The following is a 57671-nucleotide window of genomic DNA, read 5'->3' as shown; positions in this document are numbered from 1 at the left end:
AAGACCAACGTCCGCACCCTCACTCCCGAGGACATCGGCGGGAAAGTTGAACTCGTCGTAGCGGATCTTTCGTTTATCTCGTTGAGGCTTGTGCTCCCCGCACTCGCCGCGTGCCTCGACGAGGAGGGCGACCTGCTGCCGATGGTCAAGCCGCAGTTCGAGGTCGGGAAGGAACGCCTCGGCTCCGGTGGCGTCGTGCGCGACCCGGAACTGCGTGTCGCCGCGGTTCTCGAGGTCACCAAGGCCGCCGAGGAGCTCGGGCTGACGACGAGAGGTGTCGTCGCGAGCCCGCTGCCCGGTCCGTCCGGCAACGTCGAATACTTCCTCTGGCTCCGCAAGGGCGAACCCGCGCCCGCGGAGGAGATGGTGCGCACCGCCGTCGAAGAAGGGCCCCAATGAGGGAAGTCCTGCTGGTCGTCCACACCGGCCACCAGAGCAACATCGATCTCGCCCGTCAGGTGGCCGGCCGGCTCGCGGTCGGGGGCGTCACGACGAGGGTGCTCGACGACGAGGCTCGTGACCTCGGTCCGTCGTGCTGCACCAAGGTCGTGCCCGCCGACGACCACGCCGCGGAGGGCACCGAACTGGTGCTCGTGCTCGGTGGTGACGGCACGTTGCTGCGCGGCGCCGAGCTCGCCCGCCCCGCGCGGGTGCCGGTGCTGGGCGTGAACCTGGGCCGCGTCGGCTTCCTCGCGGAGGCCGACTCGGACGCGTTGCACGAGGCCGTCGGGCACGTGCTGGAACGCGACTACTTCGTGGAAGAGCGCATGACGCTCGACCTCGTCGCGAAGGTGGGCGGCGAGGTCGTCGTGAAGACCTGGGCGCTCAACGAGATCAGCGTCGAGAAGCTGATCCGCGAACGCATCCTCGAGGTCGTCATCGAGGTCGACGGACGGCCCGTGTCGGCGTTCGGCTGCGACGGCGTGCTGTGTGCGACGCCGACGGGCTCCACGGCGTACGCGTTCTCCGCCGGTGGCCCTGTCGTGTGGCCGGACGTGCAGGCGATCCTGGTGGTGCCGAGCAACGCGCACGCGCTGTTCGCCCGCCCGCTGGTCGTCTCGCCGAAGTCGCACGTGGCGTTCGAGATCGAGTCGACGGGTCACCCGGCGGCGCTGTCCGCGGACGGGCGGCGCACGTTCGAGCTGCCCGCGGGTGCAAGGATCGAGATCGTGGAGGGTGAGGTGCCGCTCAAGGTCGTGCGGCTGCGCCAGGCTCCGTTCACGGACCGGCTGGTCGAGAAGTTCGACCTGCCGGTGAAGGGGTGGCGGGGACCATCGGCAGGCTGATCGCGCCGCTCGGTGCGTCGGCACTCGCTGGTTATGGTGCCCCCAGAGCAAGGTCCCATCCGGAAATGTCGGACCCGACAAGTAAGGTTCGCCCTGTGCTGGCCGAGATGCGCATCAATGGCCTTGGCGTGATCGACGAGGCCACCCTTGAACTCGACCCCGGATTCACCGTCGTCACCGGTGAGACGGGCGCGGGCAAGACCATGGTCGTGACCGGGTTGCACCTGCTCGGCGGTGGCCGGGCGGAGGCGTCCCGCGTGCGCACCGGAGCCGACAGGGCGGTGGTCGAAGGCCGCTTCCAGGCTCCGGCCGGCAGCCCTGCCGCGAAGGTGGCGGAGGAGGTCGGCGGCGAGGCGGACGAGGACGGGTCGCTGATCGCGATCCGCACCGTCGGCTCGGACGGCCGCTCCCGTGCCCACGTCGGCGGCCGCTCGGTGCCGGTCGGCGTGCTGTCCGAACTCGCCGAGCAGCTGATCGCCGTGCACGGTCAGAACGACCAGCTGCGGCTCATGCGCCCGACCGAGCAGCGCGGCGTGCTGGACCGCTTCGCCGGCGACGACGTGGCGGAGCCGTTGCGCGCGTACCAGAGCGTCCGCGAGGAGTGGCTCAAGGTCACCACCGAGCTGAAGGAACGCACCGAGCGTTCCCGTGAGCTCGCGCGCGAGGCCGACCTGCTGCGGCACGGTCTGTCCGAGATCGACGCCGTCGACCCCAAGCCGGGCGAGGACGCCGAACTGCACGACGAGGCCCGCCGTCTCGCGGACGCGGACCAGCTCCGCGAGGCCGCCCAGGGCGCGCAGTACGCGGTGAGCGGTTCACTGGAGGGCGACCCGGACAACCCAGGCGCGCTCGGCCTGATCTCCGAGGCCGCCCGCCGCCTGTCCGCTTCCGAAGACCCGAAGCTGCGCGAGATGGAACCGCGTCTCGTCGAGGCGGCGACGCTGCTGGCGGACGTCGGCGCGGAGATCTCCGGCTACCTCGACCACCTGGAGGCCGACCCCGGCCGCCTGGAGCAGGTCCTGCAGCGCCAGGCCGAGCTGAAGGCCCTGACCCGCAAGTACGCGGCGGACGTCGACGGTGTGATCGCGTGGGCGAACGACGCCCGCGCCCGCCTCGACGGTCTCGACACCTCCGAGGAAGCCCTCACCGCGCTGGCCACCCGCCGCGACGAACTGGCAGTCGAACTCGCCGCGCTGGCGGAGCAGGTCACCGCCGCGCGCGTCGAGGCCGCCGCCGACCTGGGCAAGGCCGTCACCGAGGAGCTCGACGGGCTCGCGATGCCGCACGCCTCGGTCGAGCTCGCGGTCCGCCCGCGGCACGCCGAGGCGGGCGACCAGCAGGCGCTCAACGTCGGCCGGTCGATCCTGCACGCGGGGGCGTCGGGCGTCGACGACGTGGAACTCCGCCTCATCTCGCACCCCGGCGCGCCGGCCCTGCCCGTGCACAAGGGCGCGTCCGGCGGTGAGCTCTCGCGCGTGATGCTCGCGCTGGAGGTCGTGCTGTCGCACTCCGACCCGGTACCGACGCTGGTGTTCGACGAGGTCGACGCTGGTGTCGGTGGCCGCGCGGCGGTCGAGGTCGGGCGCAGGCTGGCGAGGCTCGCGCGTTCGCACCAGGTCATCGTGGTCACGCACCTGCCGCAGGTGGCGGCGTTCGCCGACCGGCACCTGGTCGTGGACAAGTCCGCGGACGGCACGTTCACCAGGTCCGCGGTCCGCAAGCTGGACGAGACGCAGCGGGTGGTCGAGCTGGCCCGCATGCTCGCCGGCATGGACTCGACCGACACGGGTCGCGCGCACGCCGAGGAGCTGCTGGCCGCGGCCAAGGCGGACAAGTCGGCGGCGCCGGTCGTGCGGCGGCGCAAGAAGAAGGCCTGACCCGCTGTTCGGGCTCAGGTTCGGCATGATGGTCACGTGACCGTCCAGCAGACCGGGCCGACGAGCACGCGCCGGATCTTCGGGGCGGTGCTGGTGCTCGTCGCGGCCGGGCTCGCGGTGGCGGCGACGTTCCTGTCCGCCTACGCCGTCGAGGTCACGATCAACGGCAGGACGGCGCGCTTCGAGGCGACGTCGTGGGTGATCGAGAGGGACGACTTCCGCGGCGCGCTGTTGCTCGGCCCCATCGAGTTCGGCGAGCCCGCTCTCGGAGCGGCGCTGGTCATGGCGCTGGCCGCGGTGCTGGCGTTCCGGGTTCCCGCGCTGCGCGTGGGGTCGTTGCTCGGGGCCGGACTGCTCGTGGGAGCGGCGTGGTCCGCGGTCACCAGCGTCCAGGCGACGGTGAAGAAGATCGAGGAGCTCGGGCCGCCCGTGCCCGTGAACGTGGAGCAGGGTGACGGGATCACCCTGCTGATCGTGGCGGCGGGGGTGGGCGTGGTGTCGGCGGTGCTGCACCAGGAGCTGCCGCGGCGGGTGAGGCCCGACGAGACCACAGGGGGTGTGGTGATCCACCAGATCGACGACGAGCCGGACGACACGGAAACGCCGCCGTACGGCTATCCCGTGATCGTCGAGCCGAAAGAGCCGAAGAGTGATTGACCGCCGCAAAATCGCTCAGGTCCTGCTCGTGCTGGGGGCGTTGCTGACGGCCTTCGCGAGCTTCCAGACCACCTACAACACCGTGTACCGCGGGCTGGGCCAGGAGCAGTCGTACACCACCACGTTGTGGATCGTCACGGTGACGCCCCAGACCGGACTCTCCAGCAACGACCCGTACTTCGTGGCGGGATGGCCGGTGATGATCTCGGCCGTGCTCGTGATGGTCGGCGTCGCGCTGATGCTGCGGGACAGGACCGCGTTCGTCGGCCGTCCGCTGGCGACGATGGCGGCGGGTGCGCTCGCCGGAGTCGTGTTCGCCTACGTGGTGCAGATCCGGCACGAGAAAGAGCGCATGACCAAGTGGCCGGCCGAGTTCGGTCAGGCGTACGAGCTGAACTACTTCGGCGGTATGTACCTGCTGGTCGCGGGAGCGATCATCGCCGTCGCCGGAGCGGCACTCGCTCAGCAGAGGAGTCAGCCGCAGGTCCAGGAGGAGGACGACGGCGTGGACGAGGTGGTCGTGCACCAGCTCGACAGCGACGACGACACGCCACCGTTCGGGATCGCGATCCCACCGGACGAGCACCAGGAGACGCGGTGATCGGAAGACCGACGGCGGTCGCGCTGATCGCGGCCGGGGTGGTGCTGACCGCGACGGCGATGGTGCTGCCGTGGTACTCGACCGTCTACGCCGGCAACGTCGAGGTCGTCGTGAGGGCGTGGGGCACCCAGGTCGTGAACAAGCCGGGCGACTGGCCCGCCGGCGACCTCTCGCCCTGGTACGGCCTGCCCGTCGCGCTCACGGCGGCGCTGCTCGTCGCCGGGATCTGGATCAACCGGGCCGCACTCGCCGGCGCCGCGGCCCAGCTCGGAGCCGTCGGCATCACCGCGGTGCTGCTGATCTCCGAACGCGGCCACGCCGTCGAGCAGCAGGGCGACTTCGCGATCGGCTACGGGCTCGTGTTCCTCGCCGCCGGAACGCTCACCGCGCTCGCCGGTGCCATCGCCGTCCAGCGGGAGCCGGCGTGAAACTCCTCAGCGCGGTCCTGCTCGGACTCGCCGCCGCGGCGGCGGTCGCGGCGACGTTCCTGCCGTTCTCGGAACTGCTGATCCGCCTCACCCCGGACCAGCCGCAGACCGAGTTCGTCACCACCGGCTGGAGCACGTACTTCGGTGGCACGAAAGACGAACACGGTCCGCTCTTCGGCATCCCGATCGCCGCGGCGGCCGCGACAGTCCTGCTGGGCATCAGGTGGCGGAAAGTCGCCTATGCCGCAGCCGCGGCACTCGCCGGCGTCACGGGAATGCTCTTCGTCTATTTGCTGAACGCGATCAGCTTCCACAAAGCGGGCAACATCACCATCGATCCGGGCCTGGAAGCGGGCTTCGGCAACGGCATTTGGGTGCTCATAAGTGCAGTGGTTCTCGCGTTTGGAGCCGTAGTAGTTCACCCCGACGACTGACCAGCGAGAATCGCCCGGCGTGCCTCACCTGTCGCGCCCGCACCGTGAGTCACTATCGGCGCATGAAGCTTTCCGGGCTGCTGAGCCGCTCCAACCACGAACTTCCCGGTGTCACGGGCGTCGCCCGGGTTGATCGGCGCGTGAGTGACCTGGTGCGGCGCGTCAGTCCCGGAGACGTCGCGGTTTTCGACTTCATCGACCTCGACCGGCGCACCGCGGAAGCACTTGTCGCGGCCGAGGTGGTCGGCGTCGTGAACGCGTCGCCGTCGATTTCCGGCCGCTTTCCCAACCTCGGTCCGGAACTGCTGATCGAGGCGGGTATTCCGCTGATCGACAACGTCGGCGCCGTCGCGCTGCGGGAGATCAAGGAAGGCGTCAAGGTCCGGCTGCACGAAGGTGTCGTCTACGCCGGGGAACGCGAGCTCGCCAAGGGCGTCGAGCAGAACGCCGAAAGCATCGCCGACGCGATGATCGAGGCGAAGGCCGGCATGTCGGCGCAGCTGGAGGCGTTCTCCGCCAACACCATCGAGTTCCTGCGCCGGGAACGCGCGCTGGTGCTCGACGGCGTCGGCGTGCCCGAGGTGTACGTGCCGATGCGCGACCGGCAGGTGCTCGTCGTCGCGGGTGGACCGTCGCACGCCGAGGAACTGCGCAGGCTCCGCAAGTACATCCGCGAGTACCGGCCGGTGCTGATCGGCGTCGACACCGGCGCCGACACGCTGCACGACGCCGGGTACAAGCCCGACGTCATCGTCGGCGACCCCGACGGCATCGGCACCGCGTCACTGCGCGCGGCGACCGAGGTGGTCGTGCCCGCGCAGACCGACGGCCACGCGCCAGGTCTGCAGCGGATCCAGGACCTCGGCATCGGCGCGGTGACGTTCCCCGCCTCGGGCAACGCGGAGGACCTCGCGTTGCTGCTCGCCGAGGCCCACGGGGCGTCCCTGGTCGTCACGGTGGGGCTGCGCGCGACGCTGCGCGAGTTCCTCGACCGCGGGCACTCCGGTTCCAACCCCTCCACGTTCCTGACCCGGTTGAAGCTCGGCAGCAAGCTCGTCGACGGGGAGGCCGTCGCGACCCTGCACCGCAGCCGGGTCTCGCTGGGCGTGATCGTCCTGCTGGTGACCGCGGCGATCGTCGCCATGGCGGCGGCGCTCGCGGTGTCCGGTGTCGGTCACGTCTACGTCGACATCGTGGTCGACGGCTGGCAATCCGTCGTCAACTGGTTCAAGGGGTTCTTCTCGTGATCACGCTGCGATACCACATAGTTTCGATCACCGCGGTGTTCCTCGCGCTGGCGGTGGGGGTCGTGCTGGGGTCGACCGCGATCAGCGGACGGCTGTTGTCGGGCTTGAGCGACGAGAAGAACTCGTTGGCACAGCAGGTGAACGACCTGCAGAACGACCGCAACGCGTTGAACGCCAAGCTGACCGAGGCGGACGAGTTCGCCGCGTCCGTCGGCCCGCTCGCCGTCAAGGACCGGTTGACCGACCGCACGGTCGTCATCGTCACCACCTCCGACGCGCGTCCGTCCGATCGGGACGCTCTGAGCGGGCTGCTGAAGTCCGCGGGCGCCGGCGTGACCGGCGAGGTCCAGCTGACCGACGCGTTCGCCGACCCGTCACGCGGTGACCAGCTCCGCGACCTCGTGGCACGGCTGCAGCCCGCCGGTTCGCAGCTGCCCACCGCCGCCGACCCCGGCACGCGCGCCGGCGGTCTGTTCGGGACGTTGTTGCTGCTCAACGCGTCGAACAACCAGCCGCAGGCCACGCCGGACGAGGCGGCCGCCGCGCTCGCAGGGCTCTCCAACGCGGGGTTCGTGAAGGCGACCTCGGGAGTGAAGCCCGCGCAGCTCGCGATCGTGCTGACCGGTGGTGCCGCGATCGGTGACTCGGCCGCCGACCGCGCCGCGACCGTCGCGCGGTTCGCCACCCAGCTCGACCGGTCGGGCGCGGGCGTCGTGCTGGCCGGTGCGAACGGGTCCGCGAACGGCACCGGCGCCATCGGCGTCGTCCGCGCGGACACCGCCGCGACGTCGATCCTGTCCACGGTGGACAACTCCGACACCCCGGCCGGTCAGGTCGTCGTGGTGATGGCGCTGCGCGAACAGCTGGAGGGCCGCTCGGGCCGTTACGGCGTGGCGGGCAACGCCGAGGCGTCCTCGCCGGGCACCGCCGGCTAGCGCTCCCAGGGGCCGGGAAATCGCTCCACCAGCAGCTCGAACGCTTCCGGTGTGCGGGCGCAGGCCCACAGCCACGCGCGGTCGTCCTCGCGGATGATCAAGTCGTCGGAGACGAACCACCGGCTGAGAGGGTTGTTCAGCGGCAGGAGCGAGAAGTGCTCTTCGAGCAGGGGGACGTCCGCATCGGACCTCTCCCTGTCCGCTGTCCCGCCGCTGTCGCCGAACACCGCCATGGACAGCACCAGCTCCACGCACGCCAGCGAGAAGCGCGGCATCCACGGCTTCCACGGGTGCTGGAACTCGTCCCGTGAGTCGGTCCTGACCAGCACTTCCGGATCGTCGCCGGCGAGCGGCACTCCCCAGGCCTCGATCCACTGGTCGCTGCGGAAGACGAGGACCTCGCGGTCCAGCCGCAGCTCGGCCGGCGTGAGCAGGCGGTCGTGGTTGCTCGTCACCTCCGGCCGCTTGCCGAACAACGACAGCGCCTCTTTCAACGCCTCCGGGAGACCGGCTCCGAGCCGGTCCTCGGCCTCGGCGAGCTCCCGGCGGCTCCAGCCGTCCTCGGGTCCGATCGGCTCCGTCCACGCGGCGGCGAAACCCTCGATGAATCGCCACGCCGCGGAACGGTCGTGCACGGCTCCGGCGACGCTGCCGGCCACGTCAAAGGTCACGTGACAACGATTCCTGATCTCGGCGCGTGCCGGGGCAGGTTCGGGGAAACCCCTCACTGCGCCGATCGGGTGATGTGATCTGCCGGGTCGTGGTGCGCTGAGTGACCGGCGGCGTGTTAGCGTTATGGCCCGTGGATAGGGGGATTTACCCCCACGATTTTCACGGGAGCCCCGTTGGTGCAGCAGGCACGTACGACCAAGCACGTCTTCGTCACGGGAGGCGTCGCGTCCTCCCTGGGCAAGGGGCTCACCGCCTCCAGCCTCGGCCAGTTGCTCACCTCGCGCGGCCTGCGGGTAACGATGCAGAAGCTCGACCCGTACCTGAACGTGGACCCCGGCACGATGAACCCGTTCCAGCACGGCGAGGTCTTCGTGACCGACGACGGTGCCGAGACGGACCTCGACATCGGCCACTACGAGCGGTTCCTCGCGCGGGATCTGAGCGGCGACGCGAACGTCACCACAGGTCAGGTGTACTCCGAGGTGATCGCCAAGGAGCGGCGCGGTGAGTACCTGGGCGACACGGTCCAGGTCATCCCGCACATCACCGACGAGATCAAGCGCCGCATCCGGGCGATGGCCGAGCCGGACGCCGACGGCGTCACGCCGGACGTCGTCATCACCGAGGTCGGCGGCACGGTCGGTGACATCGAGTCGCTGCCGTTCCTCGAGGCGTGCCGCCAGGTCCGTCACGACGTCGGCCGCGACAACGTCTTCTTCCTGCACGTCAGCCTGGTGCCGTACCTGGCGCCGTCCGGCGAGCTGAAGACCAAGCCGACGCAGCACTCCGTCGCGGCGCTGCGCAACATCGGCATCCAGCCCGACGCGATCGTGTGCCGCGCGGACCGGGAGATCCCGGACTCGTTGAAGCGCAAGATCGGCCTGATGTGCGACGTCGACACCGACGCCGTCGTCGCGGCCGTGGACGCGCCGTCGATCTACGACATCCCGAAGGTGCTGCACGCCGAGGGCCTCGACGCCTACGTCGTGCGCCGCCTCGACCTGCCGTTCCGCGACGTCGACTGGACGGTGTGGGGCGACCTGCTCGAGCGCGTGCACAACCCCACCGAGACGGTGAAGATCGCGCTGGTCGGCAAGTACGTCGACCTGCCGGACGCCTACCTCTCGGTCACCGAGGCGCTGCGTGCGGGCGGGTTCGCGCACCACGCCAAGGTCGAGATCAAGTGGGTGCCGTCGGACGAGTGCCAGACGCCCGAGGGCGCTGCGCGGGCGTTGTCCGGCATGGACGCGGTGCTGATCCCCGGCGGGTTCGGCGTGCGCGGCATCGAAGGCAAGATCGGCGCGCTGAAGTACACCCGCACGCGCGGTGTGCCGACGCTGGGCCTGTGCCTCGGCCTGCAGTGCATGGTCATCGAGGCGGCGCGCAACCTCGCGGGCATCGAGGACGCGAACTCCAGCGAGTTCGAAGAGGGCGGTTCGCCGGTCATCTCCACCATGGCCGACCAGGAGGACGTCGTCTCCGGTCAGCGCGACATGGGCGGCACGATGCGGCTCGGCGCGTACATCGCGAAGCTCACGCCGGGTTCGGTGGTCGCGTCCGCGTACGGGGCGACCGAGGTGTCCGAGCGGCACCGGCACCGGTACGAGGTCAACAACGCCTACCGGGGCAAGCTCACCGAGGCCGGCCTGGTGTTCTCCGGTGTGTCGCCGGACGGCCGCCTGGTCGAGTTCGTCGAGCTGCCGTCCGACGTGCACCCGTTCTACGCGGCCACGCAGGCGCACCCGGAGCTCAAGTCGCGTCCCACGAAGCCGCACCCGCTGTTCGCGGCGTTCGTGAAGGCCGCGATCGACTACCGGGTCGCGGACCGGCTGCCGCTGACGGCGGGAGCCTCCAAGTGACCTCCCGGCACGACTTCCGGACGGTCTCCAGCGAGGACCTGCACGTCGGCAAGGTCGTGGCGCTGCGCATCGACGACGTCGAGATGCCCGGTGGCGAGACGGCCAAGCGCGAGATCGTCGAGCACATGGGCGCGGTCGCGGTCGTGGCGGTCGACGACGACGGTTCGGTCGTGCTGATCCACCAGTACCGGCACGCGCTCGGGCGGCACCTCTGGGAGCTGCCGGCCGGGCTGCTCGACCACGACGGCGAGGAGCCGGTCGTCGGCGCGCGGCGGGAGCTGGCCGAGGAGGTCGGGCTCGACGCCGAGCGCTGGGACGTGCTGGTCGACGCGGCCGCCTCACCCGGTTTCACCGACGAGGTCGTGCGCGTCTTCCTGGCGCGAGGTCTGTCCGACGTGGACCGCGACGTGCAGGGCGAGGAGGAGGCGGACCTGGAGATCCACCGCTTCGGAATCGACGAGGCCGTGCGGATGGTGTTCTCGGGCGAGATCGTGAACGCGTCCGCTGTCGCCGGGCTGCTCGCGGCCCGTGAGGTGCTGGAGGGCCGCGCCGAGCCGCGTCCGGCCGATGCGCCGTTCCGCGACAAGCCGACCCGGTTCGCCGCACGAAAGAAGTAGGTTGGAACGATGAACGGCGCTTTTGTCCACCTCAGGCGTATGAATGCGCCGTTCATCGTTCTCGCGGCCGCGGGTGTGGGCGCGGGGTTGTTGATGTTCGTCGACCCGAACGAGCCGGGCAACCTGCTGCCGAAGTGCCCGTTCAAGTGGGTCACGGGACTCGACTGCCCTGGATGCGGTGCCACGCGCATGGTGCACGCGCTGCTGCACGGTGATGTCGTCGGCGCGTTCCACTACAACGCCGTGTTGCTCACGTTGGGCGTGCCACTGGCCGTGTGGCTCTTCGCGCGGTGGACACGTGACAGGTGGACTGGCGAACGGCGATCCGTGCCGAAGTCGGTCGGTTTCGCCGTTCTCGTCGTTTCCGCTGTGTGGGGCGTGGCGCGCAATCTCGCCGGGATCTAGCGCCTGTATCGAAGTCCGCACCCCTGCTGTTTGGCGCGAAAAGCACGTTCGGGCCGATAGATGGCCCGGACGTGCTTTTCGCGCTAAAAAATAGCCCCGGTAGGCCTGAGCCGCTCTACTTCGATACAGGCGCTAGTCGCGGAGCTTGCGGCCCTGCGCGTCCGTGCCGCCGCTGACCAGCAGGATGATCCCGTCGACCAACGACCAGATGCCGCAGCCGCCGCACGTCAGCAGCTGCGCGATGGCGATGCCGACGTGGCCGGTGTAGAAGCGGCCGACGCCGAAGCCGCCCAGGAACAACTGGAGCACGCCCGCGGCGATCTTCGACTTGTCCGACAGCGGTACGCCGGTGATCGGGTCGAAGCCGTACGGGGCGGCCACGTAACCCATGACGGGTGGCGGGGGACCGGTGAACTGCGGCTGCGGGCCCGTGGGCGGCGGGTAGTACGGCTGCGTGGGCTGGGGCGCGAAACCCGATGGGGGCGGCGGCACGGCGGCGAACGGCACCGAAGGCGGTGCGAGGAACGGCGGGTGCGGCTGCGGCAGGTCGCGGAAGAGCTCGGCGAGCTCGGCGTACGACTGCGCGCCGGACGCGCGGTTCACCCGCCCCTGGTACTCCGTGATGTCGAGCCGCGCCATCGCGAAGTGGTCGTTGAGCGCGGTGATCGCTTCCTCGCGCTGCTGGTTGCCGATGCGCTGCTGCTCCGGCCCGAATGGTTCTGACACGGCTCGCCACGTTATCCGATGCAGCAGATCGATATCGGGAATACGCTGCGACGATGCTGGTCGGTGTCCCAAAGGAGATCAAGAACCACGAGTACCGCGTGGCCATCACCCCGGCGGGAGTGGTCGAGCTGGTCCGCCGCGGACACGACGTGGTGATCGAACACGACGCCGGAGCAGGCTCGTCGTTCCTCGACCACGAGTACACGGCGGCGGGCGCGCGGATTGCCGTTTCCGCCGATGAGGTGTGGTCTGAAGCCGATCTCGTGCTGAAGGTCAAGGAGCCGATCGAGCCCGAGTACCACCGCATGCGCCGTGACCAGGTGCTGTTCACGTACCTGCACCTGGCCGCGTCGCCGTCGTGCACAAAGGCGATCGCTTCGTCGGGCATCACGGCCATCGCGTACGAGACCGTGCAGCTGCCGGACGGGACGTTGCCGTTGCTGGCGCCGATGAGCGAGATCGCCGGCCGGATGGCGGCCCAGGTGGGCGCGCACTGCCTGGAACGCGCCCAGGGCGGCCGCGGCGTGCTGCTCGGTGGTGCGCCCGGTGTCGCGGCGGGCAAGGTCGCGGTGATCGGCGCCGGGGTGGCGGGGATGAACGCGGCGACGATGGCGGTCGGCATGCAGGCCGAGGTGATCGTGCTGGACAACAACGTCAACCGGTTGCGGCAGATCGACTTCACCTACCGAGGGCACCTGCAGACGATCGCCTCGAACGTCTACGAGGTCGAGAAGGCCTGCCGCTGGGCCGATCTGGTGGTCGGGGCCGTGCTCGTGCCGGGAGCCAAGGCGCCGAAGCTCGTCAGCAACGAACTGGTGTCCCGGATGCGTCCTGGAAGTGTGCTCGTGGACATCGCAATCGACCAGGGTGGCTGTTTCGAAGACTCGCGGCCCACCACACACGACTCACCTACGTACCGTGTGCACGACTCCGTGTTCTACTGCGTTGCGAACATGCCTGGCGCCGTGCCGAACACGTCGACATACGCGCTGACGAACGTGACGTTGCCATACGTCATCGCGTTGGCGGACAAGGGTTTCGAGGCAGCTGTCGCTTCGGATCCGGCGCTGGCCAAGGGTGTCAACGCGCGTGACGGGAAGATCGTGTTGGAAGGGCTGGCGTGATTTCTGAGCTGGTGGCGACGTATCTCGACCACCTCGCCGTGGAACGCGGCACCGCCCGCAACACGCTCGACTCCTACACCCGTGATCTGCGCCGGTACACCGAACACCTGGAGTCCATCGGTGTCACGGATCTGGGCGCGGTGACCGAGGTGCAGGTGAGTGAGTTCCTCGCCGCACTGCGGGAAAGCGGGCTTGCTGCGTCTTCTGCCGCACGAACGTTGGTCGCCGTGCGCGGGTTGCACCGCTTCGCGCACCGTGAAGGCGTTGTGCCGCATGATGCCGCACGGGCCGTGCACCCGCCATCGCCGCCGAAGAGGCTGCCAAAAGCATTACCGGTCAATGAGGTTCTCACCCTCCTCGAAACTGTGGGAAACCTCAGGGACAAAGCCCTGTTGGAGCTGCTGTACTCGACTGGAGCACGAATCTCCGAGGTGGTCGGGCTGGACGTGGACGACATCGACGCCGCCGAGCGGACGGTGTTGCTGGACGGGAAGGGAGGCAAGCAGCGGTTGGTGCCGGTGGGTCGGCCGGCGTTGGCGGCGGTGGACGCGTACCTGGTGCGGGCGCGGCCGGCGTTGGCGGCGAAGGGGCGTGGGACGCCCGCGTTGTTCTTGAACGCGCGCGGTGGACGGCTCTCGCGGCAGAGCGCGTGGACCGTTCTGAAGACCGCTGCGGAGGAGGCTGGAATCACCGCCGCGGTGTCTCCTCACACGTTGCGACATTCGTTCGCCACCCATCTGCTCGAAGGGGGTGCGGACGTTCGGGTGGTTCAAGAACTTCTTGGGCACGCATCGGTTACGACCACTCAGGTGTACACACTGGTAACCGTTACGACTTTGAGGGAGGTCTACGCAACTGCACACCCTCGGGCCACTGGAACATGAGGCTTCCACGGGTACGGTGGTCAGGTGCCGAACTTGGACGAGCCGTCCCCACAGGCCATTGATCTAGCCGCTGTGCTGCACGCGCTGAGCGACCCGACGAGGCTCGCGGTCGTGCGCCAGATCCAGTCGAGCGGTGAGAGGCTGTGCGGGGCCTTCGAGGTTGACGTCGCGAAGTCGACCCTGTCGCAGCACCTCCGCGTACTGCGGGAAGCGGGCATCACACGAACACGCTGCCGGGGCAACCAGCGCTGGGTGTCGCTGCGCCGTGATGACCTGGATCTTCTCTTCCCGGGTCTGCTGGACGTGGTGCTGACAGCGTCCGAGCGGCGGACACGAACGGATGTCGCCGTCTAACCAAGTCTTGACAAGCCCGGCGAGGCGCGTTGCCGCTCGCACGGGTGCGGCCTAGGCTGCGCCCGGAGAGACGACTACGACCAGTGAGGGAACGCCAGCCATGTCGACACCGGAGCACGCTTTCGCGCCCCGTGCCGATCTGAACCTGGCTCCGCACGCCGCGCCGGTGGACGACGTCGCCCACGAGCAGGTCGACGGCATCGGCCCGACCGGCCGCACGCGCCGCCACATCCCGGATCCGCCGCCGCTGCTGCACCACGGCCCGGCGAAGATCCTGGCTGTCTGCAACCAGAAGGGCGGCGTCGGCAAGACGACGACGACCATCAACCTGGGCGCGGCGCTGGCCGAGTACGGCAGACGGGTGCTGCTCGTCGACTTCGATCCGCAGGGCGCGCTGTCGGTGGGCCTCGGCGTGCACCCGCACCAGCTGGAAACCACGATCTACAACGTCATCATGGAGAACGACACCGCCGTTCCCGACGTCATCCGCAAGACCATGGTCGACGACATGGACCTGTTGCCGAGCAACATCGACCTGTCGGCGGCCGAGATCCAGCTCGTGTCGGAGGTGGGCCGCGAGCACACGCTCGTGCGCACTCTTCGTCCCGTGATCGACCACTACGACTACGTGCTGGTCGACTGCCAGCCCTCGCTCGGCCTGCTCACGGTGAACGCCCTCGCGGCCGCGGACGGTGTGCTGATCCCGCTGGAGTGCGAGTTCTTCTCGCTGCGCGGGGTGGCGCTGCTCATCGACACCATCGAGAAGGTCAAGGAACGGTTGAACCCCAAGCTCAACATCACCGGCATCCTCGCCACGATGTACGACCCGCGCACGCTCCACTCGCGTGAGGTCATGGCCCGCGTCGTGGAGGCGTTCGGCGACATCGTGTTCGACGCGGTCATCAACCGCACGGTGCGCTTCCCGGAGACCACCGTGGCCGGTGAGCCGATCACCCGCTGGGCACCCCGCTCGTCCGGCGCCAACGCCTACCGCGCGCTGGCCCGCGAGGTGATCGCCCGGTGAACCGTCGCCCCTCATTGCCGGGCGCGGCCGAGCTGTTCCGGCTGACCGCTGCCGCCACCCCACCTGAGGTCTCCGAGTCGGTCGAGCCTCCCGTCCAGCGCCGAGGCTCCGGCCGGACCAAGCACACCACGAAGATCACCGTGTACGTGTCCGACGAGGAACTGCTGGCCCTGGAACAGGCGAGGCTGGCGCTGCGCGGCTCGTACTCGCTGGGCGTCGACCGCGGCCGCGTGGTGCGCGAGGCGATCGCCATCGTGCTGGACGACCTCGAAACGCACGGGGACGCGTCGTTGCTGGTACGCAGGTTGCGCGAGCAGTGACAGAGGAAACACCCGCTGAGACCCCGGTCGACGACGGCAAGTTCAAGGTCAGGCTCACGAACTTCGAAGGCCCCTTCGACCTGCTGCTGCAGCTGATCTCCCAGCACACCCTCGACGTGACCGAGGTGGCCCTGCACCAGGTCACCGACGACTTCATCGCGCACATCCGCGGCATGGGCGACTCGTGGGACCTCGACGAGACCACCGAGTTCCTGGTCATCGCCGCAACCCTGCTGGACCTGAAGGCGGCCCGCCTCCTCCCCACCGGCGACGTGGAGGACGAAGAAGATCTGGCGTTGCTGGAGGCCCGCGACCTGCTGTTCGCCCGCCTGCTGCAGTACCGCGCCTACAAACAGGTCGCGGCCCTGTTCGCCGAGCTGGAACAAGGCGCCTACCGCCGTTACCCGAGGTCGGTGTCGCTGGAGCAGCGCTTCGAGGGCCTGCTCCCCGAGGTGATGCTCGGCGTGACGCCCGAGAAGTTCGCCCTGATCGCAGCCGCCGCCTTCCGCCCGAAGCAGAAGCGAACCCTCTCGACGGCCCACATCCACCAGCACCGCGTGTCGATCCGCGAAACGGCCGACACCCTGCGCGCGCTGCTGATCGAAAAGGGCACGGCCTCGTTCGCGGAGATCGTGGCGGACTGCACCGAGACCATGGAGATCGTGGCCAGGTTCCTGGCGCTGCTGGAGCTGTACCGGGAGAAGTCGCTGGCCTTCGAGCAGGAGGACCCGCTCGGTCCGCTGCAGGTGACGTGGGTCGGCGGGACGTTGGAGCAAGCGCAGGCGCAGGCACACGCAGGCGACGAGGACGAGGATTACGGCGGATGAGCGAGCCACTGGTGGGGCCGGACGCGGCGGAGATCGAGAACCCGGGGCCGGCGTTCGACGGGGGCGAGGAGGCGGCCGGGCGCGAGCCTGAGCCCGCTGCCGAGGCCGAACCGGCCGAGCCCGAGCCTGCCGCGGAACCCGAGCCGCAAGCCGAACCCGACCCGGAACCCGAGCCGGATCCCGACCTCGACGCCGCCACCCTGGAAGCCCAACTCCTCGCGGCAGCCCCCGAAGAGGCCATCGAGGACAGCGGCCTCCCCGACCTCACCGACGACGCGACCTTCGAGGCCGCGCTCGAGTCCGTGCTCCTCGTCGTCGACAGCCCGATCGCCGAGGACCAGCTCAGCAGTGCCCTTGAGCAGCCGGTTAAGCGAATCAAGGAGGCACTCCGTAGACTGTCCACCCGGTACACCGAGTCCGGCAGCGGCATCGACCTGCGCAGGGCGGGGGACGGCTGGCGGTTCTACACGCGGGACCGGTTCGCCCCGTTCGTGGAGAAGCTGTTGCTCGACGGGCAGCGCGCGAAACTCACCCGCGCGGCCCTGGAGACGCTCGCGGTGATCGCCTACCGGCAGCCCGTCACGAGGGCGCGGATCGCGGCGGTGCGCGGCGTCAACGTGGACGGTGTGATCCGGACCCTGGTCGCTCGGGGGCTCATCGAGGAGACGGGCACCGACAGCGACACGGGTGGGATCCTGTACCGCACGACCGAACTGTTCCTGGAGCGGTTGGGGCTGTCGTCACTCAATGACCTGCCTCCAATCGCGCCGCTGCTGCCCGAAGTGGATGCGATCGACGATGTCTGAGAACGAGGGCGTGCGCCTGCAGAAGGTGCTCGCGCAGGCGGGGATCGCCTCGCGCCGTGCTTCGGAGGAGCTGATCGACCAGGGGCGTGTCCAGGTCGACGGCAAGATCGTGCGCGAGCAGGGGCGGCGGATCGACCCCGAGACCGCTGTCGTGCACGTCGACGGCGTGCGGGTGCAGATCCGCGAGGACGTCGTGACGATCGCGCTGAACAAGCCGTTCGGCATGCTGTCCACGATGGAGGACGACCTGGGGCGTCCGTGCGTCGGTGACCTGGTGCGCAACCGCAAGGAGCGGTTGTTCCACGTCGGTCGCCTCGACGCCGAGACCGAGGGTCTGCTGCTGCTCACCAACGACGGCGAGCTGGCGCACCGGCTGATGCACCCCAGCTACAACGTCATGAAGACCTACCTCGCCGAGGTGCCCGGTCCCGTCGAGAAGGGGCTCGGCAAGCGCCTCAAGGCGGGCATCGAGCTCGAGGACGGCCCGATCAAGGTCGACTCGTTCAAGCTCATCAGCGCGGTTCCCGGCAAGGCGCTGGTCGAGGTCGTGCTGCACGAGGGCCGCAAGCACATCGTGCGCCGCCTGCTCGAGCACGTGGGCTACCCGGTGCAGTCGCTGGTGCGGGTCGCGATCGGTGACGTGTCGCTCGGCAACCAGCGTCCCGGTTCGATGCGCGTCCTCAACCGCCAGGAAGTCGGCGGCCTCTACAAGCTCGTCGGTCTCTGACGCACACGTCCCTCCGGGCCCCCGAGCCCGGAGGGACGCGTACTCGTTCACCTCATGCGCCGCAAGGCGGTCCGAGGTCGTCGGTGTGGATCCGCACGTTCGTGGGCCCGCCCCGCACGTTGCCGACGTACCAGCCGTCGGCCCAGCTGTGCGCTTCGAACCAGGAGCCCTTCCGCACCGGAGGGGTGATCGGGTTGAGGCCGATGTCCCGCTTCACCTGGCACAGCCACGGCTCTGTCGCTGCCTGCGCCCCTGCCGCCGGGGCGAGTGACAACAACAGACCGGCGACGAGGACTCGAACGCGATGCACGTCAGTCGCCGCACGGATAGCTGAGCACCGAGTAGTGCATCCACACGGTCCTGCGCTGGGGGTCGCCCCACAGTTCGCCGACGTACCAGCCATCGGCCCAGTCGCGGGCGTTGAAGCCCTGCCCGCGCCCGACCGAGCCGAGGATCCGGCCCCACGGCTCGTCCCGGAAGTTGGCCCGGTCGACGTCGACGAAGCAGTCGACCGCTGCCTGTGCCCGCACCTGCTGAACCTGCGCCGGCTCCGCGGACGCGGCGGCCGGAGCCATCAGAAGTGCCAGACCCGCGGCGCCGGCGGCCACTGCGGCCCCCATCTTGCGAATGATCATCAGGTGATCCCTTTCGTGTTCGTGCCAGCCCCCTGACCGGCACCGATGACGTTAGGGAGATCTTTTTGTTCAAGGTCGGCGGCTAACGCTGAACAACAGCGTGTAGACAAGTGGTCACAGGGGGAGACCGCATGCCACGTGCAGAACGACCGCTTGACGACGATCAGACCGAACTGGGGAGGTTCGCCGCTGACCTTCGCCGGCTGCGCGACAAGGCGGGGAAACCGTCCTATCGAGAGCTGGCTTCACGGGCGCATTACTCGGCCGCCTCGTTGTCCGATGCCGCAGGCGGCCGCAGGTTGCCGACTCTGGCCGTCACGCTGGCGTACGTCACGGCGTGCGGAGGCGATCCGGAGGAGTGGAAAGAGCGCTGGCACGCCATCGCGGCCCCACCCGGTGAGACGAGCCAGGCGCCGTACGTCGGACTGAAGTCCTTTCAGAGGGAGGACGCCGATCGGTTCTTCGGTCGCGAGAAGCTCACGGCGAAGCTCCTGGACCTCTCGAAGAAACGCGCCTTCGTGGTGGTGGTCGGCGCGTCCGGCTCGGGCAAGTCGTCGTTGCTGCGCGCGGGCCTGGCGCCACGCGTCAAGAACGCACTGGTGTTCACCCCTGGCGTTCAACCGATCGACGAGTGTGCGGTCCGTCTCGGGCAGCTGACCGGTGAGTCCGCGGTGAAGCTCGTCGCGGAGCTCGCTGACCCGCGTGCCCTGGGGCTGCGGATCAGGCAGCTGGACGAGGACCTCGTACTGGTGATCGACCAGTTCGAGGAGCTGTTCACGCTGGCCGGTGCCGCGCAGCGCGACTGGTTCATCAAGGCACTGCTTTCAGCTCCACACGTGGTCATCGGCGTCCGGGCGGACTTCTACGGCCATCTCAGCCGCCACCCCGAACTCGTCGAAGCGATCGAAGGCGCCCAGGTGCTGGTCGGCCCGATGACGCCTGACGAACTCCGCCGCGCCATCACCGAACCCGCTCAGCGCGCGGGTGCGACCGTCGAAACCGCCTTGGTGGCCAGGCTCGTCGCGGACGTGGCGGGTCAGGCGGCAGCGCTCCCGCTCGTGCAGCACGCACTGGTGGAGACGTGGCACCGCCGCCGCGGCATGACGCTCTCGCTGGCGGGCTACGAGGAAGCGGGCGGCGTCGAGCACGCGCTCGCCCGCACGGCCGAGGCCGTGTTCGGTGACCTGTCCGATCTCCAGCAGACCGCGGCCAAGCAGATCTTCCTGCGCCTCATCGCCCTGGGCGAGGGCACGGAGGACACCAAACGCCGCGCCGCGCTCCGGCACCTGGACCCCGACGTGCTCGAACGCCTGGCCGGCGCACGTCTGGTCACGCTTTCCGAGCAGTACGTCGAGCTCACCCACGAGGCCTTGATCCGCTCGTGGCCGCGCCTTCGTGACTGGGTCGCGGAGGACCGCAACGCGCTGAACGTGCACCACCGGCTCACCGAGGCGGCGGCAGCGTGGGACGGCCATGACCCCGACCAGCTGTACCGCGGCGCACGGTTGGCCGATGCCGCCGCACTGGACCGCGACGCGCTGACCCCGGACGAACGCGCGTTCGTGGACGCCGGTGTCGCTGCCGAGCAGGATCGGCAGCGGGCAGAACGACGGCGGACCTGGCGGGGACGAGCCGCTGTCGTGATGCTGAACGTGTTGATGCTGTTGATGTCAGGCACGTTCTTCATCGCCCGCCTGTCGTCCGAAGAAGCCACTTGGCAACGGGACGGACTCGACGCGCTCAAGGCCGCGAACGAGGCGACCACTCTCAGCGTGAGTGATCCGCAGTTGGCGCTCAGGGTCGGGTTGGCTGCTTTCCGCCTCGGGTCGTACGACGAGAGCGTGAGGGACCAGGTTCGAGATGTCCTGCTGACGACCTATGCGCTCGCCGGCGCGATCCGTTCGACGGACCCCGCCGACAAGACGAAGGACTTCCTGGCGGTGTCGCCTTACGGCAAGTTGGCTCTGTCCGGCGATCGGCTCGATGGCACGGCGTTGTGGGCGGTGTCGGGAGACACGGCGTCGCAGGTCAGCGTGCTCCCGCACATCAGGTACGCGATGTTCAGCGGTGACGAGAGGACACTCGTTCACGTCGGTGCAGCGAACACGGAGGTTCGGGACGTCTCCGACCCCTCCGCTCCGCGACTGGTGTCGACGCTTCCGCTGCCGCTCGGCCCCACGAGCGTCTCGAACGACGGCAGGATGCTCGTCGGTGTGAAGCTGGAGCGCGCGGGCGACGGCGAGCCGTTCGAGCTCGACGGCGAACCGTCGTTGTGGCGGCTCACCGACTCGGGTCCACCGGTGATGGTGCCGTTGCCGTGCCGCACGACGTCGGCGCCCACCCTGCGTCCGGACGGCCAGATGCTGGCGGCCGTGTGCGTGGACGCGTCTCGACGTGAAGCTCTGCGGATCTGGCGGATCGAGCCGGACGGTCTGCACGAGGTGTTCGTTCGCTTCGTCGACCCCGGTGTGACCGTGAAGTACAGCCCGACCGGCCGCTTTCTGAGCGTGCGCATGCCGGTGAACCCGCGCATCGAGGTCTGGGACGTCACGGATCCGTCGGCGCCGAGGACGTGGACCGAGTTCCAGGAGGCCAGACCCGGCCAGACCAAGCTGGTGTTCGGCAATGCCGACACCGTGGTCGCGGTGCTCACCACGGACGGCGTGGTGCTCTGGGACATCAGGTTCAGCGGGGCAGGCAGTCGCCTGGCGACGTTTCGCGGCTTCGACGCCTTCCACGCGGAGCTGCACCACCGGCCGGACCACAACGACTTCGTCGGCGCGATGACACCGGCCGATCGGCAACTCCTGCGGTTCCCGGTCGACATCGACCGCACGGCGAAGACCTTGTGCGCACGGGGGAACGTCACGCTCACCGACGAGGAGTGGGACAGGTACCTGCACGGCGTCGAGCGGGTTCCTGTCTGCTGACGCGCACGTCCCTCCGGCCGGCTGCCGGAGGGACGTGCGCTCGCCGCGACGTCAGCACCCGCCGGGCAGCCCGAGGTCGCCCGCGTGCACGCGCACCTCTCTGGGGTCGTCCCAGAGCCTGCCGCGATACCAGCCCGCGCCGATCCACGCGTCGATGAAGACTTTCGTCCCCGGCGGCACGTACCGCGGTGGCTCGTCCGGCCGTGTCACGTAGATGCCGCGATCGACTTCGCACACCATCCGTGCGGGCACCTCGTTCACCGCGCACCTGCTTCACTGATCATCAGATGGTCCCCCTCGCGCTCGTTCCGGCCGCTGACCGGTGGAAACGACGTTAGGGAGATCTCTTTGTCCAGGGTCGAAGGACAGATCTGGACAACACGGTGTAGACACGTGGTCACTGGGGGAGATCACATGCCACGTGCCGAACGGCCGCTTGACGACCAGGACAGCGAACTGGGGAGCTTCGCGGCGGACCTGCGCCGGCTCAGGGAGAAGGCGGGCAGACCGTCCTATCGAGAGCTGGCTTCACGCGCCCATTACTCGGCGGCCGCGTTGTCCGACGCCGCGGGCGGCAGGAAGCTGCCGACGCTCGCGGTCACGCTCGCCTACGTGAACGCCTGCGGGGGCGATCCGGGGGAGTGGGAGGCCCGCTGGCGTGCCATCGCCGCACCGCCTGACCGTTGTGGCGAGACGCCGTACGTGGGACTGAAGGCGTTCCAGAACGAGGACGCCGACCGGTTCTTCGGCCGCGAGCAGCTCACCGCGAAGCTGGTCAGGCTCACGCGCGAACGGCCGTTCATCGGCGTTTTCGGGGCGTCCGGCTCAGGCAAGTCCTCACTCCTGCGCGCGGGTCTCGTGCCTCGCCTCGACGAGGCCCTGGTCTTCACCCCAGGGGTCCACCCGATCGACGAGTGCGCGGTTCGCCTGGCCCAGCTCACCGGCGGCTCGGCCGTGTCGCTGCGGGCGGAGCTGGCCGACCCCGCCGCTCTCGGCCTGCGCGTCAAGCAGCACAACGCAGACCTGGTTCTCGTCGTCGACCAGTTCGAGGAGGTCTTCACCCTCTGCGGTCCCGAGCAACGCGACTGGTTCGTCCAAGCGCTCGTCGCAGCCCCGCACGTCGTCATCGGCGTGCGTGCCGACTTCTACGGTCACGTCGGCCGGCACCCGGAACTCGTCGAGGCCCTGGAGGGCGCGCAGCTCCTGGTGGGCCCGATGACCACCGACGAGCTGCGCCGCGCCATCGTCGAGCCGGCGCAACGTGCGGAGGCGACGGTGGAAACCGCCCTCGTCACGCGCCTGGTCGCCGACGTCGCGGGACAGTCAGCCGCCCTGCCTCTCGTCCAGCACGCCCTCGTCGAGACCTGGCACCGCCGCCGCGGCATGACCCTCAGCCTGGCCGGCTACGAGGAAGCCGGTGGTGTCGAGCACGCCGTCGCTCGCACCGCCGAGGCAGTGTTCTCCGATCTCACGCCCGAACAGCAACAGACGGCCCGAGGAATCTTCCTGCGCCTCATCGCTCTCGGCGAGGGCACCGAGGACACCAAACGCCGTGCCGCCCGCGAGGACCTCGACGCCGACGTCCTCGAACGCCTCGCCACCGCTCGCCTCGTCACGCTCACCGAGCAGCACGCCGAGCTCGCTCACGAGGCCCTGATCCGGTCGTGGCCGAGGTTGCGGGACTGGATCGCCGAGGACCGCGACGCGCTGCGCGTGCACCACCAGCTCACCGAGGCGGCCGCGGCGTGGGGCGGCGACCGGGACCTTCTCTACAAGGGTGCCCGGCTCGCCCAAGCCGGAGAGCTGAACTCGAACTCGCTCTCCGAACCCGAACGCGCGTTCCTCGAAGCCAGCCAGGCCGACGGCCGCCGCCGCGTCCGCCGGGTGCGTGTCGTGGTGACCGTGCTGTCGGTGCTGGTCGTGCTGCTCGCGGGCACTGTCGTGTTCGCTGTGGACAGAGCCGCGGAGGTGGCCCGGCAGCAGGTCGGCCTCGTGGCGAACAACGCGGCGAACACGGCGCGTTGGATGATCGAGCGCGATCCTGAAACGGCACTGCGGATCGCGCTCGCCGCCTACCACGTCGCTCCGGGCGACGAGACCCGTGACGCACTGCTGAGCGCCGATGCGGCGACCAGGACGTATGCGCGTGACTCGAAGGACGTCTACTACACCTTGCTCGACAACGGGTATTTCACGGAGATGCCCGGGCCTGACGTGCAACGGACCAGCCGGCGAGTTTGGCGGCACACGGACACGCCCGCCAAGCCGTACATGGTGCTGCCGGGACGTGCGCTCAGCTTCAGCCAGGACGGCAAGCGGTCGCTGATGGCAGTGGGTGTCGAGCTTCGGGCGAAGATGGGTGTCGAGCTGCTGGACACCACTGATCCCGCGCAATCGCGGCGACTCGCCGCGGTCAGCAGTTCGCTCGGTTACCACACGCCCCTGACCAGTGCTGGAGACGCATTCGCCGGACGGCTGGCGCAGACCCCGACGCCGGGCAACCCCGATGTCACGGAGGACAAGGCGCGAGTGTGGTTCTACGACGGGGCGGGTGGCTTCCGAGAAGTCGTACTGCCCGGCGCCGACGTGAGCGGCAGCATGGCGTTGTCGGACGACGGCAAGCTGCTCGCGCTGTTCAGGAGGAGCACCGACCGCAGGACCGCTGAACTGTGGCGGCTCGACGGAGCCCAGCCGCGCCTCGCGAGCAGTTGGCAGGTCAACTACGACGGCTCGTCCCGCCTCACCTTCAGCCCGGACGGCACGCGGCTCGTCATGCACAACGAGAAAGCCGGTACGACCGAGGTCCGGGACGTCTCCGATCCGGAGAACCTGGCGATGTGGACGGAACTTCCCGAGCGGGAGACCGGTCTGTCCACCGTCGCTTTCACCGAGGACGGCCGCTACCTGGGAATCGCCACGGACCGAGGCGTGCACGTGTGGGATGTCGGGGAGCGAGGTGTCGTCCGGCGCGTCGCCGCGCTGGAGGGATACGAAGCGGCGTCGACCGGGCTCGCTTACCTGCCGTCGAGGAAGGCCTTCGCCACGTCAGTCGGTGGCACGTCGATCTGGTATCTGAGGATCGACGTCGATGAGGTCGTCCGGGACAGGTGTGGAGACGCGTACGTGCGGTTGTCCGACGAGGAATGGCAGCGCTACTTCTCCGGTGTCGAGCGCGTGCCGGTGTGCTGAACGGGCTGAGCCGTGGGTGGCACCTGGAGGCGGCCACCCACGGCCACACCGGCGCCGGTTCGGGGCGTGAGCACCGGGTCTTCCCTGGAGTGGCGCGTCCGCCGCCCCTCGCCAGGTCTGTTCCGCGCCCAGCAGGGCACCTCACGGCACCGCCCCCACGCCCCCATGTGCCCGACATGCGGGCGTGGGGGCGGCACCGCGATGCGCCCGTCTGGACACGAAACAGGCCGACGAGGGGCGGCGGACGCGCCACTTCAACGTTAGGGCGAACGGGTTGTTCACGGTCATGTGTTGGCCGCTGAACAAAGTTCTCTGAACAATGGCGGGATGCCGAGACGGGAACGCCCTCTCGACGAGGGCGAGAGCGGTCTCCTGCGGTTCGCGGCGGATCTGCGCCGGCTGCGGGAGCGTGCGGGCAGCCCCACCTACCGTGAGCTGAGCCGGCGGGCGCACTACTCGGCGGCTGCGCTGTCGGAGGCGGCCGGTGGGAGGAAGTTGCCGAGTCTCGCCGTGACGAAGGCCTACGCCAAGGCTTGTGACGCCGATCCGGAGGAGTGGGCACGGCGCTGGCGTGAGGTCGTCGGGTCCGAACCGCGCGCTGCCAACGACAGTCCGTACGTCGGCCTGGCCATGTTCCAGCCCGACGACGCGCCGAAGTTCTTCGGGCGCGAGCGGTTGACGGCCGAGCTGCTGACGACGAAGAACCGCTTCACCGGTGTGTTCGGGCCGTCCGGGGCCGGCAAGTCGTCGTTGCTGCGGGCCGGTCTCATCGCTCGCAGCAAGGAACCCGTGCTGCTGTTCACGCCGGGCGCGAATCCGCGGGAGGAGTGCGCGGTCGCGCTCGCGCGTCTCACCGGTGAGGACGCGGTCGAGCTCGCCGACCGGCTCGCCGATCCGGAAGAACTCGGCCGCAGGTACCGGTCGCTCGTGGTGGTGGACCAGTTCGAGGAGCTGTTCACGTTGTGCCGCGACGAGGAGCTCCGCGCGTGGCTCATCGCGGCGCTCACCGGGTGCGGCAAGGTCGTCATCGGCGTGCGTGCCGACTACTACGGCCACTGCGCGCAGTACCCGGAGCTGGTGGAGGTTCTGCGGAACAGCCAGGTCATGGTCGGTGCGATGACACCGGACGAGCTGCGGCTCGCGATCACCGAGCCCGCCGCGGTGGCGGGCGCCAAGGTCGAGACGGCGTTGCTCGCGCGGCTGATGGCCGACGCGGTGGGGCAGGCCGCGGTGCTGCCGCTGCTGTCGCACGCGCTCGCCGAGACCTGGCAGCACCGTCGCGGCATGACGCTGACCCTCGCCGCCTACGAGGAGATCGGTGGCCTCGACCACGCCGTCGCCCGCACCGCGCAGGAGGTCTACAACGGGTTCTCCTCACGGCAGCAGGCGCAGGCGAAACGGATCCTGCTGCGGCTCGTGACGGAGGAGGGCACGAAACGCCGGGTGCACGGCAGCGAGCTCGAAGCCGACGAGGACGTGCTGCTGGCGCTGGCCGCGGCACGGCTCGTCGTCGTCGACCGGGACGGTGTCGAGCTCGCGCACGAGGCGTTGATCCGCGGCTGGCCGGAGTTCCACGAGTGGGTCGAGGAGGATCGCGAGAACATCAGGGCGCAGCGCGAGATCACGCACGCCACGCAGACCTGGGAGTCGCTCGACCGGGACGCGGGCGCGCTGCTGCGCGGACGGAGGCTCGCGAACGTTCCCGCCGGACTGCCGCTCAACTCCCGGGAACGAGCGTTTCTCGCCGCGAGCCGGGCCGCCGAGGAAGAGGTGTCGGCGAGCGCGCGAAGACGGACCCGCCGTCAGCGCCAGCTGCTCGCCGCACTGGCCGCGCTCGTGGTCGTCGCCGCCAGCACGACCGTCTTCGCCCTGCAGGCGGGCAGGACCGCCGACGAGCAACGCACCACCGCCGCCGTCCTGAAGGCCGTGGGCGAGGCGAACGCCCTGCGTCCCGCGAACGCCGCGCTCGCCCAGCAGATCGCACTGGCCGCCTACCGGCTCGTGCCGCTTTCCCAGGCGCGCAACGCTTTGCGTCAGGAGGACGTGCCGTCGCAGGTGCTGCGCGAGGCCCAGTCCGAGGTCACGGCACTGGTCGTCGGCCCGACGCTGCAACAGGTAGTCACCGGCCACCGCGACGGGACGGTCGTGGTGACCGGGCTCGACGACCTGCCGTCGCCGCGCACGTCCCACGAGGCCGCGAAGCACGACGGCGCCGTCACGGCCCTGACCACGGACTCGACCGGCGGCATGGTCGCCTCGGTCGGCGCGGACGGCGTCGTTCACGTCGTCGACGTCTCCCTCGGCAAACCCCGCGAACTGGCCGTGCTGCCCGCGCGCGCCACCGCGATCGCCTGGCAGGGCACGACTCTGGTCACGACCGACAACGACGGTGCCCTGAGCTTCTGGACGGACCTCCGCCAGGAACGCCCGAGGCTTCTCCTCTCGACGCAGCTGGGCCTGGGACCGTTGGCGGGCATGGCTTTCCGCCCGGACGGCCAGGTGCTCGCCGCCGTCACCACCGGCCGGGCCGTGCACCTCGTCGACGTGACGGACCCGCGCAACGCCAAGCTCCTGTCGCTCACCAAGGAGTTCGCGGGCGGCGCCCAGTTCTCCAGCGACCACCTCCTCATGACCACCGCCCGCACCGCCGCCCACCTGTGGGACACCACCGATCCGCGCAACCCCGTGCTGCGCGCCGAGATCCCGTCCGGCGGCGGCGAGATCACCTCGGCCTGGCTCGGCGCCGGCAGCGTCGCGGTGGCCACCGACGACGGGCTGGTGCGGCTGTGGCAGCTGAGCGGTCAGGGGGAACCGGTCGAGCAGGCGTTGCTGCGCGGCCACGCCGGGCCGGTCGCGGCGGTCGGGCTCACGCCCGAGGGCGACGAGGTCGTGACGGGTGGCGCGGACCGGTCGGTGCGGCTGTGGAACGTGGATCCGCGCGACCCGGCCGTCCGGATCTGCGAGCAGGCGTACCCGCGGATGAACCGCGAGGAGTGGGCGCGGTACTTCGGCGATCTGGACTTCACTCCACCGTGCCGTGACTGAGTGGAGTTGGGCGATCACCAGGCGCGCGTGGGGCTGGCGAGGGATCAGCGGGTCGTTAGACGGCGGGCAAACCTCTGGTGGACAATCCCGCCAGGAGGCGGCATGCCACGAGGGGAACGACCGCTGGGGCCGGAGGACACCGCGTTGCTGCGGTTCGCCGGTGACCTGCGCAGACTGCGTGACCAGGCAGGCAAACCGAGCTACCGCGAACTGGCTCGGCGGGCGAACTACTCGCCGACCGCGTTGTCCGACGCGGCCGGTGGCCGGAAGCTGCCGTCGCTGGCGCTGACCCTGGCGTTCGTCAAGGCCTGCGAGGCCGACCCCGCACCGTGGACCAAGCGCTGGCGTGAGCTCGCGGCCGAGCACACTCTGCCATTGCAGCCTAACGCACCGTACCCAGGGGCCGCCGCGTTCACCGAGCACGACGCGAAGAGCTTCTTCGGACGTGAGTGCCTCGTCGAGCAGGTCGTCGAGTCGGTCAAGGCGAAGCAGCTCACCCTCGTCTGCGGCGCGTCCGGGTCCGGCAGGACGTCCCTGCTGCAGGCCGGTCTCCTGCCCGCCCTCGACGACGCCGTGGTGGTCACTCCCGGGGCGAAACCACTCGAAGCACTGGCCGAGGCGCTCGCCGGGATCTTCGAGAACACGACGGCGGACCAGCTCGCCGAGGAGTTCCGGCAGGACCCCGACCACCTCCGGCTGAGGATCCGCCAGCACCGCCCGGACCTCGTCCTCCTCGTCGACGACGTCGAGCAGGCCCTCGAAGCGGACGACTTCATCGCCGCGATCACCCGCTGCCCCCGTGTCGTGCTCGCGGTCCGTGCGGACCACCGGCGGCGCTGCCACGACAAGGGCCTGCGCGGCACCGAGATCACCGTCGAGCCGATGAGCGCGGACGAGCTGCGCCGCGCGATCACCGAGCCCGCCGCCAGGATCGGCGCCACGGTCGAGACCGCCGTCATCGCGCGACTGGTCGCCGACGCCGCGAACCAGCACGCGTTGCCGCTGGTGCAGCTGGCGCTCGTGGAGACGTGGCGGCGCAAGCGCGGCATGACGCTGTCGCTCGCCGGGTTCGAGGAGTCCGGCGGCCTCGAGCACGTCGCCGCCCAGGCCGCGCAGTCCTTCTTCGACACCCTCGGCGAGAACGACCGCAGAGCCGCCAGACAGGTCTTCCTGCGGCTGATCTCGGTGCAGCGCAACGGAATCGTGCACCGCGGCAGCCGCAGACTCGACACGGACGGCCAGCTGCTCGACCTGCTCGCCAAGGCCAGGCTGGTCACGCTCATCGAGGACGGCGTCGAGCTCACCCACGACGCGGTGCTGCGCTGGCCGGAGCTCGCCACGTGGATCGACGAGGAGCGCGACAACCTCAGCACCCACCAGCAGCTCGTCACGGCGATGGAGCTGTGGGAAGCGAGCGACCGCGACCCGCAGGCGCTCTACCGGGGCGCGCGGCTGCGCAAGGCCAAGGAGCTCGGCGCGTTCCTGACGGCACAGGAACGCAGCTTCGTCGCCATGAGCACCAAGCGCGAGACGCGCCGCTCGACGGCGTTGATCGCGGTGATGGCCGTGCTGATCGCGCTGGTGCCCGGCACCGTCGTCTACGCGCTCTCCAACGAACGCAAGATCAGCGCGTTGAACGACAGGGAGCTCGGCGGCAAGGCGATCTCCGAGTCCGAGGCGCTGATGGAGCAGCGCCGGCCGTACGCGGACAAGTACGCGCTGGTCGGCTACAAGGTCTACCCGTCGGCGGAGGCCGAGAAGGTGCTGCGGCTCGCGAACGCGATGACGCGCGGCATCCCCTTCACCGGCACGCCGGGGGACGACGCGGACGTCGTGGTGGCCCCGCGCGGGGAGATTGCCGCAGTGACCGACCAGGACGGCACCGACCGGATGTGGAGCATCGACGAGGACCGCGCCGAGCCCGGCAAGAGGTTCGCCGACCGCCACCGGGTCGTGAAGCTCTCCGACCGCCGCGCCGTGACGAGAGACAACGCCGGCCAGGAGCACCTCTGGGCCGTCGACGACGCGAAGGACATCACCTACCTCGCGCCGTTGCCCAACCGGTTCCGGACGCTCGACCTCAGCCCGGACGGGGCGCGGATCGTCGGCAAGGTCGGTGCGGCGGTGGACGCCGGGCTGCCGACGCCGGACGAGTCCGAGCACGCCGAGCTGTTCGACCTCAGCGACCCGCGGCACCCTCGTGAGCTGCCGATGCCGGTGCACAACCCCGAGACCGTCTCGCTCAGCCAGGACGGCCGCGAGCTCGCCACCGCGGTCTGGGACAGGGCGTCCGGCGTCACGACGATCGAGTTCTGGCGCATCGGCGGCACCGTCGAGCGCAGCGCGCTGTCGCTGGTCCAGCACGGCTACGTGCGCGGCATCACCTACAGTGCCGACGGCAGGTGGCTCGCGGTCGAGCGCTCGCCCGAGTCGGTCGTCGACGTGTGGCAGCGGGTTCCCGGCGAGGCGCCGTTGCTGCGTGCTCGCCTCGAGACGACGTTGCGGTCCGGGGCCCGTGTCACGTTCGCTTCCGACGACCGCGTGGCCGTCGTGCGCGACAACGTCTTCGAGGTGCAGCGGCTCTACACGAGCGGCCGTCCCTCCGACCGGCTCGTGTACGTCGTCGGTCACGGCAACTCGACGCGGGCGGTGTACCGGCCCCAGCACGACGACTTCCTCGTGCGCAGCGGGAGCCAGGCACCCGAGCTGCTGCCGTACGTCCTCGACAGCGCCCGCATCATCAAGAGGATGTGTGAAAAAGACGGCGCGCGGCTCACGGACTCCGAATGGGTGAAGAGCTTCGGCGAAGTGGAGCGCGTGGACGTCTGCTGAACCGCCGCGATGTGTGGGAAACAACGCGCAGTTGTGCAAGCACGCATTGTGAACGCGAGATCCACTCTCTAGGGTGACCGAGTGCGTGCGTTCACAAGGGGACTTCTCGGCATCGCCGGGTTTCTCGTGCTGTGGGAGCTCTTAGGACGCTCCCCTCTCATACCCGCACACGCGCTTCCACCACCGTCCGTCGTGTTCGGTGAGCTGGTCACGCAACTGACCTCACCCGAGTTCATCGGTCATGTCGTGGCAACGGTGCTGGCACTGCTGATCGCCATCGTGATCGCCATCGCGATCGCGGTGCCGAGTGGACTCGTGCTCGGCAGCGTCCCCGCCGTCCGGCACGCGACGCGCGCGGTGGTCGAGTTCCTGCGCCCGATCCCTTCTGTGGCACTGATTCCGCTCGCGCTGGTGATGCTCGGCTTCGGACCGGAAACCAAGATCACGCTCGCCGTGTACGCAGCACTGTGGCCGATCCTCTTCAACACCATCTACGCCCTGGACGAACTGGACCCCCTGCTCGTTGACACGGCAAGGGTTTTCGGCACCGGACGGCTCGGTGTGCTGTTCCTGGTGGCCCTGCCCAGCGCGCTGCCGTTCGTCCTCACCGGAATCCGGCTCGCGGCCACGACGGCGTTGATCGTGATGGTGAGCGTCGAGCTCATGGCGGGCAGTCAGATCGGCCTCGGCTACTTCATCATGGAGGCCCGCAGCGGGCCTGGACGGATGGACCAGGTGCTGGTCGGCACCGTGGTCGCGGGCGCGATCGGCGTCCTGCTCAACAACGGTCTCGAGCGCGTCCGCCGGCGTTGGGTGGCCTGGTGACCAAGTTCCTTCAACGGTGGACCGTGTTCGCCGGTCTCGTCGTCATTTGGCAGTTGCTCGGCTGGTTCGCCGACGACCCGTTCTTCCCACCGCCTTCGAAGATCGTGTCGGCTGCGTGGGACTGGTGGGTCCTCGAACCGGAGAACTTCACCGGCCACGTCGTGCCGTCGGTCGTGCGGTTGCTGTCCGGCTGGGTGATCGCTTCGGTGCTCGGCGTCTCGCTGGGACTGCTGCTGGGCCGCTCGGACCGGGCGATGGAGTACGCGGGTCCGTTGCTGGTGTTCCTGCGCTCGATCCCCCCGCCGGCGCTGGTGCCGGTGTTCCTGTTGCTGTTCAAGGCGGGCACGTCGATGCAGCTCGCCACGATCGTCTTCGGCGTCATCTGGCCGGTGCTGCTGAACAGCGTGGACGGTGCCCGCTCGGTCGACGTGACCAAAGTGGACACTTCCGCGGTCTTCCGGATCCCGCGCTGGCAGTGGGTTCTCGGCGTCGTGCTGCCCGCGGCCTCGCCGAAGATCTTCGCCGGGCTGCGGGTCTCTCTCTCGCTCTCACTGGTGCTGATGGTCATCTCCGAGCTCGTGGGCACGGACAACGGCATCGGCTCGCAACTCATGCAGGCACAGCGCGAGTTCGACTACACGCGCATGTGGGCCGGGATCGTCCTTCTGGGCGTGCTCGGCTACGGACTCAACACCGCACTTCTGGCGGTGGAACGCAGAGCGTTGGCGTGGCAACCGAGGAGTCGGGATGAGCAACATGCTTGAGGTGGCCGACCTGGGCCACACCTACGGCGACTACGAGGCCATCGGCGGCCTGTCGTTCACCGTGCGCGCCGGCGAGCTGGTGTGCGTGGTGGGCCCGTCGGGCTGCGGCAAGTCCACATTGCTGCGCACGATCTCCGGACTGATCGAACCCTCCCGCGGTGACGTGTCCCTGAAGGGCTCGCACCTCGCCGTGGTCTTCCAGGACTACTCGCGCTCGCTGTTCCCGTGGCTCACGGTGCAGGGCAACGTGGAGTTCCCGCTGCGCTCCCTGCCACGTGCCGAACGCCGCGTCCGCGCTGCTGAGGCGCTGGAGTGGGTCGGTTTGTCAGGGGCTGCGCGCAAGCGGCCATGGCAGCTCTCCGGCGGCATGCAGCAGCGTGTGGCGATCGCGCGCGCTCTGGCGTACCGGCCTTCGTTGTTGTTGATGGACGAGCCGTTCGCCTCGGTGGACGCGCAGACCCGGTTCGAGCTGGAGGACCTGTTGCTGCGTGTGCGTCGTGAGCACGACACGACCGTTCTCGTGGTCACGCACGACATCGACGAGTCGGTGTACCTGGGCGACCGGATCCTGGTCCTGAGCGGCTCTCCCGCGCGTCTGGTGGCCGATCTGGAGGTGCCGTTGCCCGCCGAGCGCGACCAGGTGACGACGCGGACCGACGAGGGGTTCGTGGCGCTGCGGTCGAAGGTGGCGCGGCTGCTCAACGTCGGCAAGCCCTCGATGGACGTGGAGAAGTGGGCAGAGGCCGAGCGCGAGTCCCTCAGCGAGACCGTCTCGTCCTGACTCCAGTGAGTGGCTGGAACCTGTTCCTCGTCGTCGACGCGGAACCCGTCGAGGTGTCGGACGGGGTCGTGCTGCTGGAGGGCAGGCGGCTGCTCGCCTTGCCCGACAACGGCTATCAGCTCCTCCTGGCGTGGGTCGCCGGCCCGCGCCGCGTCGTGCGCACGCCCGCGCCGATGCATCCGGACCAGGACGTCGTCGACATGTTCGTCAACTCCTACCTCGTGGAGGCCGGTGCGCCGCCACGACCGCGCGGCTTCGCCTGGTACCTGGACCTGCCCGTCGGGGTCGCGCCCGCGGACGTGTGGCGCACTGTCGGCGAACGCGGGGAGCGCGGGTCGCCGGTGGACCTGCGGCGCGTCCGTGAGGCGATGCAGCGGGGACTGGCCGCGCTCTACGACCCCGCCTGACGAAAGCCTTGTGAAACGCGGAGGGGAGAAGCGGGCGCCCCGGCTCGGGGGCAGAGCCGCAGGCGCCCGCTGCCTGTCCCCCCGCGAACAGGTCAGAAGTGGATGTCGACGTCGTTGTTGTTGCCGACACCGCCGTCGAGCACGTGGATGTCGCCCACGTTGATGTCACCGACGACCTGACCGATCTCGTGGTGCACGTCGCCGACCTGCGCGACGTCGTGCACCACGTTGTGGCTCAGGTCCGCGACGTCCTTCACGTCGACGTCCACGGAGTCGATGGCGTGCTTGACCACCACGTCGGAGTCCGAGACCTCCTTGACGACGACGTCGGTGGCGATGTCCTTCACCAGCACCTCTGAGACGCCGTGCACGTCCGCGACGCCGGCCACCTCCGTGACGGCGGCGGCGCTGTGGCCGGAGACGTCCGAGACGACGTCACCGGCCGTCAGAACGGCGGTGTCGAGGCTGTGCGACACGTCGCCGACACCGCCGAAGTCCGTGACCAGCGCGGTGATCGCGGAGGGGGTGGCGCCGAGGTCACCTACCCCCGTGACGCCCTCGACGTGGCCCGTGACGAGCTTGAGGCTGTCGGCGGCGGTGAGGTCGCCCGCCTCGACGAGGACCTTGTCGAGCGCGTCGACGTTCACGACGGACGCGGTGTCGAGCACCAGCGGCAGGATCTCGTGGACCTCGGCCACCGAGATGTCGCCCAGGCCGGCGGCCTCCAGGCAGCCCTCGGGGTCGGCCTGGAACTCGGCGCGGGCGTCCAGGTCGCCCAGCAGGGTGAGGGTGAAGGCGTGCAGCGTGATCTGGGTGGCCATGGAACTCGAGCTCCTGTAGGTGGATCGGAGGTGTTGGGTTGAACCGTATGGATGAACGGCTTCCCCCGGCATCGGGAGTTGGCCCCAGATCGTGACGAAACGAGATCCCTAGGGGGCTCTGGTCACCCGTTAGGGGAGCGGGGATTCACCCGAAAACCTGCCCGAACGCACACCAGCCCCGGACCTGGCACGGCCCGGGGCTGGTGAAGGGGTGTGGCTCAGTGGTGCAGAACGTCCAGGACGTTGCCGTTGCCGACGTGGTCGAGGACGTCGATGTCACCGATCTTGACGTCGCCGACGACCTGGCCGAGGTCGCTGTGGACGTCGCCGACCTGGCCGACGTTGTGGACGGCGTTGTGGGTCACGTCGACGGTGTCCTTGACCAGGACGTCGGTGTCCACGACGTCCTTGACGAGGGTGTCGGTGTCGGCGACGTCCTTGACCAGGGTGTCGACGTCGAGGTCCTTGACCAGCACGTCGGACACGTTGTGGACGTCGGCGACGCCGGTCACCGTGTTGACCACGTCGGTGCCGTTGACCAGGCCGGTCACCGTGTCGACGGCGTCGGTGCCGTGGACGAGGCCCGTCACCGTGTTGACGGCGTCGGTGCCGTGCACCAGGCCGGTCGCGGTGTCGACGGCGCCCGTGCCGCTGACCAGACCGTTCACCGTGGAGACGGCGCCCGTGCCGCTGACCAGGCCGGTGACGGTGTCGACGGCGCCGGTGCCCTGCACCAGACCGGTCGCGGTGGAGAGGACGTCGGTGCCGTGGACCAGGCCCGTCACGGACGAGAGGGCGCCGGTGCCCAGCACGGTCGAGTCGAGGGTGTTCGACACGTCGCCGAGGCCGGAGAAGTCGTCGACCACGGACGGAAGGGCCACGGCGTCCGCGATCGAGGTGACGCCCGCGGCGTTGCCCGCGATGGCCGTGAGCTGGTCGACGACACCCAGGTCGCCGGCCGTGCCGAGGACCTGGCCGACGGCGTCGACGTGCGCGACGGACGCGGCGTCGAGCACCAGCGGCAGGATCTCCTGGACGTCGGCCGGGGTGATGTCGCTCAGGCCGCACGAGTGCAGGACGCCCTCGGGGTCGAGCTGGAACGCCTCGCGGGCGGCCGGGTCGGTCAGCAGGTCGAGGGTGAAGTCGTGCAGCGTGGCCGGCTGGGACTCCTGCGGGGCGGCCTGCTGGGGTGCGGGAGCAGCAGGCTGGGGCGCGGCCTGCGGGGTGGTCGGCTGCGTGACCTGCGGCGTTGCCTGCTCAGTGCCCTGCTGGATCATGAAACTCGCACTCCTGTGATGTGTTCGGGGGATGTCGGACCGACCGTAGTCAAGATCGACATCCCCCGGCATCGGGTGAGAGCCCTAGTGCGCGGCGAAGCGAACTCCCTAGGGGCTTGCGTCACCCATTAGGGACCGACGTAGTTCTCGGCGAAGGTCGCGCGGTAGGCAGGCGACTCGGCCAGGTGCTCCAGCCGCGCCTGGGCCAACCGTCCGAAGAAGGGGGAGCTCACGTCCGTGTGGATCATGTTCACCATCCACTGTGAAAATTCCTGTGCCCGCCAGACCCGGCGCAGGCAGTCCTCCGAGTAGGTCTTGAGACCGGTCTCGGACCCGGTGGCGTAGAAGTCCATCAGTGCACGTCCGAACGTCGCGGCGTCGTTCAGCGCGAGGTTCATGCCCTTGGCGCCGACCGGGGTGATGATGTGGGCTGCGTCACCCAGCAGGTACAGCCGGCCGTACGACATCGGTTCCACCACGTGGCTGCGCATGTCGAGCACGCGCTTTTCGATGATCTTCCCCTCGGTCAGCGTCCAAGGGGAGTCGTGCAGCGCGAAACGTTTGTGCAGTGCTTCCCAGACCTGTTCGTCGGACCAATCCGAAGCTTTGGTTCCCACCGGCACCTGCAAGTAGAAGCGGGAAATGGTGGGCGACCGCAACATGTGTCCGGCGAAACCGTCCTCGTGCAGCGCGTAAATGGTGGCTTTAGTCGACGGCGGTGCTTCCGCGAGAATGGTGAGCCATTCGATGCCGTGGTGATGCGTGAATTCCGACAACACGCCGTCGGGAATGGACGGACGGCAGACTCCGTGAAAGCCGTCACAACCTGCCACGAAGTCACATGAAACCTTTTCACGTATGCCGTCTGCGCTGGTCCAGGCCACGGACGGCGTCGACGAGGTGATGTCCCGCAACTCCACGTCGCTGACCGAGAACCGGATGTCACCGCCCGCGTCCACGAATGCCGCGATGAGGTCCTTGACCACTTCCTGCTGCGGGTAGACGTAGTGGTGGCGGCCTCCGTAGAGGTCGCTGTACTCGACCTGGAACGCTCGGCCGCTCACGCGGAATTCACACGTTCCGTGACGGTCTGCTTCCATCAGCAAACGATCCGCCAGGCCGAGTGAGTCGAGCATGGTTACGGAGCGGTGCTCCAGGACTCCCGCTCGTGGCCGAGTTTCCACATGGGTGCGACTAGCTTTTTCGAGGACGACACACTCGATACCTGACTGCTGGATCAGGTTTGCCAAGGTCAGACCGGCCGGCCCAGCGCCGACGACGGTCACAGCGCGCTTCAACTGGGTTCTCCTAGCCCTAGACCTGCTGTGCTTAGATGCTCACCGCAGGTAGTGGACTGGAACCTGCTAGTGTCGGTCAACTGGGGTCTTTTGGAGCAGTATCACTACTCTGAGTGGTTGACCGTCGCGACTTTTCCCCGCAACGACGACACCGCTCCGACAGGAGAGTGCTCCCGATGACTCGAAGAGTCCGCCGTATGGCCGTCCGTGGCATCGCCCTTGCCACGCTGCTCGCCACCGTGGCGAGTTGTGGACTGCTCGGCGGCAAGGAAACGCCGGCTCCCGCCACCAACAACGGCCCGGTCGAGAAGGCGAAGATCACCCTGGGGGTTCTGCCGATCCTCGACGTGGCCTCGGTCCACGTGGCGATCAAGCAGGGCTTTTTCAAGGAAGAGGGGCTCGAGGTCGAGCTCAAGACGATCCAGGGTGGTGCTCAGGCGATCCCCGGCCTGATCAACAAAGAGCTGGACATGACGTTCGGCAACTGGGTCTCGTTCTTCGCCGCCCAGTCGAAGGACGCGGCGAAGGCGGTCGACGGCATCAAGCTCATCGCCGATGGCTACCAGGCGAAACCCGACATGTTCCTGATCTTGGCCGCCGGTGACTCCGCGATCAAGAGCGCCAAGGACCTGGCGGGCAAGACCATCGCGATCAACACGTTCAAGAACATCGCCGAGCTGACCGCCAAGGCGACCCTCGAGGCGGCCAACGTCGACCCGAAGTCGGTGACGTTCAAGGAGATGCCGTTCCCGGACATGCAGGCGGCGGTCCAGAACAAGACCGTTGACGCGGCCTTCATGGTCGAGCCGTTCATCACCCGCGCCCAGCGCGCCGCCGGTCAGATCAAGATCCTCGACGCGGCGTCCGGTCCGACGGACAACATCCCGATCGCCGGCTACGCGACCAGTGGTGAGTTCGCCAAGAACAACCCCAAGACGGTGGCCGCCTTCCAGCGCGCGATCGCCAAGGGCCAGGCCGCTGCCGCCGACCGTCCCACGGTCGAGCCGCTGCTCGTCGAGTACGCCAAGGTCGACAAGGAAACCGCAGGTCTCGTCCACTTCGGTGCCTTCCCGACCACGCTCGACGCGACCCGCCTGCAGCGCGTCGTGCAGCTGATGCGGCAGTACCAGCTGCTGGACAAGGACCTCGACGTCAAGCCGATGCTCGTCCAGCCCTCCGGAAGTTGACGAACAGCGCGGGTGACTGTGATCGGGTCGTGATCGCGATCACCCGCGCTCGTCGTTTCGTCCAGATGAATTATCGCTTTGGGGCCGTTTAGCCGCCCACTACAAAGTTGTTGATTCTCGAACCAGCTGTTTTGTCGTCCAAACGGCGGTATGAGAACCGGGTGTTTTACTCCAAGATCCACCAGGTTTGCTGCTATTAAACGGGGCGGGGAGTGTTGACGGTGCGCGGTCGTGAGGACCAGCGAGGCATCGACCGGTTCCGCCTACGCAACTGGCGGTTGCGGAGCAAGCTCGCGGTGGTGTTGCTAGTTCCGGCTCTGAGCACCGCGACTCTCGCGGGCCTGCGCCTGAACACTCAGCTCGACGACGTGGAGCTGTTCGGCACCGTCCAGCGAGAACTTGCCGTGAGCCACCAGGCTGCGAAGGTGGAGAACGCGCTCCAGGTCGAGCGCGACTGGGCCGTGCAGTGTGTTGCCGCCGGAAGGCAGAACGCGTGCCCCGAGCACGCCGCCCGCACCGGCGCCACCGACACGGAACTGGGCAGGTACCGGGATTCCGGTGCGACGAACACGACCCTGCGAGGGTCGCTGCAGGAAGCGTTCACGAAATCGCTGCAGTCGCTCGACGGTCTGGCGAGCCTGCGCGTCACGTTGATGAGCACGAAGTACCCCGACATCGCCGTGGTCGGTGCGTACAACCAGATCATCGCCTCGCTCGGCCAGGTGCACCGCGCCGCGATCTCCAGCCTGAGCGAGCCGCAGATCGTGCCGCTGGCCGCCGCCGCGCAGGCGCTGTACACCGCGCAGGAGCAGATCGGCCAGCAGAACTCGATCCTGACGTCCACCGCGCTGCGCAAGGGCTTCGCGCCCGGTGCCGCGGACGACCTGCGGGCCGCGCAGTCCCGGCTCGACGCGGCCTTCAACGAGTTCGACGACGTGGCCTCGCCGCAGAACCGGCAGAAGTTCCAGGACGTCGTGTCCGGTTCGTCGGTGGACGGTCGCAACCGCCTGATCAAGCTCGCGCTCGCGCAGGACGCCGATGACAAGCCGGTGTCCATCACGGACGCCGAGGTGCTCAAGATCGGTCAGGACACCGCGAACCTGGTTCGCGAGGTCGCGACCGACCTGGAGGGCCAGGCCGACTCGACGACCACGCGTCTCGCGGGTGAGGCTCGCGGGGCCGCCTGGCGTGACGCCGCACTGGTCGCGATCTCGCTGCTGATCGCGTTCGGTCTGATGGCGATGGTCGCGCAGTCGATGCTGCGGCCGCTGCGCATCCTCCGCCGCAGCGCCCTCGACGTCGCCCGCAACCAGCTGCCGGAAGCGATTCGCCGCATTCGTTCGCACCGCGAGCCGGAACGGGCCGCGGAAGAGGCGATCGTCCCGGTGCCGATCCACACGACCGAGGAGGTCGGTCAGGTCGCGCGGGCGTTCGACCTCGTGCAGCGCGAAGCCGTCCGCCTCGCCGTCGAGCAGGTGGCCCTGCGCGCGAACGTCAACGACATGTTCATCAACCTGTCGCGGCGCTCGCAGGCGTTGGTGGAACGCCAGATCAGCGTGATCGACCGGCTGGAGCAGAACGAGCAGGACCCCGACCACCTGGCGTCGCTGTTCGAGCTCGACCACCTCGCGACGCAGATGCGCCGCAACAGCGAGAACCTGCTGGTGCTCTCCGGCACCACGGTCAACCGCCGCGTCACCCGCCCGGTCGCGATCGCCGAGGTGCTCGGCGCCGCGGTGTCCGAGGTCGAGAAGTACGCGCGGGTCCAGATCGCGCCGACGCCGGACATGATGGTGCAGGGCCGCGTGGTCAACGACCTCGCGCACCTCGTCGCCGAGCTGCTCGACAACGCGACCGCGTTCTCCAAGCCGACCACCAAGGTCACCGTGCGCACGATCGAGACCCGCAAGGGCGAGATCGCGATCCGCATCCACGACCGCGGCGTCGGCATGCAGGAGAACGACGTCGTGGAGGCCAACGCGAAGCTCGCGGAGCCGCCGGAGGTCGACGTCTCGGTCGCCCGCGAGATGGGCCTGTACGTGGTCGGCCAGCTGGCGAAGCGCCACGAGATCCGCGTGACGCTCGCGAACAACGACGACATCGAGGGCGGTGTCACCGCCCAGGTCGTGCTGCCGATCTCGTTGCTGCACAAGGGCGCGGCGCCCGCACTGCCGCTGCCGCCGGTCGCGGCGCCCGCCACCACCGAGTCGACCGCCGAGGGTCTCGCCGGTGTGCCCAAGTGGACGCCGGAGCACCCGGTCGTCGTGCCGGGACCGGCCACCGCGGACGAACCGTCCGGCAGGCACCGCATCGAGCAGACGTCGGCGGACGGCCTGTTCACCGCGCGGATCGAGGCGAGCGAGGAGTCCGCTGAGGACGGTTACTCGTACGAGCCGCCCATCGAGCGCCCCGCCGAGCCCGCCACCGAGATCTTCCCGGCGATCGTCGACGAGCCGGAGATCTCTTCCGACGCGCTGTCGCGGTGGTTCCAGACCCCCGCGGTCGCCGAACCGGTCAGGGCACCATCCACGAAGGACGTTCCGCCAGCGGAGCCGGAACGCGCCGGGGAAGAAGACGCAGAACCCGCCACCGTGAACGGTCTGCCCAAGCGGCAGCGGTCGGCGGAGACCACCGTGAAGACCGAGGCACCAACGGCGGTGCCACGCGCGGTCGCCGACTTCGCCGAGTCGGACTGGGGAACGGCGGACGAGGGCTGGCGTGCCGCCGGCGCCCTCGGCACCGGCGACACCGCGCAGACGACGGAGAACGGCCTGCCCAAGCGCGTCCCCAAGGCGCGCCTGGTACCGGGTTCACTGCCGAAACCGTCGTCACCGGCACCGCAGCTGGCGACCGCGAGCATCCCCGGCCGGTCCGCGGACCGGTTGCGTCAGCGGTTCGCCACGTACCAGAAGGGTGTCCAGATGGGCCGTGAGTCGCTCTTCGACTCTGCCGTCGGAGGCATCCCCGTGATCGCAGAAAGGGAACACCAGTGACCACCGCGACTGAGGAACTGGACAACTTCAGCTGGCTGGTCGAGGACTTCGTCAGCAGGGTCGCCGGTGTCGCGCACGCGATCGTCGTCTCGGCGGACGGCCTGCTGCTCGCTTCGTCGGACCGCCTGCCGCACGACCGCGCCGAACAGCTCGCCGCCGTGTCCTCGGGCCTGGTCTCGCTGAACCTCGGCGCGGCGCGCTGTTTCGAGGCGGGTGAGGTGAAACAGACCGTCGTCGAGATGGAACGGGGCTATCTTTTCCTGATGTCCATCAGCGACGGGTCCTGCCTCGCCGTGCTCGCCGCACCCAACTGCGACATCGGCCTCATCGGTTACGCGATGACCCGGCTGGTGGAGCGGGTCGGTCTTCAGCTCACGCCGGAGATCCGTGCCCAGCTGCACGTTTCCATGAGAGCCTGAGTAGAGAGAAGTTCCCATGAGCAACGGTGCTCCGGGTCGTCCGGGGTCACCTGGGGTCGACCTGAACGCGATGTCGGCGAAGATCGTCGTCGCGGGCGGGTTCGGTGTCGGCAAGACGACGTTCGTCGGCTCGGTCTCCGAGATCACCCCGCTGACCACCGAGGCCGTGATGACCCAGGCATCGGTCGGGGTCGACGACCTGTCCGCGGTGCCCGACAAGGTAACCACGACGGTGGCCATGGACTTCGGTCGCGTGTCGCTGGACAAGGACCTGATCCTGTACCTGTTCGGCACGCCGGGACAGCACCGGTTCTGGTTCATGTGGGACGACCTGGTCCGCGGTGCGATAGGTGCCGTGGTCCTGGTCGACACGCGGCGGATCGACGAGGCGTTCGCGCCCATCGACTTCTTCGAGGACCGCGACCTGCCGTACGTGATCGCGGTGAACTGCTTCGACGGTCTGATGCACCACCGGGCCGAGGAGGTGCGGGACGCACTGACGATTCCGTCTTCGGTGCCGATAATTCCTTGCGACGCGCGGAACCGGCAGTCGACGAAGCAGATCCTCATCGCGCTGGTGGAGCACGCGCTGCGCCAGCCTTCGTTCGCCTGATTCGCTGCACTCGTTGACGCCCTTCGGTCCATCAGATCCGGAGGGCGTCAACAGTTATTCCTCCGACTGGCGGCGACCTGTTCGTGGCGCCGGTCGGCGAGAACACCACCAGTAGGTCGTGTTTCCGCTAGCCGCAAGGCGTGCGCCGCCCTCGCGACACCGGGAACACCTACGAACGCACTGAACCGCGCCGGTGCTTTTGACACTTGACTCTTCTTGTGCGCCAACGCCGCGCCGATACAGTCGGGGAGCAATTACCCTGCATTGCGAGGAGATTCCTGTGTCCCTGCGCAAACAAATCGTCGTGGTAGCCAGTGCCGTCGCCCTCGCGGCCGGCTTCATCGGCACCGCGGAAGCTGCGCCCCGCATCGTCACCTACAACTCCAGCAACACCGGTGAGTTCCAGGCGGCGATCGACAAGGGCGCGCAGATCTGGAACAGCAGCGTGGTGAACGTGCAGTTCCGCAAGGTGACCGGCGCGGCCAACGTGACCGTCAGCGTGGACAACCAGTGGCCCCGTGCCTACGTGACCGGCCTCGGGCGTGGCCGGTGGGTCATGGGTCGTCAGGCGGTCAACGAGGGTCACGACACCGTTCGCATCTCGGCCCACGAGTTCGGGCACCTGCTCGGTCTGCCCGACCGGCGGACGGGGCTGTGCACCGACCTGATGTCCGGCGCCAGCGCCGGCACGTCGTGCAAGAACCCCAACCCGAACGCCAAGGAGAAGGCCGAGGTCGAGGCGAACTTCCGCTCGATGGTGACCGTCCAGGCGACGACCTTCGAGGACGCCGCCTAGCCTCGCTGAGCGGCTGTGGTCTCCGCGTTGGCGATGAACGGCGCATTTGTCCACCTCAGGTGAACAAATGCGCCGTTCATCTCTCACGACACCACCAGGTCCACGCCGAGTGCGGTGAGTTCGTCGGGATCGCCCGGCCCGCCGATCACGTGCACGCCGGCCGACCGCAGCAGCGGCACCATCAGCGCCATTCCCTGCCGTGCCAGCCGTTCCGACGGTGGCCGTGCCAGCCGGACGCCCCACACCGGACTGCGATCCACAGTGGACAGACCGCCGAACCCGCCGCCGAACTCGTGCAGCAGGACGTGGACGCCCATGTCGTGCAGGACCTCCAGGTTCTCCTCGCCGTCCGGCATCGAGCGCACGTCCAGCGCCAGGAACAGCGACGAGGCGGGGAAGTCCGCGGCCCGCAACGTGGTGCGCACGTGCGTTGCCAGGTCGGGGTGCCGCGACTGGTCCCTGGACAGCCGCACCAGCACCGGCTCGCCGCGGGAGCAGGCATCGGTCAGCACCATCTGCCCGACGCGAGCCGCCAGGCCCAGCGCGTCGGCGTAGGCCACCACCGCGTCGTGCCGGGAAGCGCCCCACCGCAGCGAGGCCTCCAGGAACGCCGTCGAGCCCGAGACCCACGACACCGGCGAGTACTCCACGGAGATCTCGCCGTTCTCGAAGGCACCGGGCATCGCCGCGATGCGGGCGAGTCTCTCACGGTCGGCCAGGTCCGCCTCGTGGTCGTAGATCGCCCACTGCCTCTTGCCGCCCTTCTCCGCCCGCCGCAACGTCGAGTGCGCCCGCCGCAGCACCGCGGTCGGGTCCGTGCCGGGGCCCTGCGCGTGCACGAAACCGATCGACGTCGACACCGCGACGCCCGCACCCTCCAGGTACACCGGCTCCGACAGCTCGTCGTCGATCATCGCCGCCAGTGCCGCGACGTCCGGTGTGCCGCGGATCAGCACCACGAACTCGTCGCCGCCGACCCGTGCCACCACCGCGTCCGGCAGCACGAGCCGCAGCCGGCGCGCCACCTCGACCAGCACGGCGTCGCCCGCCACGTACCCGAGGCCGTCGTTGACGATCGTCAGGCTGTCCACGTCCAGGTAGCCCAGCGTGTGCGGCTCGCCGGTCGCGAGCGCCGACTCCAGCTTGTCGGTGAACGACGCGCGGTTCGGCAGGCCCGTCAGCAGGTCGGTCAGCGACTGGTGCCGCAGCCACTCCTGGAGCATCCGCTGCTCGGTCACGTCCTCGATCAGGGCGACGTGGAACTTCGGCAGGCCGTCCGACCCGCGCAGCACGGACAGCACGACGTTCGCCCACACGGAGTCGCCGTTGTTGCGCGTCAGCTCCCACTCGCGCCGGTCTGTGTCCACAGAGGACGCGATCATCCGCGCGCACGCCGAGGCCAGCGCCACCGCGTCGGCGTCGGCGAACAGCTCCTTGGGCATCTCCTCGTGGCCGAGGATGCCCGCCAGGGCCTCGTTCGCCTCGACGACGGAGCCCTGCAGGTCGAAGATCGCGATGCCCACCGCCGTGGTCGCGAAGACCTGGGCGAACCGGGCCTCGCTGTCGTGCAGGTCGCGCTGTGCGTCCTCGACGGTCTTCAGCAGCGAGTTCTTGACCTTCTCCTGCTCGGTGAACAACTGGTCGCGCGTGGCCCGCACGTAGCCCGACGCCAGCCCGCCGAGCACCTCGGCCGGGAACTCGCCTGACAGCACCTCCAGCGTGCGCCGCAACGAGTCCGGGCCGGTGAAACGCTTGCGCACCAACCACTGCCCGACGGCGTGGGCGTCCTGCCCAGCGCGCAGCCGGACGGCGTGTTCCTCGAGGTGCTGCGTCAGCTTCCGCCGCGACATCGGCGAGTACGCGCTCTCGATCAGAACGGCCGCCCACCGCTGTGCGAGGGGCGAGGTGGCCATCAGGGTTTGCGGCCGACCGCGGCGTAGATGTTGGCCTTCGACGGGTCCGTGCCGACGTCCTCTGGCGTCTCCGGCCGCCACTCGGGCGTGAACACGATGCCGGGCTCCACGATCTCCAGGCCCGCCAGCATGTCCGTCACCTGGGCGCGCGTGCGCGGGGTGATCGGCTCCGCAGTGCGCGCGAAGATCTCCTTGCCGGCCGCCATGGCCGCGGGCATGCTGTCGGCGGTGAAGTGCGACAGCGCCAGGTACGAACCGGACGAGAGCGAATCCGCGTATCGGGACAGCACACCCCATGGATCGTCCGAATCCGGGATGAACTGAAGGACTCCCACGACGAGAAGCCCGATCGGCTGCGAGAAGTCGAGGACCTCCCTGGCCTGCGCCACGACCTTCTCCGGCTCGCGCAGGTCGGCCAGCACCGCCGTCACGTTCGGCTCGTCGGCCAGCATCAGCTCGGCGTGCGTGATCGCGACAGGTTCGAAGTCGACGTACACGACCTTCGAGTCCGGCGCGACCTCGTGCGCCACCTCGTGCACGTTGCCGACCGTAGGAATGCCCGACCCGAGGTCGAGGAACTGCCGGACGCCGAGCCCCGCCAGTTCCAGGACGACGCGCCGGAGGTAGGCGCGGTTGCGGCGCGCCATGTCCCGCACCGGCAGCACCCTGATCAAGGCCTCGGCCGTCTCGCGGTCCGCTTCGAAGTTGTGTCCGCCGCCCAGCAGGTAGTCGTAGATCCGGGCGGAACTGGGAACGTCGACGTTCACGCCTTCAGGAACCCAGCTGACTCGATCGACCACAGCAGCACACACCTCTCGAGATGCGAATTCTGAGCGTCGACAACCCTACTGGCCGCAGATGTGGGCCGAACGAATGAATTGCACCATCACTCGAATGGTGCTCAGAGGATGAACCAATCGGTGCAACCGTTTGTGAACCGGAACTTGACCGGTCCACGCGGTGCCACGCCCATCACGAACGTCCCCAGTTCGTCGACGGCCGCGGTTTCGTGGTCCCCGTTCGGGGTCACCAGCGTCACCGCTCCGGACGCGGGCATCAGCTGGCCGGTGATCCCCGCCGCCGACACCTCGACCTGCAGCATCACGCCGTCCGCGTCGAACACGAGCTGCCGCGCCGTCGCCGTCGACCGCGCACGGGCGAACAGCGTGTCGTCCAGCACGGAGTCGTACGACGTGATCAGCAGCAGCTCCTCGTCGATGTTCCGCCAGGTGAACGCGGCCTTCGCGGCCTCGACGAACTCCGGCGGTACTTCCTCGGAAGGTGTGCTCAACGCGTCGCGCAAGGCGTCGAGCAGTACCTCGTCACTGTCCCAGTCGTGCCGCACCCAGCACACCTCCTCTCGTCGCCGGCGATCCCAGGAACGCTGAGAGCGCAGGGGTTTTCCGCAACTTCTCCAGGCACCGGATCCGTGTCGGGCCGATGCTGCCGACCGGCATCGCGAGCTCTTCGCTCACGACCTGGTAGCTCGGCGGCGGATCGGTCATCAGCTTGGTCAGCAACCGCTTGCACTGGTCCGTGAGCTCCGCGAACCCGTCCCGCAACGCCTGCCGCCGCTCCACGGCCAGCAGGTCCGCCTCCACGTCCGCGTCCACCTGCTCCGACTCCAGCGCGTCGGACTCGGACAACGGGTCGTACAGGTGCGTCCGCTGCTGCACGCGCAGCACGCGCAGGCACTCGTTGCGGGTGGTCGTCATGATCCAGCCCGGCAACGCCTCCGGCTCCCGCAGGCGTCCGATCTGCTCCACGAGCCGCAGCCACAGCGTCTGGTTCACGTCGGCGGCGTCCGCCGGGCGCAGCCGGTGCTTGTAGATCACCGACACCACCAGGGGCGTGTAACGGTCCACGATCTCGTTCCACGCCGACTGGTCGCCCTCGGCCGCCGCGCTCACGAGCGCGGCGATCGGGGAGGCTGGGCTCACGTCGACTCCTCGCGGTCACAACTGGCGGAGGCCGGGGTTGCCTCCCAGATACAACTATTTGACAAAAACTCCGTAGCCGGGTGCGAACTCCGCGCCGCTCAACAGTTTGTCACGTGCCTGAGCTGCGGTGATGCCGTCGGCGGCCATCGTGGCGGCGATCCGTCCGGTGACCAGGGGAGCGGCGAACGACGTGCCGTACCAGTACGCCCACAGCGCGAACGGCGTCGCGGAGGCCTCACCCGGCAGCTGCCACTCGCCCTTGAGGTACGTCGACGCCCGGTTGCCGATCGCGCACGCGTCGACCCAGTGGCCCCAGTTCGAGTAGAACGCGGGCGCGAGGGAACCGTCCCGCTTCTGCTCGGCCGCGGCGACGGCGGTGACCCCGCACAGCGCGGCGGGCCAGCTCGGCCGCTGCGTGCCCTGGTTGCCGGCGGAGGCGACCACGACGATGTCGTCCGGCAGTGCCTCGATCGTGCGGCGCAGCGGCTCGGACGCCACGTCGTCCTCGGTGAAGCAGCCCAGCGACAGGTTGAGCACGCTGATCTTCTTCTGGCCCAGCTCGGTGATCTTGCGGCAGAGCCGTTCCTCGTCGCCGAAGCCGTTCTGGTCGAGTGCGACCTCGGGGTCGAAGGTCACGCCGGGTGCGGCGTTCTGGATGACACCCGCGACGAACGTGCCGTGGCCGCCCTGCAACGCGAAGAAGTCGCCGCTGCTGTAGGCGGGGTCGACGTCGTCGGCCTCCTTGGCGTAGCGCTCGGCGAACCAGTCGGAGTGGTCGCTGTCGGCGCCGGAGGAGATGCCGGTGTCGATGATGCCGACCCTGATGTCCCGCAGGCTCCCGTCCGCCTTGGGCGTGGGGAGCGGCTCGGCGGGGTAGGGCCGGTCGCCCGGGTTGCCCATGATGAGGCCGCCGTGGCCGACGACGACGTGGTGCGGCTGGACCAGCGGCACCCGCTGGTTCGGCCAGTTCCGCTGGTCGCGCAACAGGCGAACAATCCGCGGAATGTCCTCCGCGTTGTTCGGCAACGTCAATCGCGCCAGTCCGGCGAAACCCTCGCCGGGTCGCGCGATGATGTTGTTTTCCCGGAGCTTTTCGACGACCCGTTGTTGATCCTCGACGGCGACGAGCAGCTGGCCGGGTCGATAAAGGAATTCACGCCCGCGTTCGGCGTGGAAGCTGATGTTCTTGTCCTCGGCGATGAGCTGCAGAAAAGCTCTTTGGTAAAGCTCCGCGCTTTCTGGCGTTTTCGACACCACGGCCTCACTAAAGCAGCGTTGACGGGCACCCCGACCGAGCTTGATCAAGCTACCACAGCCGATAAAGTGATGCCGTGACCGACTTTTCTGCGGAGGACGCGCTGGAGGCCAGGCAGCGCAACCCGCGTGCGGCCGTGGAGATGGCCCGCGCGGTGCTCCGCACGACGGAAGATCGGGCGGAATGGTCGATCGCCGAACGCGCGATCGGCCTCGCGTTGCGGGAGATGCACGACTTCCCCGCCGCGGCGCGGCACCTGCGCCGGTCGATCAGGATCGCCTCCGCCGCCGGGTTGCCCCGGTTGTCCGCTCTGGCGCAGATGAGTCTCGCGTGGGTGCTCGTCTACACGGGCAAGCACCGGGCCGCGCTGAAGGCTCTGGACGACGCGATGCCGGAGCTGACCGGTGCCGACGCGGTCGCCGCCCTGATGCAACGCGGTGTCGTCTTCCACTACCTGACCCGCCACGACGACGCGGAGCGCGACTACACCGCCGCCATCGCCGGAGCTCGTCGCGTCGGCGACCAACTGGTCGAGGCGCGCGCTCTGAACAACCGCGGCCTCGTGCGCGCGTACGTGGGCAACATGCGTGAGGCGTCGGCGGACTTCTCGCTGGCCGCGTCCCTGCTCGGCGAGCTGGGCCAGGAGCTCGGGGTCGCCGACGTGCACTGGAACGCCGGCATCATGGCGACCCGCGGTGGTGACGTGCCCGCCGCGCTGACGTTGTTCGACAAGGCGGAGGAGGTCCACCGCCGGCTCGACGTGATGCGCCCGGTGCTGCTGGTGAACCGGCTGGAGCTGCTCGTCTCGGTGCCGCTGCTGGACGAGGCACGGGCCGCGGCCGATCGGGCGATCACCGAGCTGAAGGCGTTGAAGAACCCGCTGGGCGTGTCCGAGGCGCTGTACTTCCGCGCCCGGATCGCGCTGCTGGACGACGACCCCGACGCGGCGCAGGGCTTCGCGGCCGAGGCGCGGCGCCGGTTCCGCCGCGAGCAGCGCCTGCTGTGGGCGGCCGGTGCGCGGTACCTCGAACTGCACGCGGCCGTGCTGCGCGGCGACCGCACCCGGCCGTTGCGGCTGGCGCTGTCGCGGGTCGCCGCGGAACTGGACGCGATGGACTGGCGGCTGCCCGCGCTGGAGGCCCGCATCGACGCCGGTCTGGTCGCCGCCGACCTCGGTCACCGCGCTCGCGCCCTCGAGGAGTTCGGTCTCGCGGCCGCCGCGAGGCTGCGCGGACCGGCCGGGCTGCGGGTGCGCGGCTGGTACGCGGAGGCGTTGCGGCGCAAGCTTTCCGGTGACGTCCGCGGCACCTCGTCGGCGCTGCGTCGCGGCATCTCGCTGCTGGACGAGTACCGGGTCTCGCTGGGTGCGGCCGAGCTGCGGGCGTCGACCGGTGTGCAGGGCCAGGCCCTCGCGCTGGAAGGGCTGCGGCTCGCCGTCGCGTCCGGGAACGCTGCTCGCGTGCTGTCGTGGACCGAGAGTTGGCGAGCGGGTGCGCTGCGGATGAAGTCCGTGTCGCCGCCGGACGACCCGCGCCTGGAGGACGCGCTGGCGTCGTTGCGGGCGGTGGCCGCGGACGTGGAATCCGCTGTGCTGGCAGGAAAACCCGCCGGTGCGCTGCGCGGCAAGCTGGTCCGCGCCGAGCAACGCGTCCGCGACCTCACGCGGCAGATGTCCGGCGGGGGAGCGGTGTTCAAGCCGCCGTCGGTTGCGTCGCTGTTCGCCGCGCTGGGAAGTGCCGCGCTGATCGAGTTCGTCGAGTACGACGGCGTGCTGATGGCGGTTGTGCTGGCCGGCGGTCGCTCTTCTCTGCACTCCCTGGGGCCGGTCGAGGGCGTGGTCCGCGAGATCCGGTTGCTGCGCTTCGCCCTGCACCGCCTGGTGACGTTGCCACCGCAGCTGCCGAACCTCGCCGTGGCGCGATCTTCCGCCGCACACGCCGCTTCGCTTCTGGCGCAACGTTTGCTGGCGCCGCTGGCCGGGCGGGTCGACGGCCGGCCGTTGGTCGTGGTGCCGACGGGCGCGTTGAACGGTCTGCCGTGGGCGGTGCTGGACCGCCAGGTGACCGTCGCCCCGTCCGCGTCCGTCTGGCTGCGCGCCTGTTCCGTCGCCGACGCGCCGGGCGAGGCGGTGCTCGCCGCCGGACCGCGCATGGCCGCGGCGCCCGCCGAGATCAAGGCCATCAGCAGACACGTGCCGGGCCGCGTGCTCGTCGACGCGGAGGCGACCGTGAGCGCGGTGGCGTCCGCAATGGACGGTGCCGCTCTCGCACACATCGCCGCGCACGGCTCGTTCCGCGTGGACAACCCGCTGTTCTCGGCTTTGGAGCTGGCTGACGGGCCGTTGACCGTCTACGACATCGAGCGGTTGCGGCAGCCTCCCACGCGGGTGGTGCTGTCGGCGTGCGACACCGGGCAGTCCGCGGTTCGTCCCGGCGACGAGCTGATGGGGTTCACGGCCGCGTTGCTGGGGCTGGGGACTCGGACGTTGATCGCACCTGTCGTGCCGGTGCCGACGGACGGCACGGCGCCGGTGATGGTGGAGCTGCACCAGAAGCTGGCCACCGGGATGGCGCCCGCCGAAGCTCTTGCCGCCGTGCAGCGGGCGGCCACCGATGACGCTGCTTACGCGGCCGCCGTCGGGTTCGTGTGCTTCGGCGCCGGATGATCACTTCGGTGGTGGCGCGCCGTACAGCTGGAGCGCGCTCTGACCGGAACAGCCGAGCTCGCCGGGCTGGGTCTGCACGCGCGGCGGGTACCACGCCGCAACGGTTCCGTCGGCGAGCCGCACGCCCGTGAGGCACGAACCGCCACCCCCGGCGACGATGCCGATCGCGCCGTTCTCGACGACGGCGTCGAGGCGCGGCTCGGCCCACGGCAGCTTGGTCACCTCGTCCACCGGCATCGGCGGGAGCTTCGCGCGCAACGCGGCGAGCACCTCGTCCGGCGTGGTGGTGGGCGGCAGTCCGGAGAGGATCGTCCTGAAGGCTTCGAGGTAGGACTCCGGAACGCCGGTGCGCTGGACGGGTGGCGGGGTGATCGGCCTGGCGTCCTGGGGACAGCGGATGCGGTCGGGGCCGCCCTTCGTGACGCCGTAGTAGGTGAAGTCGGCGCGGTAGCAGGCGGTCACCGGCTCCTGCTCCCAGAACCGGAAGGACGGCGGATCCTCCGAGGTGCCGGGGTCGTACACGCGGAACAGCAGGGTCACGCGGACCTTTTGCGGGTCGTTCGCCGGGCTGTCCGTGATCCCGATGACCGCGAAGTACTTCGGGTCGGTGTTGCCGACCAGTGCGGAGCGGGCGTAGGCGTTGCCGTCCGCGCCGACCGGGTAGGCGATGCGGTCCGCGACCTGGCGGACCTTCTCGTCGGTGGCGCTGGTGCCGTCGGGTCTCGTCACGGCGTACATGGCCCAGCCGAGTGCGGTCATCACCAGCAGCAGAAGTGCTGTCCCCCAGGACTTCATGGCCCCGACGGTAGCGCTGCGGGGAGCGTGGGCGCGCGAGTAGTTGTACTCAGGTCATTCCAGAACGACGGCGTTTCGCTTATGTTGCTCGGCATGACAACGAGGTCGTGGTGGGGCTGGGGCACCGTCGAGGACGCCGTCACCCCCGAGGAACGCCGTGCGCTGGCCGACCGGGTCCGGGCTGTGCTGCCGGGCGCGGACCTGACGTTCCACGCCCCACCGGACCCGAAGTCGCTGGACGTGCCCGCCCCGCGGATCCAGCCGCCGGGCGAGATCTACTCGACCGATCTGGTCGACCGGCTCAGCCACGCCCGCGGTCAGGCCTACCGCGACGTCACCCGCAACCTCGCCGGGGACGTCGGCCCGCTGCCGGACGCCGTCGCCCGTCCGCGCACCGAGCAGGACGTCGTCGACGTGCTCGACTGGTGCGGGTCGAACGACGTCGCCGTGATCCCGTTCGGTGGCGGCACTTCCGTCGTCGGTGGTGTCGAGCCGCGCGAGCTGGACCGGGTGGTGACCCTGGATCTGCAGCACCTCGACCGGGTGCTGGAGGTCGACCCGACGAGCCGGGCGGCCCGGATCCAGGCGGGCGTGCTGGGACCGTCGCTGGAGGCGCAGCTCAAGGAGCACGGGCTGACGCTGCGGCACTTTCCGCAGTCGTTCGAGTTCTCGACCCTCGGCGGCTGGCTCGCGACCCGCGCCGGCGGGCACTACGCCACGCTCTACACGCACATCGACGACCTGACCGAGTCGCTCAGGGTCGTGACGCCACAGGGGATCAGCGAGTCGCGGCGGTTGCCCGGCTCGGGCGCGGGACCGTCGCCGGACCGCCTCTTCCTGGGCTCGGAGGGCACTCTCGGCGTCATCACCGAGGCGTGGATGCGCCTGCAGTCACCGCCGCTGCACCGCGCGGGCGCGTCGGTGCGGTTCGCGTCCTGGGACCGTGCCGTGGAGGCGACCCGGGCGATCGCGCAGTCCGGTCTGCACCCGGCGAACTGCCGTCTGCTGGACCCGGCGGAGGCGTTCCTCAACGCCGGGTCGTCACAGGCCGTGCTGGTGCTGGCCTTCGAGTCCGCTGCGCACCCGGTCGACGGGTTGCTGGCGCAGGCGCTGGAGCTGTGCGGTGACGGGGAGGTCGTCGAGGGGGCGGCGCAGCAGTGGCGGAAGTCGTTCCTGCGCATGCCCTACCAGCGCGACGCCGTGGCCCAGCACGCGATGATCACCGAGACGTTCGAGACGGCCTGCACCTGGGACCGGTTCGCCGACCTGCACGCGGCCGTGGTGGAGGCCGGGACCGCGGCGTTGCGCGAGGTCTGCGGGATCGGCATCGTCACGTGCCGCTTCACCCACGTCTACCCGGACGGCCCCGCGCCGTACTACGGCATCTACGCGCCGGGCCGGTGGGGCAGCCTGATCTCGCAGTGGGACGAGATCAAGGCCGCGGTGTCGGAGGCGTTGCTGGCGGCGGGCGGCACCATCACCCACCACCACGCCGTCGGCCGCGACCACATGCCCTGGTACACGCGGCAACGTCCGGACGTCTTCGCCGCGGCCCTGTCCGGAGCCAAGGCCGCGCTGGACCCCGCCGGGTTGCTGAACCCCGGCGTCCTCACCACACGATCGAACGCAGGATCAGCGCCGCGATGAACACCACCGTGAACGCCAGATCGAGCCCGAACCCGCCGAACCGCACCGGCGGCAGCACCCGGCGCACCGGCGCCAGCACCGGCTCGGTCACGCCGTGCGTCACGCGGCGGACCTTCCACACCCAGTCACCGCGCGCCTGAAAGGTGACAGCCCAGTCCACGATCATCCGCCCGATCATCACCAGGATGAACAGCGTCAAGAGCCAGCCGAGCACAAAGCCGACCAAGCCGAACAAGATGGCCTCCTCGAATGTCCTGTATGTCCATGAAGCCACACGAATCTGAGAGGCGCCTGGCAACTCGCTGAGACAGTATTCAGCGTGTGGCGTACGACGAGGGCTTGGCACACCGCCTGGGCGAGGCGCTGGGCGCACTGCCCGGCATCACGGCGAAGAAGATGTTCGGCGGCATCGCGTTCCTCTGGAACGGGAACATGCTGGTGGGCGTGATCGGCGACGACCTGATCGCCCGCGTGGGGCCCGAGGCTCAGGCTGATGCGCTGGCTCAGCCGGGTGCCCGCGTCTTCGACTTCACCGGGCGGCCGATGAAGGGCTGGGTCGTTGTGGACGGTGCGGCTGTGTCGGAGGACTCAGCGCTGGACGACTGGATCGGCCGGTGCCGGGAGTTCGTGGAAGCGATGCCGCCGAAGTGAGCCTGCTGGATCGCGTGCGCGCCCATGTCGCCGATGCCAGCCAGATGCGCGAGTTCGAGATGCTCGGCGGCGTTGTGTTCGAGTGGGGATGGTGACCCGCTGGTCGGCGTCGTGGACGACGAGCTGATCGTGCGGGTTGAGGGTGGCGGTTGGGCACCGGCGACGACCGGCGACCTCTCCGAGCTGGTCGAACGCTCGGCCGAGATCGTGATCGCCGAGTGCGTGGTGCGCTGGCACGCCGAGCTCCGAGCGGGCGACCCCGTCGAGGCGTCCCGGGCCATGCTCGCCCTCGTCCGTCACGATCCGGAACGCGAGCAGCTGCAACGACTTCTGCTCGACCTCACCAGGCATCCGCAGCTGGGCCAGCTCGCGGTCACCTGTCTGGGACACGTCGCCAGGAACGACGGCTCGGTGTTGCCCGAGGTCGTGCCGCACCTGCAGAAGCTCGGTGTCTGCGCGGAGGACGCGTTGGAGGACATCGAGATCTTCACCACCCGTTCCGGCTGTGGCGGCACTCGACGCCGTGGGTGATCTTCGCGCCGCCCGTTGACGGCGAGGTCCCCCGCCAGCTGCCCTTGCTGATACCGCTGGTGCGGTGGTGGTTGTGGTCCCTCATGCGGAAGCACTGCCGTCGTTGCGTCAGTTCGTGCGCGACGCCTGTGAGGACGTGGTCAACCGGATGCACAGCTTCGACGGCGACATCGCCGCCTTGGGGCCACTTTTCGAGGACGAGGAGACGTCGGCCCGGTTCAAAGCCCCGTACCTGCACGTCTGGTGAGCCGTACAGTGCGCGCGTGACGTACTTCAAGATCGAGCCCGAGGTCGCGGGCGGCTGGGGCGACGAGTTCGAGATCGACCGCACGACCGGCACGGTGACGCGCGTGCACTACGAGGTCGCCGACTGGCTCGGCGACTGCGTTGTGACGAGCCATCCCGTGTACCTGGTCCTGCGCGACACCGGCCGGCGCCTGACCGAGGCCGGCTTCACAGGCTTCGCGCTGGACGAGGCGCTCGTGACGGCGGACGAGCAGTTCCACATCTTCAACCCTGACGGCGTGTTGCCGGACCTGGTGTGGCTCAAGGTCCACGGCGAGCCGGGAGTGGACGACCTCGGGCTGGACGAAGGCGACCTCGTCGTCAGCGAGCCGGTGATGGACGTGATCCGCGCCGACGGCTTCAGCAGCAGCGTGACCGCGGGCTCCATCACCATCGAGAAGGTGACCGAGTGGCCAGGGCGCTGAGACGCGGCTTGTCTTTTTAGTCCCGACTTTCGGACGTGTTGAGCCGCAGATCAGCTACGTAGCGTGCCCTCCGGATTCCGAGAGGGGACGACCGTGCGAAGACTATTGGCGGGAGCAGCGACGTTCACGCTTCTCACTACCGGCCTGGTCACACCGGCCATCGCGGTGCCGGCGCAGCAGCCGGAGGCCCAGGAGGTGCGGCAGTCCGACGAGCAGCCGCACGAGCTGGAGCTCAAGCGCCGGGCGCTCAAGCAGCAGGCGCTGGCCGACGTGCTGACCGGTGAGGCGACGACGGAGAAGCGCGGCAGCAGCACCGTCGCGAAGGTCGGCAAGAAGCAGAACAAGGACCAGTACGTCGAACTGAAGCGCGAGAAGACCGACAAGATCTTCGTGATCCTCGCGGAGTTCGGCAACGAGCGGCACCCGGACTACCCGGACCGCGACACCAACCCGAACACTCCGGGCCCGCAGCGCTTCGACGGCCCCGTGCACAACCAGATCCCGGAGCCGAACCGGGCGGTCGACAACACGACGATCTGGCAGCCGGACTTCAGCCGGCAGTACTTCCAGGACCTGTACTTCTCCCGCAAGAAGGACGCGAACTCCGTCGCGAACTTCTACGACAAGCAGTCGAGCGGCAGGTACACGGTCAACGGCACCGTCACGGACTGGGTCAAGGTCCGCTACAACGAGGCCCGCTACGGCCGCAGCAACGGTTACCCGTGCGGCGACAACATCTGCAACAACTCGCGTGAGCTCATCAAGGACGCCGTCACGCAGTGGGTCGCGGACCAGAAGGCCGCCGGGAAGACCACCGAGCAGATCAAGGCGGCGCTCGCGGAGTACGACCAGTGGGACCGCTACGACTACGACGCCGACGGCGACTTCAACGAGGCCGACGGCTACATCGACCACTTCCAGATCGTGCACGCCGGTGGCGACCAGGCCGACGGCGACCCGTGGCAGGGCGAGGACGCGCTCTGGAGCCACCGCGGTTACGCGTTCAAGAACTACGCGACCGGCCCCGGCACCAACAAGCTCGGCGGCGCGCCGATCGGTGACACCGGCATCTGGGTCGGCGACTACACCGTGCAGCCCGAGAACGGCGGCGTCAGCGTCTTCGCGCACGAGTTCGGCCACGACCTCGGCCTGCCGGACCACTACGACACCGCCGGCGGCTCGAACGGCGTCAACTGGTGGTCGGTCATGGGCCAGAGCAGGACCTCCGGACCCGGAGAGGTGCCCGGCGAGCGCGCACCCGAGTTCTCCGCGTGGGACAAGCTCCAGCTCGGCTGGCTCGACTACGAGGTCGCGGTCGCGGGCCAGGAACGCGTCTTCGAGCTCGGCCCGCACGAGTACAACACCGCCAAGGCCCAGGGTCTCGTCGTCGTGCTGCCGGACATCTCCAAGTCCTTCGACTACGGCGCGCCGTTCGCGGGCAGCAGGATGTGGTGGAGCGAGAAGGGCAACGACCTCGACAACTCCATGACCGTCCCGCTCGACCTGCGCGGCAAGACGTCCGCGTCACTCACGATGAAGGCCCGCTACGACATCGAGGTGGACTACGACTACCTCTACGTCGAAGCGTCCAACGAAGACGGCAGCTGGACCCAGCTCGACGGTGTCGCGAACGGGGCACCGTTCCAGCGCGACTCGGCCGACGCGCCCGCGTTGAGCGCTTCCTCCGGCGGCCAGTGGGTGGACCTCACCGTCGACCTGAACGCCTACGCGGGCAAGAACACCAAGCTGCGCCTGGCCTACCGGACCGACGGTGCCCTTGCGCTGCAGGGCTTCTTCGCCGACCAGATCACCGTGACCGCCGACGGCGCACCGGTGCTGACCGACGGCGGCGAGACCACCGGTGTGTGGACCACCCGTGGCTTCCGCACGACCGAGGGCAAGGAGACCAAGGCGTTCGACCAGTTCTACATCGCGTCGAACCGCACCTACGAGTCGTACGGCAAGTACAACAAGACCGGCCCGTACCGCTTCAGCTTCCCGGACAAGCCGGACTTCGTGGAGCACTTCCCGTACCAGGACGGCCTGCTGGTGTCGTTGTGGAACACGAGCTTCCTCGACAACAACGTCAGCGAGCACCCCGGTGAGGGCCTGATCCTGCCGATCGACGCCAACCCGGCCCCGCTGTACAACCTGGAGGGCCAGCGCTGGTCTCCTGCGATCGGCGGCTACGACGCGCCGTTCGGGCTGCAGAAGTCGGACTCCTTCACGTTGCACGTCAACGGCAAGGCGTCCTACATCCGCGGTGCTGCGGCCCAGCCGACGTTCGACGACACCAAGCAGTACTGGTACGCGGAACAGCCCAACGCGGGCGTGAAGCTGCCGGCGGTCGGTGTCGGCCTGAAGGTTCTCCGTCAGAGCGGCACGTCGATGACGGTGAAGTTGTTCAAGACCAAGTAGTTTGACCTGCATGACCTCTGCCGCAGACATGCTGGCCGTCGCCGTCGAAGAGGCGCGGATGGGACTCGCCGAGGGCGGAATCCCCATCGGCGCGGCGCTCTTCGACGGCGACGGCCGCCTGCTGGGCCGGGGCCACAACCGCCGCGTGCAGGACGGCGACGCCTCCATGCACGCGGAGACCTCGGCCTTCCGCAACGCCGGTCGCCAGCGCAGCTACCGCGGCACGACCATGGTCACGACCCTGTCGCCGTGCTGGTACTGCAGCGGCCTGGTCCGCCAGTTCGGCATCTCGAACGTGCTGATCGGCGAGGCCACCACGTTCTACGGCGGCCACGACTGGCTGGCCGAGCACGGCGTCGGCATCACGATCGTCGACGATCCCTCGCTGATCGAACTGATGACGACGTTCATCGCCGAACGCCCCGAGCTCTGGTATGAGGACATCGGCCAGGACTAGCGCCTGTATCGATCAGGCCTACCGGACATATTTTTTGGCGCGAAAAGCACGTTCGGGCCATCTATCG

The 57671-nt window shown here is 69.2% G+C and carries 57 protein-coding genes (1 of these 57 running past the window's edge); 42 read left to right on the top strand and 15 right to left on the bottom strand.

Features of this window, described 5'->3' with window-relative positions:
• The 9 genes from ACFOWZ_RS31875 to ACFOWZ_RS31835 all read left to right on the top strand — a co-directional run.
• Window positions 1-399, top strand: the 3' end of a protein-coding gene (locus tag ACFOWZ_RS31875) for a TlyA family RNA methyltransferase (RefSeq protein ID WP_382377627.1). Its footprint begins 399 nt before the window's first position; the window shows 399 of its 798 coding nt (coding positions 400-798); the start codon falls outside the window, past its left edge; its stop codon occupies window positions 397-399.
• Window positions 396-1286, top strand: coding sequence for an NAD kinase (locus ACFOWZ_RS31870; protein ID WP_382377626.1), 891 nt, complete (start codon window positions 396-398; stop codon window positions 1284-1286). The genes ACFOWZ_RS31875 and ACFOWZ_RS31870 overlap by 4 nt, the downstream gene beginning before the upstream one ends.
• A gap of 107 nt (window positions 1287-1393) precedes the next feature.
• Window positions 1394-3163, top strand: a complete 1770-nt coding sequence (recN, locus tag ACFOWZ_RS31865) for a DNA repair protein RecN (RefSeq protein ID WP_081902258.1) — start codon at window positions 1394-1396, stop codon at window positions 3161-3163.
• Window positions 3164-3199: 36 nt separating this feature from the next.
• Window positions 3200-3820 carry a hypothetical protein gene (locus ACFOWZ_RS31860; RefSeq protein WP_382377625.1) on the top strand — a complete coding sequence of 207 codons (621 nt, stop codon included), beginning with the start codon at window positions 3200-3202 and terminating at the stop codon, window positions 3818-3820.
• Window positions 3813-4421, top strand: a complete 609-nt coding sequence (locus ACFOWZ_RS31855) for a hypothetical protein (protein ID WP_382377624.1) — start codon at window positions 3813-3815, stop codon at window positions 4419-4421. The genes ACFOWZ_RS31860 and ACFOWZ_RS31855 overlap by 8 nt, the downstream gene beginning before the upstream one ends.
• Window positions 4418-4849: a hypothetical protein gene (locus ACFOWZ_RS31850; protein ID WP_382377623.1), complete on the top strand. Its 432-nt coding sequence runs from the start codon at window positions 4418-4420 to the stop codon at window positions 4847-4849. Before ACFOWZ_RS31855 ends, ACFOWZ_RS31850 begins: the two co-directional genes overlap by 4 nt.
• Window positions 4846-5283, top strand: coding sequence for a hypothetical protein (locus tag ACFOWZ_RS31845; protein ID WP_382377622.1), 438 nt, complete (start codon window positions 4846-4848; stop codon window positions 5281-5283). The genes ACFOWZ_RS31850 and ACFOWZ_RS31845 overlap by 4 nt, the downstream gene beginning before the upstream one ends.
• A 62-nt stretch (window positions 5284-5345) precedes the next feature.
• Complete coding sequence (gene steA, locus ACFOWZ_RS31840; RefSeq protein WP_382377621.1) at window positions 5346-6530, top strand: putative cytokinetic ring protein SteA; 1185 nt, start codon at window positions 5346-5348, stop codon at window positions 6528-6530.
• Window positions 6527-7465, top strand: coding sequence for a copper transporter (locus ACFOWZ_RS31835; RefSeq protein WP_382377620.1), 939 nt, complete (start codon window positions 6527-6529; stop codon window positions 7463-7465). Before steA ends, ACFOWZ_RS31835 begins: the two co-directional genes overlap by 4 nt.
• Here ACFOWZ_RS31835 and ACFOWZ_RS31830 read toward each other — a convergent pair.
• The gene (locus ACFOWZ_RS31830; RefSeq protein ID WP_382377618.1) at window positions 7462-8136 is read right to left on the bottom strand and encodes a hypothetical protein; all 675 of its coding nucleotides are present in this window, start codon (window positions 8134-8136) and stop codon (window positions 7462-7464) included. The genes ACFOWZ_RS31835 and ACFOWZ_RS31830 overlap by 4 nt on opposite strands.
• Window positions 8137-8313: 177 nt before the next feature.
• Between ACFOWZ_RS31830 and ACFOWZ_RS31825 the strand changes: the two genes are divergently transcribed.
• From ACFOWZ_RS31825 to ACFOWZ_RS31815, 3 genes are read left to right on the top strand one after another with little or no spacing between them, the layout of a single operon-like run.
• Window positions 8314-9996 (top strand): CTP synthase, encoded by a 1683-nt coding sequence (locus ACFOWZ_RS31825; RefSeq protein ID WP_382377616.1) that lies wholly within the window; start codon window positions 8314-8316, stop codon window positions 9994-9996.
• Window positions 9993-10613 (top strand): NUDIX domain-containing protein, encoded by a 621-nt coding sequence (locus ACFOWZ_RS31820; RefSeq protein WP_030468853.1) that lies wholly within the window; start codon window positions 9993-9995, stop codon window positions 10611-10613. The genes ACFOWZ_RS31825 and ACFOWZ_RS31820 overlap by 4 nt, the downstream gene beginning before the upstream one ends.
• A gap of 39 nt (window positions 10614-10652) precedes the next feature.
• The gene (locus tag ACFOWZ_RS31815; RefSeq protein ID WP_382377614.1) at window positions 10653-11018 is read left to right on the top strand and encodes a DUF2752 domain-containing protein; all 366 of its coding nucleotides are present in this window, start codon (window positions 10653-10655) and stop codon (window positions 11016-11018) included.
• A gap of 132 nt (window positions 11019-11150) precedes the next feature.
• On the opposite strand, the gene ACFOWZ_RS31810 is transcribed toward ACFOWZ_RS31815, so the two are convergent.
• On the bottom strand, window positions 11151-11744 hold the full coding sequence (locus ACFOWZ_RS31810; protein WP_382377613.1) for an NINE protein: 594 nt from the start codon (window positions 11742-11744) through the stop codon (window positions 11151-11153).
• 53 nt (window positions 11745-11797) lie between these two features.
• Between ACFOWZ_RS31810 and ald the strand changes: the two genes are divergently transcribed.
• From ald to ACFOWZ_RS31770, 8 genes are all read left to right on the top strand, one after another.
• The gene (gene ald / locus ACFOWZ_RS31805) at window positions 11798-12868 is read left to right on the top strand and encodes an alanine dehydrogenase (protein ID WP_382377612.1); all 1071 of its coding nucleotides are present in this window, start codon (window positions 11798-11800) and stop codon (window positions 12866-12868) included.
• Between the two features lie 8 nt (window positions 12869-12876).
• Window positions 12877-13752, top strand: coding sequence for a site-specific tyrosine recombinase XerD (xerD, locus tag ACFOWZ_RS31800; protein ID WP_030468857.1), 876 nt, complete (start codon window positions 12877-12879; stop codon window positions 13750-13752).
• Window positions 13753-13776: 24 nt separating this feature from the next.
• The gene (locus ACFOWZ_RS31795; RefSeq protein WP_081902248.1) at window positions 13777-14106 is read left to right on the top strand and encodes an ArsR/SmtB family transcription factor; all 330 of its coding nucleotides are present in this window, start codon (window positions 13777-13779) and stop codon (window positions 14104-14106) included.
• 100 nt (window positions 14107-14206) lie between these two features.
• Complete coding sequence (locus ACFOWZ_RS31790; RefSeq protein WP_382377610.1) at window positions 14207-15130, top strand: ParA family protein; 924 nt, start codon at window positions 14207-14209, stop codon at window positions 15128-15130.
• Window positions 15127-15450, top strand: coding sequence for a hypothetical protein (locus tag ACFOWZ_RS31785; protein WP_382377608.1), 324 nt, complete (start codon window positions 15127-15129; stop codon window positions 15448-15450). The genes ACFOWZ_RS31790 and ACFOWZ_RS31785 overlap by 4 nt, the downstream gene beginning before the upstream one ends.
• Window positions 15447-16277, top strand: a complete 831-nt coding sequence (locus ACFOWZ_RS31780; protein WP_382377606.1) for a segregation and condensation protein A — start codon at window positions 15447-15449, stop codon at window positions 16275-16277. The genes ACFOWZ_RS31785 and ACFOWZ_RS31780 overlap by 4 nt, the downstream gene beginning before the upstream one ends.
• Window positions 16274-17083, top strand: coding sequence for an SMC-Scp complex subunit ScpB (gene scpB, locus ACFOWZ_RS31775; RefSeq protein ID WP_382377605.1), 810 nt, complete (start codon window positions 16274-16276; stop codon window positions 17081-17083). The genes ACFOWZ_RS31780 and scpB overlap by 4 nt, the downstream gene beginning before the upstream one ends.
• Window positions 17076-17810 carry a pseudouridine synthase gene (locus tag ACFOWZ_RS31770; RefSeq protein ID WP_382377604.1) on the top strand — a complete coding sequence of 245 codons (735 nt, stop codon included), beginning with the start codon at window positions 17076-17078 and terminating at the stop codon, window positions 17808-17810. The genes scpB and ACFOWZ_RS31770 overlap by 8 nt, the downstream gene beginning before the upstream one ends.
• A gap of 52 nt (window positions 17811-17862) precedes the next feature.
• On the opposite strand, the gene ACFOWZ_RS31765 is transcribed toward ACFOWZ_RS31770, so the two are convergent.
• Window positions 17863-18120 carry a hypothetical protein gene (locus ACFOWZ_RS31765; protein ID WP_382377603.1) on the bottom strand — a complete coding sequence of 86 codons (258 nt, stop codon included), beginning with the start codon at window positions 18118-18120 and terminating at the stop codon, window positions 17863-17865.
• Window position 18121: 1 nt separating this feature from the next.
• Window positions 18122-18445 carry a hypothetical protein gene (locus tag ACFOWZ_RS31760; protein WP_382377602.1) on the bottom strand — a complete coding sequence of 108 codons (324 nt, stop codon included), beginning with the start codon at window positions 18443-18445 and terminating at the stop codon, window positions 18122-18124.
• Window positions 18446-18576: 131 nt separating this feature from the next.
• Here ACFOWZ_RS31760 and ACFOWZ_RS31755 point away from each other — a divergent pair, with 131 nt between their 5' ends.
• Complete coding sequence (locus tag ACFOWZ_RS31755) at window positions 18577-21375, top strand: nSTAND1 domain-containing NTPase (protein WP_382377601.1); 2799 nt, start codon at window positions 18577-18579, stop codon at window positions 21373-21375.
• Between the two features lie 51 nt (window positions 21376-21426).
• Here ACFOWZ_RS31755 and ACFOWZ_RS31750 read toward each other — a convergent pair whose 3' ends face one another.
• A complete protein-coding gene (locus ACFOWZ_RS31750) occupies window positions 21427-21636 on the bottom strand; it encodes a hypothetical protein (RefSeq protein ID WP_382377600.1) in 210 nt (69 codons plus the stop codon).
• 153 nt (window positions 21637-21789) lie between these two features.
• Between ACFOWZ_RS31750 and ACFOWZ_RS31745 the strand changes: the two genes are divergently transcribed.
• The 7 genes from ACFOWZ_RS31745 (at window position 21790) to ACFOWZ_RS31715 (ending at window position 33218) form a co-directional block, all read left to right on the top strand.
• Window positions 21790-24564 (top strand): nSTAND1 domain-containing NTPase, encoded by a 2775-nt coding sequence (locus ACFOWZ_RS31745; RefSeq protein ID WP_382377599.1) that lies wholly within the window; start codon window positions 21790-21792, stop codon window positions 24562-24564.
• 327 nt (window positions 24565-24891) lie between these two features.
• Window positions 24892-27609 carry an nSTAND1 domain-containing NTPase gene (locus ACFOWZ_RS31740; RefSeq protein WP_382377598.1) on the top strand — a complete coding sequence of 906 codons (2718 nt, stop codon included), beginning with the start codon at window positions 24892-24894 and terminating at the stop codon, window positions 27607-27609.
• Window positions 27610-27711: 102 nt separating this feature from the next.
• Entirely contained in the window at window positions 27712-30441 is a 2730-nt protein-coding gene (locus tag ACFOWZ_RS31735; RefSeq protein ID WP_382377597.1) for an nSTAND1 domain-containing NTPase, read from the top strand.
• A gap of 81 nt (window positions 30442-30522) precedes the next feature.
• Window positions 30523-31266 carry an ABC transporter permease gene (locus ACFOWZ_RS31730; RefSeq protein WP_030468867.1) on the top strand — a complete coding sequence of 248 codons (744 nt, stop codon included), beginning with the start codon at window positions 30523-30525 and terminating at the stop codon, window positions 31264-31266.
• Complete coding sequence (locus tag ACFOWZ_RS31725) at window positions 31263-32030, top strand: ABC transporter permease (RefSeq protein WP_382377596.1); 768 nt, start codon at window positions 31263-31265, stop codon at window positions 32028-32030. The genes ACFOWZ_RS31730 and ACFOWZ_RS31725 overlap by 4 nt, the downstream gene beginning before the upstream one ends.
• Window positions 32014-32811: an ABC transporter ATP-binding protein gene (locus ACFOWZ_RS31720; protein WP_035910938.1), complete on the top strand. Its 798-nt coding sequence runs from the start codon at window positions 32014-32016 to the stop codon at window positions 32809-32811. Before ACFOWZ_RS31725 ends, ACFOWZ_RS31720 begins: the two co-directional genes overlap by 17 nt.
• Before the next feature lie 5 nt (window positions 32812-32816).
• Window positions 32817-33218 carry a DUF5956 family protein gene (locus ACFOWZ_RS31715; protein ID WP_382377595.1) on the top strand — a complete coding sequence of 134 codons (402 nt, stop codon included), beginning with the start codon at window positions 32817-32819 and terminating at the stop codon, window positions 33216-33218.
• A gap of 92 nt (window positions 33219-33310) precedes the next feature.
• Here the strand turns inward: ACFOWZ_RS31715 and ACFOWZ_RS31710 are convergent, their stop codons facing one another.
• The 3 genes from ACFOWZ_RS31710 to ACFOWZ_RS31700 all read right to left on the bottom strand — a co-directional run bounded on the left by ACFOWZ_RS31710 (window position 33311) and on the right by ACFOWZ_RS31700 (window position 36614).
• Window positions 33311-34039 (bottom strand): IniB N-terminal domain-containing protein, encoded by a 729-nt coding sequence (locus tag ACFOWZ_RS31710; RefSeq protein WP_382377594.1) that lies wholly within the window; start codon window positions 34037-34039, stop codon window positions 33311-33313.
• A 218-nt stretch (window positions 34040-34257) separates the two neighbouring features.
• A complete protein-coding gene (locus ACFOWZ_RS31705) occupies window positions 34258-35316 on the bottom strand; it encodes an IniB N-terminal domain-containing protein (protein WP_382377593.1) in 1059 nt (352 codons plus the stop codon).
• A 128-nt stretch (window positions 35317-35444) separates the two neighbouring features.
• Entirely contained in the window at window positions 35445-36614 is a 1170-nt protein-coding gene (locus tag ACFOWZ_RS31700; RefSeq protein WP_382377592.1) for a 4-hydroxybenzoate 3-monooxygenase, read from the bottom strand.
• A 197-nt stretch (window positions 36615-36811) separates the two neighbouring features.
• Here ACFOWZ_RS31700 and ACFOWZ_RS31695 point away from each other — a divergent pair, with 197 nt between their 5' ends.
• From ACFOWZ_RS31695 to ACFOWZ_RS31675, 5 genes are all read left to right on the top strand, one after another.
• On the top strand, window positions 36812-37801 hold the full coding sequence (locus tag ACFOWZ_RS31695) for an ABC transporter substrate-binding protein (RefSeq protein WP_382377591.1): 990 nt from the start codon (window positions 36812-36814) through the stop codon (window positions 37799-37801).
• A 221-nt stretch (window positions 37802-38022) separates the two neighbouring features.
• Window positions 38023-40794 (top strand): sensor histidine kinase, encoded by a 2772-nt coding sequence (locus tag ACFOWZ_RS31690; RefSeq protein WP_382377590.1) that lies wholly within the window; start codon window positions 38023-38025, stop codon window positions 40792-40794.
• The gene (locus ACFOWZ_RS31685; protein WP_030468876.1) at window positions 40791-41213 is read left to right on the top strand and encodes a roadblock/LC7 domain-containing protein; all 423 of its coding nucleotides are present in this window, start codon (window positions 40791-40793) and stop codon (window positions 41211-41213) included. The genes ACFOWZ_RS31690 and ACFOWZ_RS31685 overlap by 4 nt, the downstream gene beginning before the upstream one ends.
• 16 nt (window positions 41214-41229) lie before the next feature.
• Window positions 41230-41826 (top strand): GTP-binding protein, encoded by a 597-nt coding sequence (locus ACFOWZ_RS31680; RefSeq protein WP_030468877.1) that lies wholly within the window; start codon window positions 41230-41232, stop codon window positions 41824-41826.
• 280 nt (window positions 41827-42106) lie between these two features.
• A complete protein-coding gene (locus tag ACFOWZ_RS31675; RefSeq protein WP_382377589.1) occupies window positions 42107-42622 on the top strand; it encodes a snapalysin family zinc-dependent metalloprotease in 516 nt (171 codons plus the stop codon).
• Window positions 42623-42705: 83 nt separating this feature from the next.
• Here the strand turns inward: ACFOWZ_RS31675 and ACFOWZ_RS31670 are convergent, their stop codons facing one another.
• From ACFOWZ_RS31670 to ACFOWZ_RS31650, 5 genes are all read right to left on the bottom strand, one after another.
• Entirely contained in the window at window positions 42706-44535 is a 1830-nt protein-coding gene (locus tag ACFOWZ_RS31670; protein WP_382377588.1) for a diguanylate cyclase domain-containing protein, read from the bottom strand.
• Window positions 44535-45302 carry an SAM-dependent methyltransferase gene (locus ACFOWZ_RS31665; RefSeq protein ID WP_382377586.1) on the bottom strand — a complete coding sequence of 256 codons (768 nt, stop codon included), beginning with the start codon at window positions 45300-45302 and terminating at the stop codon, window positions 44535-44537. Before ACFOWZ_RS31665 ends, ACFOWZ_RS31670 begins: the two co-directional genes overlap by 1 nt.
• Before the next feature lie 134 nt (window positions 45303-45436).
• A complete protein-coding gene (locus ACFOWZ_RS31660; RefSeq protein WP_382377585.1) occupies window positions 45437-45880 on the bottom strand; it encodes a hypothetical protein in 444 nt (147 codons plus the stop codon).
• A complete protein-coding gene (locus tag ACFOWZ_RS31655; protein WP_382377583.1) occupies window positions 45858-46475 on the bottom strand; it encodes an RNA polymerase sigma factor in 618 nt (205 codons plus the stop codon). Before ACFOWZ_RS31655 ends, ACFOWZ_RS31660 begins: the two co-directional genes overlap by 23 nt.
• A gap of 54 nt (window positions 46476-46529) precedes the next feature.
• Complete coding sequence (locus ACFOWZ_RS31650) at window positions 46530-47426, bottom strand: S8 family peptidase (RefSeq protein ID WP_382377582.1); 897 nt, start codon at window positions 47424-47426, stop codon at window positions 46530-46532.
• Here ACFOWZ_RS31650 and ACFOWZ_RS31645 point away from each other — a divergent pair.
• Window positions 47388-47810 carry a hypothetical protein gene (locus tag ACFOWZ_RS31645; protein WP_382377581.1) on the top strand — a complete coding sequence of 141 codons (423 nt, stop codon included), beginning with the start codon at window positions 47388-47390 and terminating at the stop codon, window positions 47808-47810. The genes ACFOWZ_RS31650 and ACFOWZ_RS31645 overlap by 39 nt on opposite strands.
• Complete coding sequence (locus ACFOWZ_RS31640; protein ID WP_382377580.1) at window positions 47807-50395, top strand: CHAT domain-containing protein; 2589 nt, start codon at window positions 47807-47809, stop codon at window positions 50393-50395. The genes ACFOWZ_RS31645 and ACFOWZ_RS31640 overlap by 4 nt, the downstream gene beginning before the upstream one ends.
• Here the strand turns inward: ACFOWZ_RS31640 and ACFOWZ_RS31635 are convergent, their stop codons facing one another.
• Window positions 50396-51190 (bottom strand): hypothetical protein, encoded by a 795-nt coding sequence (locus ACFOWZ_RS31635; RefSeq protein WP_382377579.1) that lies wholly within the window; start codon window positions 51188-51190, stop codon window positions 50396-50398.
• Between the two features lie 93 nt (window positions 51191-51283).
• Here ACFOWZ_RS31635 and ACFOWZ_RS31630 point away from each other — a divergent pair, with 93 nt between their 5' ends.
• Window positions 51284-52837, top strand: coding sequence for an FAD-binding oxidoreductase (locus ACFOWZ_RS31630; protein WP_382377578.1), 1554 nt, complete (start codon window positions 51284-51286; stop codon window positions 52835-52837).
• Here the strand turns inward: ACFOWZ_RS31630 and ACFOWZ_RS31625 are convergent.
• Entirely contained in the window at window positions 52800-53072 is a 273-nt protein-coding gene (locus ACFOWZ_RS31625; protein WP_030468887.1) for a YggT family protein, read from the bottom strand. The genes ACFOWZ_RS31630 and ACFOWZ_RS31625 overlap by 38 nt on opposite strands.
• Window positions 53073-53158: 86 nt before the next feature.
• On the opposite strand from ACFOWZ_RS31625, the gene ACFOWZ_RS31620 reads away from it, so the two are divergent.
• The 6 genes from ACFOWZ_RS31620 to ACFOWZ_RS31595 all read left to right on the top strand — a co-directional run bounded on the left by ACFOWZ_RS31620 (window position 53159) and on the right by ACFOWZ_RS31595 (window position 57604).
• Window positions 53159-53488, top strand: a complete 330-nt coding sequence (locus tag ACFOWZ_RS31620; protein ID WP_382377577.1) for a TfoX/Sxy family protein — start codon at window positions 53159-53161, stop codon at window positions 53486-53488.
• 111 nt (window positions 53489-53599) lie between these two features.
• The gene (locus ACFOWZ_RS31615; protein WP_382377576.1) at window positions 53600-54019 is read left to right on the top strand and encodes a hypothetical protein; all 420 of its coding nucleotides are present in this window, start codon (window positions 53600-53602) and stop codon (window positions 54017-54019) included.
• 64 nt (window positions 54020-54083) lie between these two features.
• Window positions 54084-54266 (top strand): hypothetical protein, encoded by a 183-nt coding sequence (locus ACFOWZ_RS31610; protein ID WP_382377575.1) that lies wholly within the window; start codon window positions 54084-54086, stop codon window positions 54264-54266.
• Window positions 54267-54282: 16 nt separating this feature from the next.
• Window positions 54283-54729 carry a hypothetical protein gene (locus tag ACFOWZ_RS31605; protein ID WP_382377574.1) on the top strand — a complete coding sequence of 149 codons (447 nt, stop codon included), beginning with the start codon at window positions 54283-54285 and terminating at the stop codon, window positions 54727-54729.
• Between the two features lie 93 nt (window positions 54730-54822).
• Window positions 54823-57147, top strand: coding sequence for an immune inhibitor A domain-containing protein (locus ACFOWZ_RS31600; RefSeq protein WP_382377573.1), 2325 nt, complete (start codon window positions 54823-54825; stop codon window positions 57145-57147).
• Window positions 57148-57157: 10 nt separating this feature from the next.
• The gene (locus ACFOWZ_RS31595; RefSeq protein ID WP_382377572.1) at window positions 57158-57604 is read left to right on the top strand and encodes a nucleoside deaminase; all 447 of its coding nucleotides are present in this window, start codon (window positions 57158-57160) and stop codon (window positions 57602-57604) included.
• Window positions 57605-57671: the final 67 nt, after the last annotated feature.

Source organism: Lentzea rhizosphaerae (assembly GCF_042649515.1).
GTDB classification, from domain to species: Bacteria; Actinomycetota; Actinomycetes; order Mycobacteriales; family Pseudonocardiaceae; genus Lentzea; species Lentzea aerocolonigenes.
Note: the sequence above shows the minus strand (reverse complement) of the source record. Positions and strands in the feature narration are given on the sequence as shown.

Bases quoted from the DNA above. Each gene is read 5' to 3' on its own strand.
- ACFOWZ_RS31870 (WP_382377626.1), top strand. From the start codon at position 396: ATGAGGGAAGTCCTGCTGGTCGTCCACACCGGCCACCAGAGCAACATC.
- recN (WP_081902258.1), top strand. From the start codon at position 1,394: ATGCGCATCAATGGCCTTGGCGTGATCGACGAGGCCACCCTTGAACTC.
- steA (WP_382377621.1), top strand. From the start codon at position 5,346: ATGAAGCTTTCCGGGCTGCTGAGCCGCTCCAACCACGAACTTCCCGGT.
- ACFOWZ_RS31815 (WP_382377614.1), top strand. From the start codon at position 10,653: ATGAATGCGCCGTTCATCGTTCTCGCGGCCGCGGGTGTGGGCGCGGGG.
- ald (WP_382377612.1), top strand. From the start codon at position 11,798: ATGCTGGTCGGTGTCCCAAAGGAGATCAAGAACCACGAGTACCGCGTG.
- ACFOWZ_RS31790 (WP_382377610.1), top strand. From the start codon at position 14,207: ATGTCGACACCGGAGCACGCTTTCGCGCCCCGTGCCGATCTGAACCTG.
- scpB (WP_382377605.1), top strand. From the start codon at position 16,274: ATGAGCGAGCCACTGGTGGGGCCGGACGCGGCGGAGATCGAGAACCCG.
- ACFOWZ_RS31770 (WP_382377604.1), top strand. From the start codon at position 17,076: ATGTCTGAGAACGAGGGCGTGCGCCTGCAGAAGGTGCTCGCGCAGGCG.
- ACFOWZ_RS31760 (WP_382377602.1), bottom strand. From the start codon at position 18,445: ATGATCATTCGCAAGATGGGGGCCGCAGTGGCCGCCGGCGCCGCGGGT.
- ACFOWZ_RS31755 (WP_382377601.1), top strand. From the start codon at position 18,577: ATGCCACGTGCAGAACGACCGCTTGACGACGATCAGACCGAACTGGGG.
- ACFOWZ_RS31745 (WP_382377599.1), top strand. From the start codon at position 21,790: ATGCCACGTGCCGAACGGCCGCTTGACGACCAGGACAGCGAACTGGGG.
- ACFOWZ_RS31740 (WP_382377598.1), top strand. From the start codon at position 24,892: ATGCCGAGACGGGAACGCCCTCTCGACGAGGGCGAGAGCGGTCTCCTG.
- ACFOWZ_RS31735 (WP_382377597.1), top strand. From the start codon at position 27,712: ATGCCACGAGGGGAACGACCGCTGGGGCCGGAGGACACCGCGTTGCTG.
- ACFOWZ_RS31720 (WP_035910938.1), top strand. From the start codon at position 32,014: ATGAGCAACATGCTTGAGGTGGCCGACCTGGGCCACACCTACGGCGAC.
- ACFOWZ_RS31710 (WP_382377594.1), bottom strand. From the start codon at position 34,039: ATGGCCACCCAGATCACGCTGCACGCCTTCACCCTCACCCTGCTGGGC.
- ACFOWZ_RS31705 (WP_382377593.1), bottom strand. From the start codon at position 35,316: ATGATCCAGCAGGGCACTGAGCAGGCAACGCCGCAGGTCACGCAGCCG.
- ACFOWZ_RS31695 (WP_382377591.1), top strand. From the start codon at position 36,812: ATGGCCGTCCGTGGCATCGCCCTTGCCACGCTGCTCGCCACCGTGGCG.
- ACFOWZ_RS31680 (WP_030468877.1), top strand. From the start codon at position 41,230: ATGAGCAACGGTGCTCCGGGTCGTCCGGGGTCACCTGGGGTCGACCTG.
- ACFOWZ_RS31670 (WP_382377588.1), bottom strand. From the start codon at position 44,535: ATGGCCACCTCGCCCCTCGCACAGCGGTGGGCGGCCGTTCTGATCGAG.
- ACFOWZ_RS31635 (WP_382377579.1), bottom strand. From the start codon at position 51,190: ATGAAGTCCTGGGGGACAGCACTTCTGCTGCTGGTGATGACCGCACTC.
- ACFOWZ_RS31630 (WP_382377578.1), top strand. From the start codon at position 51,284: ATGACAACGAGGTCGTGGTGGGGCTGGGGCACCGTCGAGGACGCCGTC.
- ACFOWZ_RS31595 (WP_382377572.1), top strand. From the start codon at position 57,158: ATGACCTCTGCCGCAGACATGCTGGCCGTCGCCGTCGAAGAGGCGCGG.